Genomic DNA, 57671 nt, shown 5'->3' with positions numbered 1-57671 from the left:
GCGAGGGCTTTTTCAGCTTGCGCGCCAGCCCGGCGGACGAGACGCACAGCGTATACGCGGGCAGCGCGTCGAACTCCTTCGCGTCGAGCAGCGGGTCGAGCGCGCGGGAGATGGTTTCGCAGTGGTCGAGGTCCACGCCGCCCTCGCGGTCGACCGTGACGGTCAGCATGTACTGCGCGCCTTCCTTTTCAAATTCCACGTCCCACAGCGTGCAGCCCGCCGCCTCGCACAGCGGCAGGGCCAGTTCGGCCACGCGCCGGACAACATCCTTAGCCTGCATAGTCCCTCCTAAAAACCCCTAAGCAACAAGAAAGAGTGGGTTGCCCCACTCTCCAAAAAGTTTATACATTACATTAATGTAATCAGTATAGCACTTCAAAATACCTTTGGCAAGGGGATTTTTCAAATTTTAGCGCATTTCGAAAATTTTCGGGCAAATAGGCGGCGCGGATGGCCGCCCGGGCGGTGGCGCTTCCCATTCTTATGATTTTCGCAAAAACAAAATGGGTAAAACGAATTATTTTGCTTGAAATGTGCAACAATATAGCATATTATAATCAATAGAGTTTAATGCACTGCAGAGGGGAAGGACGCATGTTTCATATCGTATTGGTCGAACCTGAGATCCCGCAGAATACCGGAAATATCGCGCGCACCTGCGCGGCCACCGGTTCGGTGCTCCACCTAGTGGAGCCGCTCGGCTTCTCGGTCGACGACAAACACCTCAAGCGCGCCGGCCTGGATTACTGGCACCTGCTGGACATCCGCATCTACCCGGACATGGACGCTTTTTGGGAGCAGAACGGCGGCGGGACCTATTATTACCTGAGCACCAAGGCGCCCCGCGCCTACACCGAGGCACGGTTCCGCGACGGGGACTACTTGGTCTTCGGCAAGGAAACGCGCGGCCTGCCCGAGCCGATGCTGTCCGCGCACCCGGAACGCTGCCTGCGCATCCCGATGCGGGAGGGCGCGCGCAGCCTGAACCTGTCGAACTCGGTCGCGGTGACCGTGTTTGAGGCGCTGCGGCAGACCGGGTTTGCCGGGCTGCAGGAAGCGGGCGCGTTCCCCGGCGGGCTGCCGCCCGCGCTGTGAGGCATATTTGAGGAGGGACCATGGAAAAGATACATATATTCACCGATTCCGCGGCCGATATCCCGCGCCCGCTTTGCGAACAGTACGGCATCGAGATCGTGCCGATCGCGATTACGCACAACGGGCGCACCTTCCAGGAATATTATGATATTACGCCGCAGGAGTACTGGAAGCTGCTCGAGGGAAGCGACGAGATCCCCACGACCGCGCAGACCACGCCGAGCCAGCTCATGGAGGTCTACCGCGCCGCGCGGGGGCGGGGCTGCACCCACGTGCTCGGCGTGATGATCAACGGCAAGGGTTCCGGCTGCTATCAGTCGGCCTGCATCGCGCGCGACCTGTTTTACGACGAGTATGGCCGGGGCATGGAGATCGAACTGGTCGATTCCGAAACCTATACCTATATATATGGCCATGTTGTGGTGAAGGCCGCGCGCATGCGCGCGGAAGGCGAGAGCTTCGAGGCGATCCGCGCGGTCGTGCACAGCCGGCTCAAGCGCTGCGAGGCCGTGCTGGGCGTGTACAGCCTCAAGCACCTGAAGAAGTCCGGGCGAATTTCGGGCGGCGCGGCCTTTGTGGGCGAGGCGCTCGGCCTGCGGCCGATCAGCCTGGTCTCCGCGGGCGCGGTGACCGTCATGGATAAGGTGCGCGGCGACAAGAACGTGATCCCGAAGATGGTGGCGCATGTGAAGAAAAACGCGGTCAGCCCCGCGCAGCAGACCGCCGGCCTGCTGTATGGCGACGTGCCGGAGGCGCGCATCGAGGAGCTGGAACGGCTGCTGCTCAGCGAGTGCGGGTTTGCCGCGGTCGAGCGCTGGCCGATCGGCGTTTCGGTCATCACAAACACCGGCCCGCTGGCGCTGGCGGCCTACTATTACGGCGCGTCGCGGGACGGCGTTTGACCGCCCGCGGGGCTACTGGGACGGCCGTTCCGGCGCGTTTCTATAAAAATATCTTCCGGAAAGCCGGCGTTTGTGCAACTTTTTTCCGAAATTCTATTGAAAGATGGCGGAAAACCAAGTATAATTTTGATTTGGAATTGGAAATCTGGAAGTAGGGTGCGGCTGGCCGCCACATTGCACAAACAGATACCACAATTGCACCATAATCCGCTAAAAATTTATCCTACTAAAGGAGATTTGCGATATGAAGTACAATAAGAAAAGTGTGGAAGACATCGACGTAGGTTGCAAGAAAGTAATCGTGCGCTGTGACTTCAACGTCCCGCAGGATGAAAACGGCAACATCACGGACGACAAGCGCATCGTCGCCGCGCTGGATACCATCAAGTACCTGCTCGGCCGCCGCGCAGCGGTCATCCTGTGCTCCCACCTCGGCCGCCCGAAGGGCGAGTTCAAGATGAAGTATTCCCTGGAGCCGGTCGCCAAGCGCCTGACCGAGCTGCTCGGCGTCAACGTCAAGATGGCGGACGACGTCATCGGCGAGAGCGCGAAGAAGCTGGCCGCCGGGCTGGAGCCGGGCGAATGCATGCTGCTCCAGAACGTCCGCTTCCACAAGGAAGAGGAAAAGAACGACCCCGCCTTCGCCAAGGAACTGGCTTCCATGGCTGAGATTTTCGTAAACGACGCTTTCGGCACCGCGCACCGCGCGCACGCCTCGACGGCCGGCATCGCGGACTACCTGCCCGCCGTCTGCGGCTTCCTGATCCAGAAGGAGATCTCCATCATGGGCAAGGCGCTCGACGACCCGAAGCGCCCCTTCGTCGCCATCCTGGGCGGCGCCAAGGTTTCCGACAAGATCGGCGTCATCAACAACCTGATCGAAAAGTGCGACACCATCATCATCGGCGGCGGCATGGCCTATACCTTCATGAAGGCGCAGGGCAAGAAGATCGGCACCTCGCTGTGCGAGGAGGATAAGCTTGATCTCGCCAACGAGCTGGTCAAGAAGGCCGCGGACAAGGGCGTAAAGCTCCTGCTGCCGGTCGACACGGTATGCGCCGACCGCTTTGCGGCGGACGCGGAGCCTGTCACCTTCACCGCGGGCGAGATCCCGGACAACATGATGGGCCTCGACATCGGCGCGAAGACGGTGGAGCTGTTCTCCGACGCGGTCAAGGGCGCGGGCACGGTCATCTGGAACGGCCCCATGGGCGTGTTCGAGTTCGACGCGTTCGCGGTCGGCACCAAGGCGGTCGCCAAGGCCATCGCGGAATCCGGCGCGGTATCCATCATCGGCGGCGGCGACAGCGCGGCCGCGGTCGAGAAGCTGGGCTACGCCGACAAGATGACCCATATCTCCACCGGCGGCGGCGCGTCCCTTGAGTTCCTGGAAGGCCTGGAGCTGCCCGGCATCGCCTGCCTGCAGGACAAGTAAAACCGTTTGTAAAATCGATTATATGGGGCGCCCAGCGCCCCTATAAAATAAAAAATACCAAAGTTCGACGAAGCTACATAATTCGTCTACCTAGGAAAGGGGTACAACCAATGAACCGCAGATATCGCAAGACTATCATCGCTGGCAACTGGAAGATGAACAAGACGCCGTCCGAGGCCAAGGCCCTCATCGAGGAGATGAAGCCGCTGCTCTCCAAGACCAAGTGGTGCGAAATGGTGCTGTGCGTACCGTTTACCGACATCCAGACCGCCGTCAAGGCTGCCAAGGGCTCCAAGATCGCGATCGGCGCGGAGAACATGCACTTTGAGAAGTCCGGCGCTTTCACCGGCGAAATCTCCGCCGACATGCTCAAGGAGCTGGGCGTCAAGTATGTCATCATCGGCCACTCCGAGCGCCGCCAGTACTTCAACGAGACCGACGAGACCTGCAACAAGAAGGTCCTGGTTGCGATTGAAAACGGCCTGCGCCCGATCCTGTGCGTCGGCGAGTCCCTGGACGAGCGCGAGCAGGACGTAACGATGGAAGTCATCCGCAAGCAGATCAAGATCGGGCTGAAGGGCGTTGCGGTAGAGGACATCAAGAAGGTTGTCATCGCTTACGAGCCGATCTGGGCGATCGGCACCGGCAAGACCGCGACCAGCGAGCAGGCGAACGAGGTTTGCTCCGCGATCCGCGACTGCCTGCGCGAGCTGTACGGCGCGCGCGCTGCCCGTGCGATCACCATCCAGTACGGCGGTTCCATGAACGCTAAGAACGCGGCCGAGCTGCTCGCGCAGCCGGACGTCGACGGCGGCCTGATCGGTGGCGCGTCCCTGAAGGCGCCGGACTTTGCGGCGATCGTCGAGGCGGCAAACCAGTAATTCTTTGGACTGATTCCCCCGCAGCGGGAACCGGCCCGTCAAGCCCGCGCCACGGCGCGGGGTACAACCGGCAGGAAGGGGGACGCAAGGCAAGCTTTTGTGTCCCCCTTTTTTGCCGGCTCTGAAGAGAAGGAGAATCCTAAAGTATGAAAAAACCTCTCGCACTGATTATCATGGACGGTTTCGGCGAGCGCCGCGCCCGCAAGGGCAACGCCATCGCGACCGCCAAAACCCCGCGCCTGGATAAGATATTCAAGGAGAACCCGTTCACCCTGCTCGGCGCGTCCGGCCTGGACGTCGGCCTGCCGGATGGGCAGATGGGCAACTCCGAGGTCGGCCACACCAACATCGGCGCGGGCCGCATCGTCTACCAGGAACTGACCCGTATCTCCAAGTCCATCAAGGACGGCGACTTTTTCGAAAATGAGGCGCTGCTCGCCGCGGTCCGCAACTGCCAGACCGACGCGCAGCCCACGCTGCACATTTTCGGCCTGCTGTCCGACGGCGGCGTGCATTCGCACATCGAGCACATTTTCGGCCTGCTCGACCTGGCGAAGGCAAACGGCCTGTGGAAGGTCTGCGTGCACTGCTTCATGGACGGCCGCGACACCCCGCCGGAATCCGGCCTCGGCTATATCAAGCAGCTCCAGGCCAAGCTCGACGAGATCGGGATCGGCTGCATTGCGACGATCGAGGGGCGCTACTTCGCGATGGACCGCGACAAGCGCTGGGACCGCGTCGAAAAGGCGTACAACGCGATTGTCCGCGGCGACGCGCCGGTCGACCCCGACCCGGTGCACGCGATGCAGGCCTCCTATGGCAAGGGCGTTACGGACGAATTTATCGAGCCGGTGATCGTCACCGAGGGTGGCAATGTACGCCCGGGCGACAGCGTCATCTTCGCAAACTTCCGCCCCGACCGCGCCCGCGAGATCACCCGCGCGATCGTCGACCCGGCGTTTGACGGCTTTGACGTGAAGCCGGTCGGCGTGCACTATGTCTGCATGACGCAGTACGACGAGACCATGCCCGGGGTCGATGTGGCGTTCAAGCCGACCTCCCTCAAGAACACCTTCGGCGAGGTGCTCGCGGAGCAGGGGCTGACGCAGCTGCGCATTGCGGAAACCGAAAAATACGCCCACGTCACCTTCTTCTTTAACGGCGGCGTGGAAACCGAGTATAAAAACGAGGACCGCGCGCTGATCAAGTCGCCGTCCGTCGCGACCTATGACCTGCAGCCGGAGATGAGCGCGCCCGAAGTCACCGAAGAGGTGCTGGCGCGCATCGCGTCCGATAAGTACGACGTGATCATCCTGAACTTCGCGAACTGTGATATGGTCGGCCACACCGGCGTGTTCTCCGCGGCGGTCAAGGCCGTCGAGACGGTCGATGCCTGCGTCGGCAAGGTCGTGGACGCAATCGCGGCAAAGGGCGGCGTGTCGCTCATCACCGCAGACCACGGCAACGCGGACCAGATGCTCGAGCCCGACGGCAAGACGCCGTTTACCGCGCATTCCACCAACCCGGTGCCGTTTACCATCGTCGGCCACCCGTGCAAGCTGCATAAGGGCCGCCTGGCGGATATCGCGCCGACCATGCTGGAGCTGCTCGGCATCCCGCAGCCGGCGGAGATGGACGGCGAATCCCTGATCGTCCACTAAGGGGCGGTTGCCCGTTTAATTTGACGCAAAAACTTTATATTATAAAAGAGGAGCTGTTTCACATGAAGGGTTACATTGAAATCGTTGACGTAGTAGGCCGCGAGATCCTGGACTCCCGTGGCAATCCGACCGTTGAGGTCGAGGTTTATGTCGAGGGCGACACCGGCGCATACATGGGCCGCGCTGCCGTACCGTCCGGCGCTTCCACCGGTATTTTCGAGGCTTGCGAGCTGCGCGACGGCGACAAGGAGCGTTATCTCGGCAAGGGCGTCCTGAAGGCGGTCGACGCGGTCAACGGCGAGATCGCGGAAGAGATCATCGGCATGAACGTGCTCGACCAGCAGGCGATCGACAAGACCATGATCGAGCTGGACGGCACCCCGAACAAGACCAAGCTGGGCGCGAACGCGATCCTGGGCGTCTCCCTGGCCTGCGCCAAGGCGGCTGCGGAAGCCCTGGGCATGCCGCTCTACAACTATATCGGCGGCTGCAACGCCAAGGTCCTGCCGGTGCCGATGATGAACATCCTCAACGGCGGCGCGCACGCGACCAACAACGTCGAGATCCAGGAATTCATGATCATGCCGGTCGGCGCGCCTTCCTTCCGTGAAGCGCTGCGCATGTGCGCCGAGGTATTCCACAAGCTGAAGGGCACCCTCAAGGAAAACGGCACCCCGGCCGCCGGCGTCGGCGACGAGGGCGGCTACGCGCCGAACCTGAAGAAGGATGAGGACGCGCTCAAGGTTATCGTGCAGGCGATCGAGGACGCTGGCTACAAGCCGGGCGACGACTTCATGATCGCGATCGACGCGGCTTCCTCCGAGTGGTGGAACGACGAGGAGAAGTGCTATATCCAGCCGAAGTCCGGCAAGAAGATGACCCAGCAGCAGCTCGTCAAGATGTGGAAGGGCTTCGCGGAGAAGTACCCGATCATCTCCCTCGAGGACGGCATGGCTGAGGAAGACTGGGAAGGCTGGGAGATGCTGACCAAGGCGCTGGGCGACAAGATCCAGCTCGTCGGCGACGACCTGTTCGTAACCAATACCACCCGCCTGAAGAAGGGCATCGACCTGGGCGTTGCGAACTCCATCCTGATCAAGGTCAACCAGATCGGCTCCCTGACCGAGACCCTGGACGCGATCCAGATGGCGAACCGCGCGGGCTACACCGCGGTCGTTTCCCACCGTTCCGGCGAGACCGACGACACCACGATCGCCGACCTGGCGGTTGCGCTCAACGCTGGCCAGATCAAGACTGGTGCGCCGAGCCGTACCGACCGTGTCGCGAAGTACAACCAGCTGCTCCGCATTGAAGAGGAGCTGGGCGATGTCGCGCAGTACCTCGGCCGCGACGCTTGGTTCAACCTCAAGTAATTTGCGCATACAAAACCGCCTCCCTTTTGGGGAGGCGGTTTTTTTAGCGGTTTTGCAATTTGTGCTGTATGGGTTTCACGGCGAGCAGCAGCAGGTACAGTACCGAAACGCTGATCGCAAGGCCGGCCGGTGGTAAATCCCCCATTGGTACACGCCCACAAGCACGTGGGCAAGCAGGAACAGGGCGTTTACCGCCTGCGCGCGCACGCTGTAGCGCTCCGTCGCGCTTCCATAGACGATGGCGAAGAAGATGCAGGGCATCAGGGTGGCAAAGGCCAGGCCGTACGCGGCAACCGGGAAAATGTCATAGGTGCGCCGCATCAGGCCGTCGGCATAGAGGCGGATGGGGGCGTGGGCAAAGGCGGCCGCAAGGCCGAGCAGCTTGCAAAAGAACAAGGGTTTTAAAATTTTCATAGCACACCAAAGCGGGCGGGGATGGAGGCGGGATACCACCTATTTTAACAGTAAGAATATACCATAGGGTGCCCTTCGCGTCAAGGCAAAACTGGATAAATAGCATAATATTGGATAATCCGGGATACGGCGTCGGTTTTTGGCGCAGCCGGGAGGACGGGCCATCCTGCCGGATGTATAGGGAAACAAAGGCCCGCCCCGCGCCATCCTGCGCGGGGCGGGCCTTTCATCCTTTACTGGATGCGTTCGCCTTGCATATTCTCCAAAAACTGCTTGCGGTAGCGGATGGGCGACTGCCCGACGGTTTTGGTGAAGATAGTGCTGAAATAATTCGTGTTGTCGTAGCCGACCATCGTGGCGATCTGGGTGGCGCTGTAGTCGCTGTTGATCAGCAGGCTCTGCGCCTCGCCGATGCGGCGGCGGATGACATACTGGATCGGCGAATAGCCCATGATCTCCTTAAAGGTGTGGGCGGCATAGTACGGGCTGATGCGCAGCGCCTTGGCAATCGTGCCGAGGGTGATATACTCGGTATAATGGGCGTCGATATAGTCCTTGATGCGGTTGGCAAGCGTATAATCCGCCTTGCCCGCCGTGTGTTCCGGGTGCACGGGGAGCTGGAGCGTCAGCACCAGCATGGCCGACATCAGCAGGCGGCAAAGCTCCGCGGCGAGCGGCTTGTCCTCGGCAAGTTCGCGGTAAATCATCGTGGCCAGGTTATTAAAGGTATCGTACCGGCTGCCGGTCTGCCGCACAAAGGGCGTATCCGGCGCGGCGACGTGGTTTTCCGGCAGGCCGACCAGGTGCAGGTCGGTCAGGCCGAAGCTGTAGGTGCTGATTGCCGTGCCCGAGGGCGTGCTGACCTCGTGCAGGTCGCCCGCGTTGTACAGCAGCAGGTCGCCCGTTGCGATCTCATAGGTCTTGTTGCCCACCATATACTGGCCGCTCCCGCCGTAAACCAGCAGGACTTCTGCAATATTGTTATGCCCGTGCATTGGACGGGTCATGTTGGTCGTCTTTTCTTCCTGCCGTGTCGCATACAGGAGCTGGGGCAGGCGTCCCCCCTCGAAACAGGAGACGATCTCCTCGTGTCCAACCATTCCACCAATCCTTTCCCTTCACGCGCGATAAACGGCGGTAGAACCCTTTTTTATAAGTATATCAGAACAAAAACTGGTGTCAATCCCCCCCTGTATGCAAAGGGCGCCGGATAGGGGGTGCATTTTGGGGATAGGCGCGGGGAAAATCTTGCGTGCACGCGCACATGCAAAAAAACAAATTGTTGTGCATATTTAGGAGACGCGAGGAAAGGGGGAAAATACCGTAAACTATAATAAATTGTCCTGAAAAGGCAAGATTACAATTCGGTAAAAAAGGAAACTATACAATTTTGACATCTTAAAAGAAATCGAAGAAATCGCAAGATAGTGGATAAAACAAAAAAGCAAAATTATTTTTGTGCAATATTCATGCTTTTATGCACAATCAAATGACAATAAAGTAAAGGGCATTTGTTAGAAATGCTTCTATAATTAATGCATCGGGCAGGAAAGCAGCTTTCCTGCAACATTCCGGACAGAGGAGAGATTTGAATGAAAAAGAAGTTATTAGCATTAGGACTGGCGGGCATGATGATGCTCGGCGCCCTGGCTGGCTGCGGTGGCGGCGGCGACACGAAGGAGCCCGCGGCGGACACTGGCGCCGACACTGCGCAGACCGATAACGGCGGGGATGCCGGCAAGTCTGCAAGCGACACCATCAAGGTCGTTATGTCCATGCCGATCCGTGACGAGTTCTGGACCTCCATGGAGAAGAAGGCCGTTGCGAAGGCGGAAGAGCTTAACGTAGACCTGACCGTTTACGAGTCCCAGTACGACTTCACCCAGCAGCTTTCCCACGTTTCCACCGCAGCGGTAGACGGCGCTGACGCTGTCATCGTAGGCCTGGTAAACAACGACTCTGCACAGGAGATCATCAATGCGGCGGGCGACATGAAGGTCGTCTTCGTAAACCGCCAGCCCGACCTGTCCGTCCTGCAGGACAACAAGGTCGTCTATGTCGGCACCGACGAGACCCTGTACGGCAACGACCAGGGCAAGTTCCTGGCGGACTATTTCAAGGCAAAGAACAAGACCGATATCAACGCTGTCATCCTGATGGGCGAGCTCGGCCTGGATAACGTTATTAAGCGTACCCAGTCCGTTAAGGATTCCCTGGCTGAGAACGGCATCAACGTAACGATCGCTTACGAAGATACCGCCAACTGGGACCGCGCTAAGGCGATGGACAAGTTCACCCAGTTCATGGGCACCGGCAAGCCGTTTGACGCGGTTATCTGCAACAACGACGAGATGGCGCTGGGCTGCGTAGAGGCGATGAACGCTTCCGGCAAGCCGATCGACTTCCCGATCGTCGGCATCGACGGCACCGTCGGCGGTTGCCAGGCGGTTAAGGACGGCACCATGGCTTGCACCGTACTGCAGGATCAGGGCGCGCAGGGCGAAGGCGTTATCCTTTGCGCATCCGGCCTGGTTCGCGGCGAACCGATCGACAACCTGGTAGACAACTACTACAACATCCCGCCCGCACTGATCACCCCGGAGAATGTTGACCAGTTCATGAGCTAAACAAACCTGATTACAGGGTTCTTCCATAGGTTCCTACAAGGCGCCCCCAATAGGGGGCGCCTTCCTTTTTGCCCGGTGCGCAAAATTGGTAGGCGCCGGGCGGCCGGCTTGCCGGTGACAAATGAGGGCTTTGGGATATTGCGCGCAAACAAGGGCTATAAAAGGGTTACAATTTAAAAACATTGTTATTTTGCGCATTTCAGGATAAAACTCCAAAACGCAAGAATCTACATAGATAAAATTTTGACCCCCAATTTTTGTGCAGGATTCCGCCTTTTGCACGTCAGGAAAGTGCAACATCTTAAAGGGCGGATCGCGAAAAAGAAACTATAATGGGATTACGGCAGGGGGACAAGCCCCCTGGAAAATGAGAAAAGAGGAGAAAAAAATGAAGAAGAGATTACTTGCACTCGGACTCGCAGGCATGATGATGCTGGGCGCACTGGCAGGCTGCGGCGGTGGCGGCGACGCTTCCAAGCCGGCGGACTCCGGCAGCACGGCACAGACGGATAACGGCGGCGATACCGCTTCTTCCGACAAGCAGCTCAAGATCGGCCTGTCCATGGCGGTCCGCGACCAGTTCCTGACCTCGATGGAGCTTGCGGCCAAGGCCAAGGCAGAGGAGATCGGCAACATCCAGTTTGAAGCGGTCGACGCGAACAACGATATGTCGCTCCAGATTTCCCACGTACAGACCTGGGCGGCCGACGGTTATGACGCCGCGATCGTCTGCCTCGTCAACAACGACTCCGCACAGGAGATCATCAACGCTGCGAACGGCATGAACGTGGTCTTCGTAAACCGCCAGCCTGACCTGTCCCTGCTGAAGGACAATGTCGTATACGTCGGCACCGACGAATCGCTGTACGGCAAGGCGCAGGGCGAATACCTCACCGAGTACTTCAAGAAGGAAGGCAAGACCGAGATCAACGCGGTGCTGTTCCAGGGCGTGCTTGGCCTGGACAACGTTATCAAGCGCACCCAGTCCGTCAAGGACGCGCTCGAGGCGGGCGGCATCAAGGTCAACTATGTTTATGAAGATACGGCAGAGTGGGACCGTGCGAAGGCAATGGACAAGTTCGTCCAGTTCATGGGCTCCGGCAAGCCGTTTGACGTCGTCATCAGCAACAACGACGAAATGGCGCTGGGCGTGATCGAAGCGATGAAGACCTCCGGCGAAAAGAAGGTCCTGTGCCCGGTCGTCGGCATCGACGCGACGGACGTTGGCTGCCAGGCGGTCAAGGACGGCGACATGCTGTGCACCGTATTCCAGGATCCGGCGGCACAGGGCGGCGGCACGATCGAGTGCGCGGTCGGCCTGGCAACCGGCAAGCCGATCGAGAACCTGAAGGATAACTATTACAACATTATCCCGCAGCTCGTTACGATCGACAACGTGGACGATTTCCTGAAGTAAGAAAATCCTGACCTCTATAAAACCCTGCGGGGGGCGGCGCTTGCTACAAGCGCCGCCCCTTTGCAGCTTCACCGCAAGATCCCGGAGGGGATTAGGGGAATCTGTATAGGAAGCCCGGCTTCCTGCCGCGATAATTGTGAAAATAAAACAAGATTTGAGTGGACAAACCGCACGGTGGTTCTTATAATAAGCGTAGGATAACGTAACGGGTTACAATGGACGGAATATAGGAGGTAACAAGATATGGGCATCAAAATCTGCGGCGCGCCGTGCTGCTGGGGCGTGGACGACATCACGAACCCGAACCTGCCGACCTGGCAGCGCGTCATGCGCGAGGCGCACGAGGCGGGCTACCGCGCCATCGAGCTCGGGCCGAACGGCTGGATCCCGACCGACGATATTGCGGCGGTTTCCGAGGAACTGAATAAAAACCAGCTTTCCATCGTCGCGGGCACGATCTTCGACGACGTGCTGAGCGAGGAGAACTATCCCAAGCTGCTGGAGCAGGTGGACGGCATCTGCTCGCTGATTACCCAGCTCCCGCCGCTGCCCATGGAGCCTGGCCAGCGCTGGCCGACGCCGTATATGACGGTCATGGACTGGGGGCACGACGAGCGCGATTACGCCGCCGGCCATCCCGACCGTGCGCCCCGCCTGGATGAAAAGGGCTGGGATCAGCTCATTTCCCATTTCAAGGGGCTGTGCGAGCGCGCGAAGAGCTACGGCGTGCGCCCGGTGCTCCATCCGCACTGCGGCGGCTACATCGAGTTTGGCGACGAGATCGACCGCCTGGCCGAGGAGATCCCGAACGACCTCGCGGGCTTCGTACTCGATACCGGCCACCTGCAGTATGCCGGCCTCGACCCGGTCGAGTGGCTGCGCAAGTATAAGGACCGCCTGGATTACGTCCACTTCAAGGACATCGACCAGAAGGTATTCGACGAGGTCATGGGCGAGCATATCCGCTTCTTCCAGGGCTGCGCAAAGGGCTCGATGTGCCCGATCGGCAAGGGCATGATCGATTACCGCGCGGTATCCGACGTCCTGAAGGAGATCGGCTACAACGGCTACATCACGATCGAGCAGGAATGCGACCCGCGCAACGTCGAAAACAGCCTGACAAATGTCAAGGCAAGCGTCGATTACCTCAAGGGCATCGGCTACGATATCTAACATAAAACATCGGCAGCGCCCCGCCTTTTTTAGGCGGGGCGCTGTTTTGCGTGCGCCTGCCGTTGGTGAAAATGCATAAAGCTGGGCGGCGTAAAATAGGGGGAACGGAGAAAATGCGGGAGCCCCACGCCAAAGCGATTGACGGCATGCCCCCGCGTTGCTATATTGGAAACAGGCCGGTCGCCGGCCGAAGAAGAGCGTATATGGGGAAATTCAAAAGCGGGCATATCACGCCCGGAAGGAGAATGGACATGAAGCTGTGTTTCGTTACGGACGGCCTGAGCAAGATGCCGTTTGAGGAAATGCTGGATCACGCCGCCGCGGTCGGCTTCGAATCGCTGGAGGTGCCGTGCGGCAACTGGTCGGCCGCGCCCCACCTGGATTTGGACGGCATGCTGGCGAGCGCGGGCAAGCGCCGCGCGTTTATGGACGCGCTGTCCGCCCGCGGCCTAGCGCTGGAGGCGCTCAACTGCTCGGGCAACCAGCTCGCCCCGAACGAGGAGGGGAAGGCGCACCAGGCGGTCGTGGAAAAGACCTTCCAGCTCGCCGAATTGCTCGGCGTGGAGAAAATCGTCATGATGTCCGGCTGCCCGGGTGGCGCGCCCGGCGACACCACGCCGAACTGGGTTACGACGAGCTGGCCGCCGATCACCACCAAAATATTGGAATGGCAGTGGAACGAGGTCGCCATCCCGTACTGGTCGAAAACGGCCGAGCAGGCCAAGGCGCACGGCATCAAGCGGATCGCGCTGGAAAACCACGGCGCGCAGCTCGTATATAACCCGGAAACGCTGATCCGCCTGCGCGACGGCGTGGGCAGCGACGTGATCGGCCTGAACTTCGACCCCAGCCACCTGATGTGGATGGGCGGCGACCCGATCCTGGCGCTCTATAAGCTGGGCGCGGGGCGTATTTACCATATCCACGCCAAGGACGTGCGCATCGAGCGCCGGTTCCACGGCGAGGACGGCGCGCTCGACACCAAGACGATCGACAAGTTCGCCGAGCGCACCTGGAACTACGTCGCCCTGGGGCACGGGCACGACGTACGCTGGTGGAAGGAGTTCTTCTCCGTGCTCAGCATGCTGGGCTACGATGGGGCGGTCAGCATGGAGATGGAAGACCTGACCATGACGCAGCTCACGGCGGTCAAGAAATCCATGGCCGTGCTCAAGGAGGCCATCCCGCGCGACTTCGATCAATAAATAGGCAGTATAAAAGGGCGGGGCCTGGCGGCCCCGCCCTTTTTGCGCCCATATGCCGTTATTCGGCGCCGCCCTGCGCTTGGCTGCGGAAGTCCCGCACGCGCATGCCGGTGGCTTTTTTGAAGGTCTTGGAGAAGTAGACCGGGTCGGGGATGCCGACCGCGGCCGCGATCTCGTAGGTGCGCATATCGGTGGAGGCGATCAGCTCCTTGGCCTTTTCGATCCGCACGTTCTGGATGAAGGTCGTCAGGCTGACCTCCTTCTTGGACTTGAACAGGCGGCTCAGGTAGCCGGGGCTGATGTGGTAGCGCGCGGCGATCTTTTCGAGCGAGAGCTCCTCCTGGTAGCTGCGGCGGATATAGCTCTCCACCCGGTCGATCATGCTGCGGGAACTGTCGCTGCGCGCGGCCAGGTTGCGGATCGTCAGGTCGACGATCGCGGTCAGGTCGTGCTGCAATTCGTCCGCGTGCTTGCACTGCAGCATATTCTTGTAGGCTTCATGCTTGGAGGAGAATGCGTCGCCCCCGACGCAGTTATAGTCCCACAGCAGGCGGATGCACAGGTCGGCGACCAGGATGCCGACGCCGCGCACCTCCTCAAAGGGGATTTTGTGGGCGGGGTAGTAGGCCGTCATCTCGCGCAGGATGCCGTGCGCGGCCTCGGGCTGCATGCGCTCGATCGCGTCGGAAAGCTGGTCGAGGTAGGTGCGCAGGCCGCCGATCGTATCCGAGGACAGGCGCGGCATGCGGGTGTACTCGACGATCGAGGCGTTGTCCTTGTCGTAGGCCGCGTAATTCGCCGCGCCGACCGATTCGGTCATGGCTTGGTGCAGCAGGGAAGGGTCGGCGTGTACCGCGCTGATGCCGATGGTGCAGAAATACTCGGTCAGGTTGTCGATCGTCTTGCTCAGGTCGGCGCAGACGGCGCGCACCTCGGCAAGGGTGTGCGGCGTGACCTCGCCGAAGTCCTGCAGGATGTGGAAGCTGCGCGTGCCGGTGAAGACGCAATAATAGCCGCTGTCCTCGAAAAGCAGGTCGATATAGCCTGTGATCGTACGCTCCGCCTCCTGGAAGGAGGCGGAGGCCTGCTCGTGCGCGCCGTACAGCAGTAGCGTGACCATGACGAAATTGTGCAGCGTCAGCCCGACCGCCTCGAGCGCCTCGGCGGTGCCCTCCCCATAGGAGGAGCCGTCCGCCAGGTTTTCGATCAGCATGGTCTGCTTGAGCTTGAGGTTTTGCTCGGACTGCCGCTTGATCAGCGCGCGCATGTCGCCGGCCGCGTTCTCGGTCTCGATCTGGTAGATCGCCTTGGTGAGCGCCTGCTGGATGCGCCCGGGCGAGGTCGGCTTGAGGATCAGGTCCACCACGTCGAATTTGATGGCGTTGTAGACATTGTTAAAATCATAGATGCCGGTGAACAGGATTGCCTTGATCTCAGGATACTGGAAGCTGAGCTGTTCCACCAGTTCCAGGCCGGACATCTTTTCCATATTGATATCGCTGATGACGATATCCGGCTTGTTCTGCCGCACGAGCTCCATGGCCTGTTCCCCGTTTTCGGCCGCGCCGATCAGTTCGCAGCCCCAGGCCGCCCAGTCCATGCAGCTGACAAGCCCTTTCCGTATGAAGTTCTCGTCATCCACAATCAGTACCTTGTACAAAACGGTACCCCCCTTCTCTCCTACGTAGTGCACGCTCCGTGGCCGCCGGGCGGCCTTTCCCTCCGTTTACGTCCCTTTTTCATCGAGCGGGAGGGTGACGGTCACCGCCGTGCCCTTCCCGGGGACGCTCTCGATTTTGATCCCGTATTGCGGGCCGCACAGCATGTGGATGCGGTCCTGGATGTTGTGCAGCGCGATGTGGCTGCGCTTGGGGTCGGGCGGCAGCGCGGTGGCGCGCTCGAAATACCCCTCCGCGTCAAAGCCCGTGCCGTTGTCCTTCACCGTGCACAGGATATCGTCCAGGTCGTCCCAGATGCGGATTTCGATCACGCCCTCGCGCGCCAGCCCCTGGAAGCCGTGCACAATGCAGTTTTCGACAATGGGCTGCAGCGACAGCTTCGGGATATAGCACGAGGACAGCAGATCCTCGTCTGCCTCGATCGAGTAAGTAAAGCGGCCGGCGTGCCGGATCTGCTCGAGCGCGAGGTAGTCGCGGATGTACTGCACCTCCTGCCCGATCGTGATCCTTTCCTCGTTGTTGAGCAGGATGTTGTTGCGCAGCAGGCCGCCGAGATGGTTGACCATGTCGCTGACGTCCTGGTTCTGGTCCTTTGCGGCCTGCCAGCCGATGATATCCAGCATGTTGAACAGGAAATGCGGGTTGATCTGCGATTGCAGGAGCTGGATCTCGTTGTCCTTCATCTTAAGCTGGTTTTTCATGATCACGGACTGCATATCCTTGACCTGCTCGCCGCGCGCGGCAAGCGCGTCCTTCGCCGCGCCGATCTCGCGGTACCCGGGGTCGAAGGCCGGCGGTGTTTCCACATGGTCGCGCGTGGTGATGCAGTATTGCTCGAGCGCCTTGAGGGGCGCGGCCATGTGCTGGGACAGCAGCAGGATGCAGGTCAACGCGGCCGCCGCGGTGGCAAGCACGGCGCCCAGGAAGTACCACATCGTCCGCCCGAGGCCGTCCGTGATCGAGCCGTTCGGGATGATGATGGACAGGAAAAGGTGCTCCTTATATAAGGTATCCTGATAGATCGTGTAGCCTGGCGCCTCTTTGACGATGCCTGTGCCGGTGACCAGTTCCGGCGGGAGCGAACGGGTCAGGTTGGTGCCGATATACTGCGCGTCGCTGGAAAAGAAGACCGTGCCGTCCGTGCCGTAGACCAGGTACTGCGCGCCCGGGTAGGCGCTCAGGTCGACCTGGTAGTCGAACGGGAAGCCGAACTGCTCGTTGGCCAGGTAGGTGGGCACCGATTCGATCTCGATGACCATATGGCCGAGCTCGCGGCCGTCGTAGATGTCGGTAAAGTCGTTAATGTAATAGATGTAGCCGTTCGGCGTCTGTGGCAGGACGTAAAGCCCGCCCTCCGGGATTTCGCGCGTATTGTTGAGCAGCACGGTGCCGCAGCGGGTGAGCGCGAGGTCGGTCGTGGTCTGCTGCAGGCCGTAAAAGGCCAGCCGCCGGTTGGAATACAGCGTGATCGCGCTGATCGCCCGGTTGGAAAACAGGTTGCGGTACGAGATCGGCGTGCCCACCGTGAGGTAAAGGTCGCGCGGCGTGAGCGAAGAAGCCGTCGAGGCGGCGTACTTCTTAAGCTCCTGGCGAAGCGGCTCGCTGTCCTGCAGCAGGGTCGTGGCCTGGCTGACGTGGCCCAGGTGCTCCCCGATGCGGGACATGTTGAGCTGCATCACGTGCGCGCATTCCTCATACCGCTGCCCCAGCATCTCCCGGTAGGGGAGCGCGACGGCCAGCGCTGTAACCAGCAGCATCGGCAGGAAGGCGCACAGGAGCAGGCGGGCGGGAAGCACCCGGGAAAGGGGGCGCGTTTCAGGTTTCATAGGCGTTGGCCTCCCTGTGAGTCGTATAAATTGTCCAGATACGCCTTGTCAAAAAACGCACTGTTTGTCTATCATTATATTTTTAATGCCTTGGGAATGCAATGCTTTTCCGGAAAAAAAGCAAGTACGGGGCAGGCCGGGGGAACGGCATTGTAATATTTGTACCTGATATTGTAATTTCCAACACTTGGCGGGCGGCGTCCGCGGGCGGGACAGCATATTTTTCCATCCGGATGGGCGGTGGTTGTTTAAAACATACAAGAAGGGCGGATAAATACAAGCGCGGATTCGACATTTCGCTAAAAAACCGGAAATTGCAATTGGCCATGGCCGTAATTACCGCAATAAGTGGATGGGAATTCACATTAACAAAATACGAAAGTTCCCGTATAATAAGGACATCAACAAGGGAGCAAGCTCCCGGGGTAGAAGCCGCCGGCGCTTCCGGCGGGCAATTGAAGGAGGAAGAACATGAAAAAGGCGAAGAGATGGATTGGCATTCTTTTGGTACTGGCAATGGCATTTACGCTGGGCGCCTGCGGTGGCGGCGGAAGCGATGCGGGCACAACGCCCCCGGCGGACTCCGGCTCGGGCACGGCGGCGGATAGCGGCGACAGCGGCGCGAAGGATGTTTCGTCCCTCAAGATCGGCGTCGTCATGAAGTCGTTCGACGAGTTCCAGCAGCAGGTTATCGACGGCGCTAAGCAGGGCGCGAAGGACGCGGGCATCCCGGAAGCGAACGTCACCGCGGTAGCCCCGAACAACGAAAGCGAGATTATGGCGCAGGTACAGTCCGTTGAAGATCTGATCGCCAAGAACGTCGACATCCTCCTGATCGCGGCGAACCAGGCGGACACGCTCATGAACGCGCTGAACACCGCGGCGGAAAAGGGCATCAAGGTCGTCATGGTAGACACCGACGCCCCGGACTTCAAGGATAAGGTTACATACATCGGCACCGATAACTACGAGGCGGCCTATGAGGGCGCCAAGGAATTCGGCACCCGCCTGGGCGGCGGCAAGAACGTCGTCATCCTGCGCGGCAAGCTCGGCGACCCGAACCACGAGAAGCGCACCGAAGGCCTGGTAGCTGGCCTGGAAGAGACCGGCAACACCGTCCTCGAGACCCAGGACGCGAACTGCGAGTCCGATAAGGCGGCAAACGCAATGGAAGCCTTCATCACCAAGTACCCGAACCAGATCGATGCGGTCATGGTAACGAGCGACTCCATGGCAGTCGGCGCGGCGCAGGCGATCAAGGGCGCTGGCCTCGGCGGCAAGATCAAGGTTTGCGGCTTTGACGGTTTCCAGGCGGCGATCGACCTGGTAGCGACCGGCGAAATCGAAATGATCATCGCGCAGAAGCCGTTTGAAATCGGCCGCCAGGGCGTAGAGTGCGCACTGGGCGCGCTGGACGGCAAGACCTACGACCCGTACATCAACACCGGCATCGCCATCATCGACGGCGACAACTACAAGGATTATCAGGATTAACATTTGGCCTTAAAAACGGGGACTTCCCATCGCCCGGCGCCGGGGGGTCCCCCTTTTTAACCCTTTTTTAAGCAGCATGGGGTAATTTTATGGAGGAAAATGGAGTAAAGGAGGATTGCGCGTTGGGTGAAGTAGCAGTTGAACTCCGGAATATCCGGAAGGTTTTCCCCGGCGTCGTCGCGCTGGACGATATGTCGATACAGCTCCGCAGGGGCGAAGTGCACGGCCTGATCGGTGAAAACGGCGCGGGTAAATCCACGCTGATCAAAACCCTGACCGGCGTCAACATACCCGAGGAAGGCGAGATCTTTGTCGACGGCAAGAAGGTACAGTTCCATAAACCTTCCGACGCCAGGGCAATGGGTATCTCCTGCGTTTACCAGGAGCTTAACATCGTCAAAGAGCTGTCCATCACGGACAATATGTTTATCGGCAACTATGTCAAGGGCAAGGGCGGCCTGCTGGACTACAAATACATGAACCGGAAGGCCCGTGAAATCATGGCGTCCATGGAGCAGGACGTCGAACCCACCGAGCTGTGCGGCAACCAGGGCATGGGCCAGCAGCAGATGGTCGAGATCGGCAAGTCGATCCTGATGGACGCGCAGGTCATCATCCTGGACGAACCGACGTCCAGCTTAGGTGAAAAGGAAGCGGCGGAGCTGTTCCGCACGGTCAACATCCTGAAGGATAAGGGCATCGCGATCCTGTTCGTATCGCACAAGCTGGAGGAAATCTTCGAGCTTTGCGACGTCGTCACGGTCATGCGCGACGGCAAGCACATCATTACGAAGCCGTCCGCCGAAATGACGAAGGACGAACTGATCGCGCATATGGTCGGCCGCTCGCTGACCAACCTGTTCCCCAAAATTGAAACCCATCCCGGCGCGGTCGCCCTCGAGACCCGTGGGCTGACCCGTGTGGGCGAATACTATAATATTGATTTCCAGGCGCGCCGCGGCGAAATCCTGGGCTTCTCCGGCCTGGTAGGCGCGGGGCGCACCGAGCTGGTGCGCGGCATCTTTGCAGCCGACCTGCCCGACAAGGGGCAGATCTTCATCGACGGCAAGGAAGCGCACATCCGCACGCCGCGGCAGGCGATCGAGCACAAGATCGCGCTGCTGACCGAGGACCGCAAGCTCCAAGGCCTGGTGCTCGAGGAGTCGGTCGAAAAGAACCTGACGCTCGTCAATATCGACACCCTCAAGAAGGGCTTCCTGGTCGATATGGGGCGCATCCGCAAGCAGGCGGACGACGCGGTCAAGAAGCTGCAGATCCGCACGCCGTCGGTCGACAAGGCGGTCGGCGAGCTGTCCGGCGGCAACCAGCAGAAGGTCGTCATCGGCAAGTGGATGAACACGGACGCGGAAATCTACATCTTCGACGAGCCGACGCGCGGCATCGACGTCGGCGCAAAGATCGAAGTCTACAACGTAATGAATGAATTGGTGCGGCAGGACAAGTGCGTCATCATGATTTCGTCCGAACTGCCCGAGATCCTCGGCATGTGCGACCGCGTGATCGTCATGCGTGAGGGTGAGAAGATGGCGGAAATTGATCGCAGCAGCGTGCATTTCAATCAGGAAGATATCATGAAGGCTGCATGGGGAGGTAAATTAGATGAGCAGTAAAATGAAAGGCAAGAAACTGCCGGCCTTTGCCGGCCCGCTCATGGCGGTCATCCTTTTGTCGGTGATACTGACAATTGTATCGGCACAGTTTTTAACCATGGACAACTGGATGAACATCCTGCGCCAGACCGCGATTAACGCGCTGGTCTCGTGCGGCATGCTGATGGTCCTGCTGACCGGCGGCATCGACCTTTCGGTCGGCCCGGTCGTAGCGCTTTCCTCGTGCGCAATGGGCATACTCGTACAGCGCGGCGTGACCAACCCGCTGCTGCTGATCGTCGTGGCGCTGTTTGTCGGCTTCCTGTGCGGCGGCTTCAACGGCCTGCTGTTCACCAAGCTGAAGCTCCCGCACCCCTTCGTTTCCACGATGGGCGCGCGCCAGATTTACCGCGGCCTCGCGCTGTTCATCACGGGCGCGGCCCCGATCGCGGGCTTCCCGGCGGCCGTCATGTTCCTGGGTTACCAGAACATCGGCTCCATCAAGTTCCCGGTCTGCTTCCTGGCGGTCATCGTCATCTTCGCCATCATGGGTATATTCCTCAACCGCACCGCCCTTGGGCGTAAAATCTACTCGGTCGGCGGCAACAAGGAAGCTGCGCGCCTGTCCGGTATCAATGTCTCCAGCACCCTGAACTTTGCTTACATCATGTCCGGCATCATGAGCGCCATCGCAGGCATCGTGCTGGTCGGCCGCGTCGGCACGGCGCTGCCGCTGGCAGGCGAGACCTACGACATGGACGCCATCGCAGCCTGCGTCATCGGCGGCGCATCCTTTAGCGGCGGCAAGGGCACCGTCAGCGGCACCCTGATGGGCGCGCTGCTGATCGCGGTCATCCGCAACGGCCTGAACCTGCTGGGCGCGCAGACCGACATCCAGTACATCGTCATCGGCGCGGTCATCATCGCAGCGGTCTTCGTGGACGTCGTCCGCGGCAACGCCGAGGCGCGCTCCCGCCGCCTGGCCATGGCCAAGAAGGCGGCCGAGTAACCACGATCCCCAACCAATCTCTCTTCTTTTCACTCTCCGAAGCCCGGTCTGCCGCGGTGCGGGTCATCCCGCCGCGGCCGGTCCGGCAAGCAGGGTGGAAACCGGTAAAGGAGCGAGCTTTTTATGAAAAATATCAAACTGGGCGCGTGCGACTGGGGGCTCCCCGGCGCGGGGCTGTTCGCCCCGCGCATCGCGGCGGACTGCGGGCTGGACGCGCTTTCCCTGCGGATCGGCCTGTATGAGAACGATTACCCGCTGACCCGGCCGCAGCTCCAGCGGTACTACCTCGAGGAGCAGCAAAAGACCGGCGTCGAGTACTGCGCGATCGCGCTCAACGACTTCGACAACATCCCGATGCATGCCCGCGAGGGCACGAAGGAGCACGGCATCGTCTGGGACCTGCTGCCCCGCGCCGTGGAAACGGCCAAGGCGCTCGGCGTAAAGATCATCCAGGTGCCCGCCTTCGCGGAGAGCGAAATCAAGACCGACGAGGACCGCGCCATGAGCGCCAAGGCGCTGCAGTACCTGTGCGACGCGGCGGGCGAGGCCGGCCTGCGCGTGGCGACGGAGAACCTGATGGACAAGCGGGAGTTCGAGGCGCTTTACCAGGCGGTCGACCGCAAGAACTTCTTCCTCTATTTCGACAGCCAGAACTACCAGCTCTTCCGCGGCTATTCCGAAACCGCGATCCTGGACGGCCTGTACCCGTACATGTGCGACCAGCTCCACGTCAAGGACGGCACGGGCGCGATGAGCGGCGGCCTGCTCGGCACCGGCGATTCCGGCTTTGCGGACACCATGTCCTGGCTCGGCGCGCACGGCTACGAGGGCTATATCCTGCTGGAAAACTACTATGACCAGCTCCCGCTGCGCCTGCAGGCGGACGACCCGTACGACCTGCTGCGAGAGGACGTCAAAATACTAAAAGAAGCTGTTTCCAAAGCTTGATTTGCAGAAAGGGGCAAACATATTATGAAAATCGGTATTATCGGCGCGGGGCGCATCGGCAAGGTACATATTGAGAATATCGCGACGTATGTGCGCGAAATGGAGATCAAGACGGTCGCCGACCCGTTCATGAACGACGCGACCGAGGCGTTCTGCAAGGGCTACGGCGTCAAGGCCGTGTCCAAGGACCCCGAGGACATCTTTAAGGACCCGGACATCGAGGCCGTGCTGATCTGCTCCTCGACCGATACCCACGCGGACTTTATCATCCGCTCCGCGGAGTGCGGCAAGCACATCTTTTGCGAGAAGCCGATCGACCACGATATCGCGCGCGTCAAGGCCGCGCTGGCCGCCGTCGAGGACGCGGGCGTCAAGCTGCAGATCGGCTTCGTGCGCCGCTTTGACCACAACCACCGCGCGGTATACGACGCGGTGCGCGCCGGCAAGATCGGCACGCCGCATATGATCCGCATCAGTTCCCGCGACCCCGAGCCGCCCTCCATCGAGTACGTCAAGCGCTCCGGCGGTATCTTTATGGATATGATGATCCACGATTTCGATATGATCCGCTTCCTGGCGGGCAGCGAGGTCACCGAGGTTTACGCCAAGGGCGCGGTGCTCGTCGACCCGGCTATCGGCGCGGAAGGCGACGTGGATACCGCGATCGTCACCCTGGCCTTTGAGAGCGGCGCGATCGGCGTGATCGACAACAGCCGCCAGGCGGTGTACGGCTACGACCAGCGCCTGGAGGTCTTCGGCTCCGCAGGCGCGGTGCAGGACGAGAACGACATCCCGAACACGGTGGTCATCTCGAACGCGGACTGCACGCACTACGGCACGGCCTACAAGGTCATGTGGGATCGTTACACGCAGGCGTTTGTCGACGAGATGAAGGCGTTCGCGGACGCGGTCGTCAACGACAAGGAGACCCCGGTCACTGGCGTCGACGGCCTGTACCCCGTCCTGATTGCGGCTGCGGCCAAGAAGTCGCTCGACGAGGGGCGCCCGGTCAAGATTTTCGAAGTACAGTAATTCCCGGCGGGGCCGGCCGAAAGGCCGGCCCCTTTTTGCACCGGCTGCGGCAAGGGCGCGTTTTGCCCGCCCCCGCGGGGGATGGGCTTGCGGCCGCCGCCGGCGCGTGGTACGATCAGGGCAGGGAAACAGGAGGATTTTACAATGAAGCTGAAATTTGGTATGGTGGGCGGCGGCAACGGCGCGTTTATCGGCGCGTTCCACCGCCAGGGCGCGATTATGGACGACCTCGCCGAGCTGGCGGCGGGATGCTTTTCGCGCCGCTGGGACAAGAACACGGAATGCGCGGAGTCCTGGGGCGTGCGCGACATGTCGCGCGTCTATCACGATTATCAGGAGATGGCGCAGGCCGAGGGCGCGCGGGAGGACGGCATCGACTTCGTATCGATCGTCACGCCCAACAACACGCACTACCCCGCGGCCAAGGCGTTCCTGGAGCAGGGCATCCACGTGGTGTGCGACAAGCCGCTGACCATGACGGTTGCCGAGGCGGAGGAGCTTGCCGCGCTGGCAAAGGATAAGGGGCTGCTGTTCGCCGTCACCTATACCTACGCGGGCTATGCGATCATCCGGCAGGCGCGCGAGATGGTCAGGGCGGGCGCGATCGGCAAGCTGCTGCACATCCGCGCCGAGTTCCCGCAGGAATGGTTCATCGTCGCGCAGGCGACCGGCGTATCCGAGCAGGCGCCCTGGCGGCTGGACAAGAGCCAGGCGGGCGAATCGGGCTGCACGGCGGACATGTGCACGCACATCGAGCACCTTGTGTCCGCGATGAGCGGGCTGCACCCGGAGCAGGTGCTGGCGCAGTTTGATTTCTGCCTGGGGCACGTGCTGGAAAACAACGTCAATGTGCTCGCCAAGTACCCCGGCGGCGTGACGGGCACGCTGTGGGCGTCGCAGGTCGCCACCGGGCACGAGCTGGACCTGTCGGTCGAGCTGTTCGGCGACAAAGGCTCGATCCGCTGGACGCACAAGGACAATAACGCGATCTGGTATACCCCGGTCAACGAGGCGCCACAGTATATCACGATCGGCCGCGACTATACCTGCCCGGAGAGCAGCCGCCTGATGCGCGGCATCACGGGCGCGCCGGTCGGCTTCTCCGAGGCGTTCGGCAACATTTACCGCAGCTTCATGATGGCGCTCGCCGCGCACAAGGCGGGCACGGAAGACCCGTCCTACACCTACCCGACCGTGGACGACGGCGTCTGGGGCATGAAATTCATCCATGCCTGCCTGGAAAGCCACCGGCAGGGCAACGCCTGGGTGCCCCTGGGCTGACGCCCCCGGCCGTGCGAAGCGATATCACCGGCACCCCGCGGACGCACCGTCCGCGGGGTTTTTTCAAATTGTTACGTCCCCTTTGCTTGCATCTGTGCGCCGCTGCGGTATAATAAGCTGGTATAGGAACGGTTTTATCGATAGGAGACAGGGAGGGATTCGGATTGTCTAGATACGGCCCTTACGGGGGCAAACGGAAACGCAGCAAGATGCCGGCGCGGCTGCTGGCGGTGCTGCTCGCCGTTGCGGTCACGGCTATCGCGGCGGTGCAAACGGTGCGCGCGTCCAAGGCGGGCGGGCAAATCCGCGATTTGCAGCAGCAGGTGGATACGCTGACGGCGGAAAACAAGGCGCTTGCGGGCAAGGTGCCCGCGGTCCAGCTCACGAACGACAGCTTTGAGTACCAGTCCAAATACCCGGAGATGGTGGTGAAGGACGTGCCCGCGCAGGCCGCGGACGACAAAAGTGCGGTCTACCTGACCTTTGACGACGGCCCGTCCAAAAACACGGCCACCGTGCTCGACGCGCTCAAGGCGGCAAACGCGCACGCGACCTTCTTCGTGATCGGCAAGAACATCGCCGGGCACGAGGCGCTGCTCAAGCGCATGGTGGACGAGGGGCACACGGTCGCCATCCACACCTACGCGCACGATTACAAGGCGATTTACGCCTCGGTCGACGCGTATCTCGACGATTTCCAGAAGACATACCAGGCGGTTTATGACGCTTGCGGCGTTTACCCGACCATGTTCCGCTTCCCCGGCGGCAGCATCAACGGCTATAACGGCGGCCTGTACCAGCAGCTCATCGCGGAGATGACGCGGCGCGGCTTTGTGTATTATGACTGGAGCGTGTCCTCCGAGGATGCGGCCGGCAAGAAGCTGACGAGCGAACAGGTCGCGGCCAACGTCGTGGACGGCGTTTCGCGTTCCGGGCACCCGGTCGTGCTGATGCACGACAGCGGCGATAAAGCCGCTACGGCGCAGGCGGTGGCCTCCATCGTGCAGCAGCTTACCGCGAAGGGCTATACCTGCAAGGCGCTGGCAAACGACGTACGGCCGATTACGTTTGGTTATAAAATGCCAACTTAATACGGGATATGCCAAGGCGCGCGTCCCATCCCAGCCTCCGGGCTGGGATTTTTTTGCCCGCTGCCGGGACGTGCGGCGGCCGCGGCGGCGCAGGGCAACCTGGGGCGGTTTCGCGGCAAAATGCATCAAAATCTACTGCAAATTGTGTTCCGCCATTGTAATATTTGACGTTTCGCTATATACTGGTAATAGACTGGGGTTATCATGCGGGTGCGGCAAGCGGCTTGCCGCCGCAGGCGCCCGTATAGGGGAACGTCCCAAAGAGGGGGGAGCAGTACCGATGAGGAAAACAGTCCTCGTAGTGGAAGATAATTTGCTGAACCGCAGCCTGCTGTGCCAGATCCTGGCGGATGAGTATGCGGTTTTAGAAGCGGAAAACGGCCAGGAGGCGCTGGCGCTGCTGGGGCAGTATGGCGAGGGGATTTCCCTGATACTGCTCGATATCGTCATGCCCGTCATGGACGGCTATACATTTTTGAAGATCATCAAGGCCGACCCGGCGTACGCCGCCATCCCCGTCATCGTGACGACGCAGAACGATGCGGAATCCGACGAGGTGGCCGCGCTGTCCCACGGCGCGTCGGATTTTGTCGCAAAGCCCTACCGGCCGCAGATCATCCTGCACCGGGTGGCCAGCATCATCAACCTCCGGGAAACCGCCGCCATGGTCAACCTGTTCCAGTACGACCGGCTGACCGGGCTGTACAGCAAGGAGTTTTTCTACCAGCAGGTCAAGGAGGCGCTGCAGCGCAACCCGGGGCGGGAGTATGATATTATCTGTTCCAACATCGAGAATTTCAAGCTGGTCAACGACGTGTTCGGCATCCCGACCGGCGACCGCCTGCTGGCCGGCATCGCCGGCCTTTACCGGCAGGGGATGGACGGGCGCGGCATCTGCGGCCGCATGGGCGCCGACCAATTCGCCTGCCTGCTGGAGCGGAAATATACCTATACGGAGGAGGCGTTCCAGCAGGCGAGCGTGGACGTCAACAAGCTGCTGGACGTGCGCAACATCGTGATGAAATGGGGCATCTACCCCATCACCGACCGCAGCGTCCCGGTCGAGCAGATGTGCGACCGCGCGCTGCTCGCGGCGCGCAGCATCAAGGGGCAGTACGGCAAGTACTTCGCCCGGTACGACGATGCGCTGCGCGACCGGCTGCTCAAGGAGCAGGCCATCACGGACAGCATGGAAGCCGCCCTGGCCGAGGGGCAGTTCCAGATTTACTTACAGCCCAAGTACCGTATCCGCGACGAGCGCATGGTCGGCGCGGAAGCGCTCGTGCGGTGGGACCATCCGGAGTGGGGCTTCCAATCCCCGGCGGAATTTATCCCGCTGTTTGAGAAAAACGGCTTTATCACGCGGCTCGACCAATTTGTGTGGGACAAGGCCTGCGCCGCCATCCGGTCGTGGGACGACAAGGGGTTCCCGCCGGTCGCCGTTTCCGTCAACGTGTCCCGCGCGGATATCTATAACGCCGACCTCGCCGGTTTCCTGATGGGCACCGTGCGGCGGTACGGCCTGTCGCCCTTCCGCCTCCACCTGGAAATCACGGAGAGCGCCTATACGGAAAACCCCAAGCAGATCATCGACACGGTGCGCCAGCTCCGCGAACTCGGCTTTATCATCGAGATGGACGATTTCGGGAGCGGCTATTCCTCCCTCAATATGCTCAACGAAATGCCGATCGATATCCTCAAGCTCGATATGAAGTTTATCCAGAGCGAAACGGCCAAGCCGAACAGCCAGGGCATCCTGCAGTTCATCATCAACCTGGCGCGCTGGATGCACCTGAACGTGGTGGCCGAGGGCGTGGAGACCAAGGAGCAGCTTTGCCGCCTCGCCGAGATCGGCTGCGACTATGTGCAGGGCTATTACTTTGCCAAGCCGATGCCCGTCGCCGAATTTGAGGCGCTGCTCGCCGCGCAGGCAGACCTGCGCCTCGACGACCTGGACGAAGGCCTGCCGCCTTCTGCACAGGAGGGGCCGCGCCTGCTGGTGGCGGATGAGGACGCGGGCTACCGCGAGGAGGTGCGGCGCGCCTTCCGCGGGCGGTATGAGGTGGACGGCGTGGCAAGCTGCGAGGAGGCGCTGCAGTACATCCGCACGCATCCGGATACCGGCGCCGTGATCCTGAGCCTGACCCTGCCCGCCCCGGACGGCTTTACCGTGCTCGGGGCCGTGCAGGCCGATAAGTCCCTGTGGGACCTGCCCGTCATCGCCACCGCGCCGCCGGACGCTGAACTCGAGCGCCGCGCGCTCGGGCAGGGCGCGGACGACTTTATTTGCAAACCCCATTTTATGCAGAGCCTGCTCAAGCGCACGCAGGCCGCGATCCGCGCTGCCGGGGACAGGAAAAAGGTGCGCCTGTTACAGGACGCGGCCTTTGAGGACCCGCTTACGGGCGTGCTCAACCGCCGCGGGCTGGAGGAGTCCGTCAGCACCCTCGGCGAAAACGACTTGCCGCTTGCGGTGTACGCGTTCGACCTGGACGGGCTCAAAAACCGGAACCAGGACGCCGGGTACCTGCGGGGCGACCAGGTGCTCGCCTGGTTCGGCACGGTGCTGCGCCGCCACACGCGGGAGGACGATGTCCTGGCGCGCGTCGGCGGGGACGAGTTTTTGGCGGTGCTGCGGCAGATGCGCTCGGAGGAGGCCGCCGCCCGCAAGGGCGAGGAAATCTGCGCCGCCGTGCGCGAGTACGCGCCGGGGGACGGCGCGCCGGTCTCTTGTACCGCGGGGCTGGCCATGATGCGGGAGGGGGATACCATCCAAAGCGTGATACAGCATGCCGACCAGGCGCTGTACCAGGCGAAGAAGCGCAAAAAAGGCAGCATCATCCTATGGGGAGAAGAAACATTATGAGGGACGCAATAGAAGCAAAAGGGACCGCGCAGCTGCTGTTCCAGGCCTGGTTTGTGGAGCGGGACGTGCAAAAGGCCACCGCGTGCCTGTCTGAGGATATCCAGTTCATCGGCACGGGCGATAACGAGCACGCCTGCGGCAAAGCGGAAATGGCGCGCTACATTGCGGAGGACATCCGGCAGATTGCGGAGCCGTTCGAGATGGCGTTCACCATCCTGCATGAACAGGCGCCGGCGGAAACGGTGTGCGTGCTGTCCGCGGCGTTTACGCTGCGGAACCCGGTCTATAGCTGGCGGCTGCGCAGCGTGTTTACAATGGCCAAAGAAGGCGGGCGCTGGCTCGTGTGCAACCTGCACATCTCGGAGCCGGGCAGCAGCCAGCGCGGCCAGGAGCATTATCCCGATACGCTCGTGATGGAGAACCTCGCCCGCCAGCGGCAGGAGCTGCTGGACGAGTCGCTGCTCGGCGGGATGATGGGCGGCTACATCGAGGAGGGGTTCCCCTTCTATTTTATCAACCGCCAGATGCTTTCCTACCTCGGCTATGCCTCGGAAGCGGAGTTCGTCCGCGATATCGGGGGCATGGTTTCCAACTGCATGCATCCGGACGACCGCGCAAGGGTCGACCGGGAGGTCGAGGGGCAGCTTGCGATGGGGGACGAATACGTCGTCGAATACCGCATGAAGAAGCGCGACGGCGCCTATATCTGGGTGCACGACCTCGGGCGCAGGATCACGTCGGAGGACGGCCGCCCGGCCATCGTGTCGGTCTGCGTCGATATCACCAAGCAGAAGCGGGCGCAGGAGGAAGTCCTGAACCTTTACAATAATATTCCCGGCGCGGTGTTCCGCTGCCGTTTTGACGAGGATTTTTCCGTCATTGACGCAAACGACGGCCTGTTCGACTTCATCGGCTACAGCCGGGAGGAGTTCGCCGCCATGGGCAACCGGATGTCCGCCGTCATTTACCCGGAAGACCTCGCGGTTTTGACGGGCAAGCTCAACGCGCAGCTCCAGCACGGGAACAACATCCACATCGAAAACCGGCTGGTTTGCAAGGGCGGGCTGGTGCGCTGGATCTCGATCAAGGCGCAGCTGTTTGCCGGGGAAGACGGCGAGCGGTATTTTTACTGCGTGTTTGTCGACGTTACGGAGGAAAAGCAGCTACAGGAACGCATGCGCGAGCTGTACGAAAAAGAGCTGGCCTACTTCGCGGAGATGTCGGCCTCCGGCGAGAGCATCCAGGGGCGCGTCAACGTGACCCGGGACGAGATGGAAAACTATATTTCCTCGTCCGAGGCGGCGATCGCGCAGGTCGGCGCTTCCTACCAGGAGACCATCCGCAACCTTGCGGCCTCCGCGGTCGACCCGGCGTACGGGCAGAAGCTCCTCGGGCAGCTCAGCCGGGAAAAGGTGCTGGCCGACTATGCCGCAGGCAAGACGGATTACCGTTTTGATTTCCTGCGCCGCCGCAACGACGGCAGCGTCTTTTGGGGGCAGACCAATTTCCGCACCACGATGAACCCCGAGACCGGCGACGTGATCGCCTTCTTCTATACGTTCGACGTGACGGAGCAGGAGCTGCAGCACAAGCTCATCAACCAGCTTGTGGAACAGGATTACGACGCGATCGTCGAGATCGACCTTACGCAGGGCACCTGCCGGCTGGTCTCCTTCAAGGAGGGCGAAAAGGGGACGATCGTACAGCCGGGCGATTTCCAGGCGGAGATCCGGGCGATCGCCGGCCGCCTCATGGACGGCGTGGGGCGCAAGGAATACCTCGAAAAGCTGGACTATGCCTACATCAAGGCGCGGCTGGACAAGCAGGACGCGTATTCCTTCCTCGTGGAGATGCAGGATTTGCACGGCAGGCCACGCATCAAGCGGTTCCAGCTGTTTTACCTGAGCCGCGACCTCGGCCGGGTGTGCATGGCGCGCACCGACGTGACCGATATCGTGCACCAGGAGCAGCGCCAGAAGGACGAGCTTGCCGCCGCGCTGATCGCCGCGGAACAGGCCAACGCCGCAAAGTCGGACTTCCTCTCCCGCATGAGCCATGAAATCCGCACGCCCATGAACGCGATCATCGGCATGAGCACCATCGCCGCGCAATCGATCGGCGACGACGAGCAGGTCGAGGACTGCATTTCCAAAATCGGCATCTCCTCCCGGTTCCTGCTGTCGCTCATCAACGATATCCTGGACATGAGCCGGATCGAAAGTGGCAAAATGCTGCTCAAAAACGAAAAGATCCCGACGGAGGAGTTCATGCGCGGCATCAACTCCATCTGCTACGCGCAGGCGGCCGGGAAGGGCGTGGAGTATGAGTGCATCATCGACCCGGTGCTGGACGATTACTACATCGGCGACGCGATGAAGCTGCAGCAGGTGCTGATCAACATCCTGAGCAACGCGATCAAGTTCACGGGCGAGGGCGGCAAGGTCAGCTTTTCAGTCTCGCAGCGCACCAGGACGAAGAACGACGCGACGCTGCGCTTTGTCGTGAACGACACGGGCGTCGGCATGAGCGAAACCTTCCTGCCGCATATCTTCGAGCCGTTCTCCCAGGAATCGACCGGCACGACCGCCCTGTACGGCGGCACCGGGCTGGGGCTTGCGATCTCCAAGAACATCGTGGACATGATGGACGGAAAGATTACCGTGCGCTCTATCAAGGGGATCGGCACGGAGTTCACCGTGGACGTCAAGCTCGGCATCACCGAGGAGGAAAAGCTGCGCCACAACCAGAAAAAAATACACTATAACTTCTCCCACCTCAAATCGCTCGTGGTGGACGACGACGTCGCCGTGTGCGAGAGCGCCGTCGTCACCCTGCGGGAAATGGGCGTGTGCGCGGAATGGGTCGACAGCGGCCGCAAGGCGATCGGCCGCGTCAAGGAGCTCTGGGGCGAGGGCAGGTATTTCGATATGATCCTGATCGACTGGAAGATGCCGGAGATGGACGGCCTGGAGACCGCCCGCCGCATCCGCGCCATCGTCGGGCCGGAGGTGACGATCATCATCATCACCGCCTACGACTGGATTTCCATCGAGCACGAGGCCAAGCTCGCGGGCGCGAACCTGCTGATGAGCAAGCCGATGTTCAAATCCTCCCTGATCTCCGCGTTCACCCGCGCGCTCGGCGAAAAAGAGGAGCGCGCGGAGCAGGATAACGCGATGGACTTCGACTTTTCCGGCAAGCGCGTGCTGCTGGCGGAGGACAACCTGATCAACACCGAGGTGGCCGTCATGCTGCTGGAGGGCAAGGGCTTCGCCGTCGATACGGCGGAAAACGGGCTGCGCGCAATGGAGCGCTTCAGCAAGTCCGAGCCGGGCTATTACGACGCGATCCTCATGGATATCCGCATGCCCCTGATGGACGGGCTGACCGCGGCGGTGAACATCCGCCACCTCAGCAACGCGGACGCAAAGGATATCCCGATCATCGCGATGACGGCCAACGCCTTTGACGACGACATTGAAAAGAGCAAGGCGGCGGGGATGAACGCCCACCTGGCAAAGCCGATCGAACCGGAGCGGCTGTACCAGACGCTTTACGACTTTATTTTTGGAAAGGAGGGCTGACGGATGCAGGGCTTTCAAGAGACGTTTGAAGCATATGGCGCGGACTATGCGGCCACGATGGAACGCTTTATGGGCAATGAAGCCATGTACCTGCGCTTTTTGGATATGCTCTTCCAGGATGAAAACCTGTCGAAGCTTGGGGAAGCCCTGGACGGGGGCGACCTGCAATCGGCCTTTGCGGCGGCGCATACCCTCAAGGGCGTGGCGGCCAACATGGGGCTGACGCCCCTGTACGCCGCGGTCTGCGCGATCGTGGAGCCGCTGCGCGCGGGCACGCCCGGCTGCGCCTACGCGGCGCTGTACGCGGGCGTCCAGCAGGAATTCCAAAAGGTGCGCGGTCTGCGCGACGCATTAAAAGGGGGCGGTGCGGCATGATGTGGGAAAAACTCCCCTCTGCCGCCCAAATGGCGGCGGTGCTGGATGATGCGCCAGCCGCCATTTTGGTACGTGCGCGGGACACGCGGGAAGTGCTGTATTGCAACCGTGCCGCCGAGGCGCTGGAGGGCTGGGATACCCCGTGCCCGCCCGACCCGGAAGGCGGCGCCTATACGCGGGAATTCAGCCCGCCCGGCGGGACGCGCACCTACCGGGTGAGCGGCAAGCCGGCCGACTGGGGCGGCCGCCCGGCGCAAATCGAATTTATCGTCGATATCACGGCGCCCCGGCAGGGCGGCGCGCGGCTGGACGCGCTCCAGGAAACGCTGGAGCAGACGTTTAACAGCATCCCCTGCGGCCTGTGCGTGTACCGCGCGGACGGCGGCCGGATCACGCCCCTGTTCCACAACCCCGCGTTTTTCGAGCTGCTGGGCTGTTCGGAGGGGCGGGCTGACAAGATCCGCCGGGAGATGTCCTTTTGGGGCGTCCACCCGGACGACCTGGGCCATCTGAAGGAAGAGGTGGAGGGCCTGGTTATGGGCGGCGGCGTGCTGCGCATCACCTTCCGCATGTTTAACGAAAAGCGGGGCGAATACCGCCATATCCGCCTCGAAGGCTCGTCCAGCCTGCAGGGGGACGGGTCGAGGCTGCTGTACGCCGTGTATACCGATATCAGCGAACGCATGCGCCTGGAGAAGGAGCTAGCCGACGCGAATGAAAAGATGGAGGATATCATAAACGCCATCCCGGGCGGCGTGGCAATCTATAAGGTCTCGGATATCTTTGAGACGGTCTACTTTTCCGACGGCGTGCCGGAACTTTCCGGCTACACGGTGGAGGAATACCACGAGCTGGCCAAGGGCGACGCGGCGGTGATGACCTACCCCGCGGATACCGCCATGGTGGTGGGCAGGATACGCGAGGCCATCGAGCGGCATGAGGTCGCGGATTTCGAGTTCCGCAAGCTGCACCGGGACGGGCATATCGTCTGGGTGCACGTCCAGGCGCGGCAGATCGGCGAGGAGGACGGCTGCCCGCTGCTCCACTGCGTGTTCCATAACATCACCGCGCTCAAGGAGACGCAGTCCGAGCTTGACCACTTGGTCAATTCCATCCCGGGCGGCATCGCGAGCTACCGCGTGGAGGGCAAGCGGTTCATCCCGACGTATTTTTCCGACGGCGTGCCAGCGCTTTCCGGCCACACGCGGGAGGAGTTTGTAGGGCTGGTAAGGGACGACGCGCTCGACATCATCTATGAGCAGGACCGCCCGCGCGTGCTCGCGGCGGCGCAGGCTTCGGTGATAGGCGGCGGGGTGCTCGACGTATCCTACCGCATGCGCCATAAGGACGGGCGGCTGATCTGGATCCATTTAAACGGGCGGCGCATGGGGCCGCTTGCGGAAAGCACGCGGTTTTACGCCGTGTTTACCGGCATGTCGGCCGAGGCGCGCCTGTTCCAGGGCATTGCCAACGAGACGGCGGACGGCATCTATGTGATCGACCGGGAGAGCTACAGCCTGCTCTACGCCAACGAGGCGCGGCGGCTCTTCCTGGGGGGCGCGGAGTGCAGCGGGCAAAAATGCTACGCGGCGCTGCACGGCATGCCGTCGCCCTGCGCGTCCTGCCCCATCGGCACGTACGGCGCGGACGGCGAGGAGCATGAGATGCAGGTGGACGGCCGCTATTACAGCACCCGCGTGCGGGAAACCGACTGGAACGGCATCCCGGCCTACATCAAATATGTCCGCGACATCACCGACGAGGTCGGCATGCGCCGGGAGAAGGAGCGCCTCGACCGCTATTTCCAGACTATGGTCAAGAACCTGCCGGGCGGGGTCGCGGTCGTCTGCTGCCGGAAAACCGGCGAAATGGTACCGGAATTCCTGTCGGACGGGTTCGCCGCGATGACCGGCATGGCCCCGGGGGAGACCTGGGCGCTTTACCGCGGGGACGCGGGCGCAGGCATCCACCCTGACGACGCCGCGATGGTCAAGGGGCGCATCCGCGACTATATCGCCGCGGGCAAGGGGCGGTGCGAAATGGTGTACCGGCTGCGCCACGGCACGGACGGCTACATCTGGGTCAAGGTCAATTTCTCCATCATCCAGGACGAGGGCGAGGAGTGCCGCGTGTATGCGGTCTACCATGACGTGACCGAGGAGCGCGCGCAGCAGGAGCGCCTGCGCGCGCAGTACAAGGAACTGCTGATGCAGCATTACCGCAGCGCCGACCCGGACGCGTTGATCGTCGGCCACTACAATGTGACGCAGGGGCAGGTGCTGGAGATCATCGACCACACCGGTTCCGCGCTGCTCGAAGCCTTCGGCACGGGGGCGGAGGGCTTCTTTACCGGCCTCGCGGGCTGCATTTTGGAGCGGGACGAGCGCGGGGCCTTCCTGGAGGCATTCCTGTCCCCGCCGGGGGGCACGTGGGAAAACGGGGCGGAGACGGTGCAGAAGTGCTTTATCCGCCTGCCCGGGCAGGCGCGCGGCTGCTACGCGCAGTTCAAGGTCAACCTGGTGGAAACGCCGGACAGCGGCGACCTGATCGGCATCCTGACCGTGACCGACGTGACGGAGCAGACCATCACCGACCGCATCCTGCACCAGCTTTCCGTAACAAACTATGATTTCATCATCGACCTCGACCTGGAGCGGGACACCTATACGATCCTGGCTTCAAACGCCGCCGCGCAAAACCTGCCCGCGCAGCATGGCCGCCACTCGGCGCGCCTGCAGGAAATGGGGCGCAGCCTGGTGGTGCCGAGGGACCGGGAGCGTTACCAGCAGGCGCTGGAGCCGGGGCGCATGCGCCGCCGCCTGCTCGAGGAAGGGCCGTATACCTTCGCCTTCAGCATCGAGGCGGAAAAGGGCGATATCCGCACCAAGAACATCACGGTCTCCCCCGTCGACCTGCGGCTGGGGCGCGTGTGCCTTGTGCGCACCGACATCACGGACTCCGTGCGGGAGCAGCAGGGCATGCTGCATATCATGGCCTATACCTTCGAGATGATCGGCTTTATCGATATATGCAGCGACCGGCTGACCATGTACACGCGCCAGACCGTGCTGGAAAACCTCGCGCCGTATGTGGCGGACGGGTATTCCTCCCTGCTGGGGCAGTTCACGCGCAGCTACGTCCCGGACGGCGGGTTGGACGCGCGGGAGCAGTTCCGGCTGGAGGCCATGTGCGCGCGGCTGGAGGCGCAGCCCATGGGCTACGATTTCGTGATGCCATACCGCGGGGCAGACCCTTCGCAGGGCTTGCGGTACAAGCAGGTCAACGTGCTGTGGGGCGACGTCAACCGGCGGACGGTCTGCCTTGTGCGGGCCGACGTGACCGATATGCTGGCCGCGGAGCGCAGGGCCAAGCGCGAACTGGAAAAGGCGCTGTCGCTGGCCGAGGAGGCCAGCCGTGCCAAGAGCGACTTCCTTTCCGCCATGAGCCACGATATCCGCACGCCGATGAACGCCATCATGGGCATGACGGCGCTCGCGAGCGCCCATCCGGACGACCCCGCGCGGGTATCGGACTGCCTGCAAAAGATTTCCGTCGCGTCCCGGCACCTGCTCAGCCTGATCAACGACATCCTGGACATGAGCAAGATCGAGCGCGCCAAGATCACGCTCGGCCGGGTGCGCATCCTGCTGCCCGACCTGCTCGGCCAGCTCTCCGCGATCATGGAGCCGCAGGCGCGGGCGGCCGGGCTGCGGTTTGAAATCCAGGCGGGGGACGTGCGGCACGCCTGCTTCTACGGCGACGCGCTGCGCATCAACCAGATCCTGATCAACATCCTCAACAACGCCATCAAGTTCACGCCGGAGGGCGGCCGGGTCGATTTCCAGGTGGAGGAGCTGCCCGCCGTGGCCGGGGACGGGTATGTCCGCTATCGGTTCACGGTGCGCGATACCGGGGTCGGCATGCCGGAGGGCTTTATTTCCCACATTTTCGACCCCTTTACCCGCAGCCGCAACACCACGCGCGTCGAGGGGACGGGGCTTGGCCTGAGCATCACCAAGGGGCTGGTCGACCTGATGGGCGGCAGCATCACGGTGCGCNCGGAGGACAACGCCATCAACGCGGAAATCCTCTCCGAGCTGCTGCTGATGTACGGCGCGTCCTGCGACGTGCGGGGGGACGGCGCGCAGGCGGTGCGCACCTTCCTCGAGGCCGCGCCCGGCACCTACGACGCGGTGCTGATGGATATCCAGATGCCGGTCATGAACGGGTACGAGGCGACCCGCGCCATCCGCGAAAGCGGCCACGCGGACGCGGCGCGCATCCCGGTCATCGCCATGACGGCGAACGCCTTTGCCGAGGATATCCAGGCCTCGGCGGACGCCGGGATGGACGCGCATGTGGCGAAGCCCATTGATATGGACGTGCTGCAGGAGACGCTGTACCATACGCTCGGCAGCGCGGAGGGGTAACAGGGCAGGGGGCGCCGCAAAGAGGCCGGCGTCCCCTTTTTTGCCCAAAAAGCAGGGATGCAACCCGCGGTTGACAAAAAGAAACGCCCAGTTGGTGGCGCGGGCAGGATCGGGCGGGTACGCTGTAGGCGAAGGGAAGGCGGTGCTTTTGACAATGACGACAGGGGAAAAAATCGCGGCGCTGCGCCGCGCGCAGGGGATGAGCNCGCGGGCGCGCGGCGGCAAGCTGTACCTGGACGGCCGCGCCATGGTGGCAGCCTGGGCGTCCGACCCCGACGGGGACAGCGGCGAATCCCGCGTATGGCCGGTTTCCGGCACGGCCACGCTGTTTGCCGATGGCAAGGCGGTGGCCACGCAGGCGCTCGATTTTGGGGGCGCGGCCGATGGAGCCGCGGCCGGGACGGTGTATGAGGTGACGGCCTACGCGCCGTTCCGCGGGGAGTACGCGGAACAGGGCGTCTCCGTCGCGGTGGAGGTGCTCGACAATTACGGCAAGGCGTATGCCGGGCATGTCGAATTCCCGGACGGGGACGGATAAAAAGGAAGCCCGCAGGCAATCGCCTGCGGGCTTCCTTTTTGCCTATGGGAGCGGGAGCTCGGTATCCCCCATCGTGATGCGTCCGATCCCGCCGGGGTCGACCAGCCGCCGGTACGAGAGCTTGAAGGGCATGACGCCCTAAAGCCGGCGGCCGCCGGGCGCCTTCCTATCAGGGAAACAACGCAGGGGGGCGGAACCTGTTACGGCGGCGCAAAAAACCTGTAAAAAAGGGGCGGCCGTGAAGCCGCCCCCAAAAGGGTGCCGGGAAAGCCGGCATTATACCGGCTGGTTGAGGTCGCTCAGGAAGCCGTAGGCGTCGAGCAGGTTTTTGAGGTGGAAATTGAGCACCGTCACGTCCGCCTCCTCGCATTTGCCCGCCTCATATACGTTTTCAGGGATGGACAGCCCGAGCGCGGCCAGCCGCGCGCAGTTTTCCGGGCTGGGCGGGGGCGAGGAATCCATGTTGCACAGGGCGGAAAGCTCGTCCGTCATCTTGGACAGGAGCTGCTGGCAGCCGCGCAGGTAGGCTGCGTCGTCCCGCCGCGCCTCGCGCTGCGCACGGCGGTGGGACAGGGACGGGGGCGGCTGCTTTTCGAATACGGACAGTTCGCCGTCCAGCGTGCGCAGCTTCTGGTGCAGCGCGCCGAGGTCGGGGTACTGGCGGCGCAGCACGCGCGTGTCGAGGTAGCCGGGGAAAAGCTGCTGGATATGCGTCAGCATATTGGAGATGCGCGCGCGGTTGTTATAGGGCTTGATGCCGACATTGACCGCCAGCGCCGTCACCAGGCCGACCGAGGTGTCCAGCAGGCGGTTCACGCCGTACAGCAGGTAGTCGCTCTCCGGGTCCATCATGCAGACCGAGACGAACACGATGCAGGACAGCGGGACCGCGAAGTCAAGTTTGAGCGCGTTGCAGCATAAAATAACGAGTATGATCCCCACGCCGACCAGGAAAAACTTGAAATCCGGGAACACCGCCAGGAACAGGCAGGCGATGCCCACGCCGCAGGTGATGCCGGCGAGCTGGGTCAGGCAGGCGCGCACCGCGTCCTTGAGCGTGCGGCTCATGGCGACGATCGCGCCGATGCCCGCGAAAATGGGCGCCGGGCTGCCGCGCAGCGTGACGAAAAACAGGGCGAGGGCGACCGCAAGGCCGGTCTTGACGGTGCGCAGCCCGAGATGGCGCCGCAGCATGGGCGACCACTCCTTTCGGGGGTAAAAATCCAACATTTTTAAGTATACCATAGATTCCCTGCCCGTCAAGTTGCCGCGGGTGCGCGGGGTGTGGTACAATAGGGGAAACGGGACACACGGCGGGAGGAATTTTACGATGAAAACCTATAAAATGGGCGTGCTCGGCGCGGGCAACATGGGCACCGCCATCGCTGAAGGCGCGGTGCGCGCGGGGATGATGCAGGCGGACGAAATCCTGATGTTCAACCGCACCGCGGAAAAGCGGGCGGAAAAGGCGGCGCGCGGCTTTGCCGTGACAGATGCGTACCAGGACGTGTACACGGGCTGCGAGTGGGTCGTCCTGGGCGTCAAGCCGCAGAACTTCGACGAGATATTGCCGGCGCTTGCGGCGGCGGGCGCGGACCCNGCCGTCTGCACGGTATGGCTTGTGCGGCTGCAGGCGCAGGTAGACGGCCTGCCCGCCGGGCAGACCGTGGTCACGGTGCCGCAGGGGGCGCCGTCCGAACCGCCCGCCCTGCTCGAATACCAGGTCGGGCGGGAATACGAGCCGGGGACGGATACCGTCCGGCTGTCCCTGCGCGCCGTGCCGCGCGTGCGCGCCGAAAGCGAGACCGCGGTGTTCACGGTCAAGGGCGCGGATGCGCCATACGAGGCCGAAGCCGTCTGGGAGGGCGGCGCGTATACCGCGTCGCTTTCCGTCCCCGTGCAGGACGGCCTGTGGCCGTACCTGCTGCTGACAAAGGACGGCGAGACGCGCACCGAGCCGGTCGGCACCCNGGCGACGATCGCGCCGATGCCCGCGAAAATGGGCGCCGGGCTGCCGCGCAGCGTGACGAAAAACAGGGCGAGGGCGACCGCAAGGCCGGTCTTGACGGTGCGCAGCCCGAGATGGCGCCGCAGCATGGGCGACCACTCCTTTCGGGGGTAAAAATCCAACATTTTTAAGTATACCATAGATTCCCTGCCCGTCAAGTTGCCGCGGGTGCGCGGGGTGTGGTACAATAGGGGAAACGGGACACACGGCGGGAGGAATTTTACGATGAAAACCTATAAAATGGGCGTGCTCGGCGCGGGCAACATGGGCACCGCCATCGCTGAAGGCGCGGTGCGCGCGGGGATGATGCAGGCGGACGAAATCCTGATGTTCAACCGCACCGCGGAAAAGCGGGCGGAAAAGGCGGCGCGCGGCTTTGCCGTGACAGATGCGTACCAGGACGTGTACACGGGCTGCGAGTGGGTCGTCCTGGGCGTCAAGCCGCAGAACTTCGACGAGATATTGCCGGCGCTTGCGGCGGCGGGCGCGGACCCCAAGCCGCTCGTCATTTCCATCGCCGCGGGCGTGACCTTCGGCAAGATCGGGCGCGCGCTCGGCGCGGATTGCCCGATCGTGCGCGTCATGCCCAATACGCCGCTGATGCTGGGCTGCGGCGCGTCCGCGCTCGTCAAGAACGGCGCGGCGACGGCGGCGCAGCTGGAGGCGGTCACGGCGCTGTTCGGCGCGATGGGCACCACCGCCGTGTTTGACCGCGAGGAGATGCTCAACGAGGTCATCCCCTATAACGGCAGCCTGCCCGCCTTCGCCTACCAGTTCATCGAGGCGTTCGCGCGCTCGGCGGAAACGCACGGCATCGCCCGCGCAGACGCGCTCGCGCTCATCTGCCAGACATTGGCCGGCTCGGCCAAAATGGTGATGCAGGGGGACAAGTCCCCGCAGGAGCTGATCGCCGCGGTCTGCTCGCCCGGCGGCACCACGATCGAGGGCGTGCGCGTATTCGAGGCGCGCGGGCTGGACGCGATCGTCGCGGAGGCCAGCGACAAGGCAATTGCGCGCGCCTATGAGCTCGGGAAATAACTGCCTTTTTCAAGGGATTATGTCTATTTTCGAAACGGGAAATGAAATTTTATGAACGGCAATTGACAGCCCGCGCAGGCTGTGATACAGTTTAGGTATTAAAACTTTTGTGTAACGCCATTTCACATAATGAGGTGAAAAGATATGAAAAATGAAGTAAAAAATGCTAAAAGGGGCTTTGGCCTGGGATTCCTCCTGGCGGGCGCCGCGGTCGGCGCGGGCGCGACGCTGCTCGCGCTCTTTAAGCACCAGAAGCGCGAGCAGGTCTACCACGAGGCCGAGATCAAGGCCATGAACGAGCTGGACGACCTCATGGCGGAGAATGAAAGCGCCTGCGCTTCCTGCGACTGCCTGGACGATTGCGCCGCCCAGGGCGGCGACTGCTGCGACGGGCAGATCTCCATTTCCGAGGAGCCGCCGGAGGGCTTCCCCGAAGGGCAGGACGCCCCGGAAGCGGAAGCGGCGGAGGAAGAAGCCCCGGAAACGGACGAGGAACAGGAATAACAAGGGACATGCGGGGCGGGACAGGGTTCCGCCCTGTTTTGTCATTTCAGGAACGGAGGAAAGACCAATGGTTTACTACGAAGGCCGCGTTTTCCGGCCCCCAAGCGAAGCTTACAGCCTGATTGTGCAGGTGACGATTGGCTGCAGCCATAATAAGTGCACCTTCTGTGATATGTACAAGGAAAAGCGCTTCCGCGTGCGCCCGATCGAGGAGGTCAAGGCCGATTTCGACGAGGCGCGCCGCATGTACAAGCAGATCGACCGCATCTTCCTCGCGGACGGCGACGCGCTGATGTGCCGCCCAGAGCATATGGCGGAAATCCTGCGTTATATCCGGGAGGTCATCCCGGAGTGCGAGCGGGTCACGAGCTATGGCTCGCCTGCGTCCATCCTGTGCAAAAAGCAGGAAGACCTCGATGAGCTGCACCGGCTCGGCCTGGAAATGATCTATCTCGGCGTGGAGTCCGGCTCGGATGAGGTGCTGCGCCGCGTCAACAAGGGCGAGACCGCGGACGAGATCGTGCGCGCCGGCCTGATGGTCAAGGAAGCGGGCATGAAGCTGTCCGTCACGGCGATCGCCGGGCTGGGCGGCGACGAGCTGTCCGAGGAGCATGCGGTCAAGACCGCCGAGGTGCTCTCGCGCATGAAGCCGCACTATATCGGCCTGCTGACGCTGCTCTTCGAGCAGGAAACGCCGCTGATGCGCGACTGGCAGGAGGGGCGGTTCCACCTGCTCAGCCCCATGGAGATCGCCGCGGAAACCCTCACCCTGCTCGAGCATATCGACTGCGAGGGCAGCGTGTTCCGCGCCAACCACGCCTCGAACTACGTCAACCTGGCCGGCACGCTCAACCGCGACCGGGAAGCCATGATTGCCCGCCTGCGCCAGGCGCTGGACGGCAAGATCAAATTCCGCAGCGAAGCCTTTCGTGCAAGATAGCCAATTTCAACAAAATCTCCACTTCCAATTGTATACCCTTCACTATTTTGGTGACAGAACGGTGTTTTTTGCAAAAAAAATGGCACGACCTTAAATATTGTGCTATAATGGCTGTAGTTCTTTTATTACGCGCGGTATGCGCGCAGGCGCCGGCGAGGAAGCCCCGGCGCAGATTGGAAGCGGAGTACGAAGCGGACCGCCGCACATCTTCCCGGATCGGGCGGGCCACGTTTTTCGGAGGAATTAGAATGGATTCAATCTCGCACACGAAAGTCGCGCGCACGTTGCTCGCCTATGTCGAGGAAACCTGCGGCGTGACTTTTGACCAGTCGGCTTTTCTCTATGGCAACCTCAAGCCCGACCTCAAGGGCGAATACCTCACCAAGCGGCATTACCCTTCGGTCATGTACGATGAAGTCATGGACAAAATCCGCGCCTTCACCGAAAAGCACTCGATCGGCCCGGTCAACGGGCGTGACGTCAGTGTGGACCTGGGCGAAATCTGCCATTATATGACCGATTTCTTCTCCTATCCCCACAACGACGATATTTACAACCATAACCTGCTCGCGCACTATATTTACGAGAAGCGCACCAGCCTGCGCATCGGCAAGCGGATCGACGACGAGAAGTTCGAGCGCTGGGTCAGCCCGGTGATCCCGCCCTTCACGCTGGACGCCCTGTTGCGCCGTATCGCGGACCTGCACGGGCAGTATAAGAACGAGACCGAGCGCCACTGCATCGCGAACGATGTCGTTTACATCTGCCGCGTGTGCACGATGGTTGTGCTTGCGGTGATCAATATCACCTACGTCTGCGAGCCGGCAAGCGAGACGGCGACCGCAACGGCGTAACCAAAACCGATAGGGAAGGCCACCTGCCTTGAGCAGGTGGCCTTTTTGCATGCCGGGAAAGTTTGTTTGCGGCGCAGCGCGCCGGAAGGGGGCGCAGGCCCTGCCTCAGGCTGGGCGGTACCAGCCGTACGCCGCGTCCGCGCGCAGGGGCAGGCTGCGGAAGATGGCGTCCGCCTGCAACTCGTACTCGCGCGGGTCCGCGGCTTTTTTCAGGCGCTTGCCCAGCTTCTCGCTGCCGTCAAACAGGAACAGCAGGTACGACCAGACCTCCTTCATCCGGAGCATGGCGTTATGGCGGCTGCCGAACAGCGTGCAGTAGCGCCCGTACAGGTTGTCATGGAAGGCGCGGAGCGTGGCGATATCCGCGCCGGGGCCGCCTTTCACGCGGCGCGCGAGCGCCGGGTCGGCGATCAGCCCGCGCCCGATCATCAGGGCGGATACGGCCGGATAGGCGGCCTGCGCCGCAAGGCAGTCCGCGCGCGTGACCAGGTCGCCGTTGTAGCAGACCGGGTTCGCGCTGCGTGCGAGCGCGGCGGCAAAACATTCCCGCCGGGGCGCGCCGCGGTACAGGTCCTTCTGTACGCGCGGGTGGATGGTCAGCTCGGAGACCGGGTAGCGGTTATAGATCTCGAGCAGGCGGCCAAATTCCGCCGGGTCGCGGACGCCCAGGCGCGTCTTGATGGAGACCGGGACGGATACCGCGGAAAAGACCGTGTCGAGGAAGCGGTCGAGGCCGTCCGGGTCGGCCAGGAAGCCCGCGCCCTTGCCCTTGGACACCACCGTGCCGGACGGGCAGCCGAGGTTCAGGTTGACCTCGTGATAGCCCAGCGCCGCCAGCGCGTTGGCCGCCCAGATGAAGTCCGCCGCGCGGCGGGTCAGGAGCTGCGGCACCACGGGGAGGCCTTCGTTGTTCGCGGGCGCAATCTCGCGGAGCTGGCGCGGCGTGAAGCGCGGCTGCTCGGTCGGCGTGAGGAAGGGCGTGAAATATTTGTCCACGCCGCCAAACCAGCGGTGGTGGACGCTGCGGAAGGCCGCGCCGGTCACGCCTTCCATGGGAGCGAAATAGTACTGCAAAGAGATTCCCCTTTTGGCGGCAAAAGGCCGCNCCCGGCGCGCCCGCGGTCATCAGGGTGAGCGGGATGGTCGTGAGCGTCTCGCCGCCGAGCGAGGCGGTCAGCGACGGGTGCGCCGCGTCGCCGGAGCAGGCGAGGGTCACGTCCGCCGCCTTCTTGTCCTTGGGCAGCAGCACGGCCTGCGCGCGCAGCGCGTCCACGTCGGTGTTTTCATACGTCTTTGCGGCCGCCTTGGCCTGCGCGTCCGTGGGCAGCTCGACGCGGTGCAGCTCGTTGAAGCCGTATTCAAACATCGCGGCCGTGTCGGCCAGGCAGTCGGCTTTCTGCGATTCGCCCATGACGACCGCGATCAGCGTCACGCCGCCGTGGCGCTTGACGGTGACCAGGGTCTGGTGCGCATTGGTCGTCCAGCCGTTTTTGCCGGCGATCACCTCGGGGTCGTACCACTTGGAGCTTTTGCGCAGCATGTTCTGCTTGGTGTAAAAGACGCGTTCTTCGTCCTGCTTGTTCGTGACGGGGATCGTGAAAGTCGACGCGCCCGCATATTCCGCAAAGGCGGGATACTGCACGGCGGCCGCGGTGATGCGCGCCATGTCGTGCGCGGTGACGTAATGCGCGGGGTCGTCGAGGCCGTGGGCGTTGGCGAAATGCGTGCCCGTGCAGCCCAGGGCGGCGGCCTTTTCGTTCATCATCGCTGCAAAGCCTTCCAGCGAGCCGCCGACGTACTCCGCCAGCACGTTAGCCGCGTCGTTGGCCGATTCGACGAGCAGCGCGCCCAGCATGTCCCGGATCGTGACGACCTCGCCCGTGTCCAGCGCGATATGGGTCGAGCCGCGCTCGATCGAGTGCACCGCGACTTCGCTGACCGTGGTGGCCGCCGTGAGGTCGGGGCAGTTTTCCAGGACGAGCAGGGCGGTCATGATTTTGGTGATGGAAGCCGGGGGGGCGGGCGATTCCGCGTTCTTGCCCAGCAGGAGCTGGCCGGTCTCCNTGCGGGTGCGGCGGGTGCGGCGTCCCCGGTGGCGTGGGCGCCGGACAAGCACAACAGGGCACAGAGAAACAGGCTCAGCAGCTTCTTATACATAGGAACTCCTTGCAGGTTTGGTGGTTTCAAACAACGGGGCGTCGGCCGTGCACGCCGGCAAAGTCGACACACAATAATATTATCATACACGAAAGTGTGGGGGTAATGCAACAGCAACCAAAAAAAGACATCTTTTTTTAGCGTATTTGACGGGAAAACCGCCCGCCGGACGCCGCCCGGCGTGTAAAAACGCACGGCAAACGGCGTGGGCGGGCTTTGCGCCGGGCGGCAGGATGTGGTATACTATAGGCACATTTGCAAAGGCTATGGAGGACGCAACGTGTGAAATGGGCGGTATGGTACCTGCTGGCGGTCAACGTGCTGGGCGCGCTGGCCGTCGTGCTCGATAAATGGAAGGCGAAGCGCGGCGCATGGCGCATCCCGGAGCGCACGCTGTTCGCCTTTTGCATCCTGGGCGGCTGCCCGGGCGTATACCTGGCGATGCGCGCAAAGCGGCACAAGACGCTGCACAAGCGCTTCATGTGGGGCATCCCCGCGATCTTTATTTTACAAATAGCAATTATTGCGACAATATATTACTTTTTGTTTAGGGGTAGGCACGGCATATGACAGAATTTTTGATTCGGCATTTTGTACGGGGGCATGACGAGACACAGAACCCCGCGGTACGCGAGCGGTACGGCGTGCTGTCCGGCGCGGTCGGCATCCTGTGCAACGCGTTCCTGTTTGCGCTCAAGCTGCTGATCGGCCTGGCGACGCACTCGATCTCCATCATGGCAGACGCGTTCAACAACCTGTCGGACGGCATGTCGTCGCTGATCTCGGTGGTCGGCTTCAAGGTCTCCGGCAAGGCGCCCGACTCCAAGCACCCCTTCGGCTACGGGCGCACGGAGTATATTGCCGGGCTTGCGGTCTCCTTCCTGATCCTGATGGTCGGCGTGGAGTTCCTCAAAAGCTCGGTTTCCCGCATCATTGCGCCCGAGCCAGTGCGCTTCAGCGGCGTGCTGCTCGCCATCCTGGCGGTGTCCATGCTGGTCAAGCTGTGGATGGGCGCGTTTAACCGCAAGCTCGGGCGGCGCATCCAGTCGCCCACGCTGCTCGCGGCCATGCAGGACAGCATCAACGACGTGGTCACGACCTCGGTCGTCATCCTGGGCATGCTGGCCTCCCGGTTCACCACCCTGCCGGTCGACGGGTATGTCGGCGTGCTGGTGGCGCTGTTCGTGCTGTGGTCGGGCGTGGGGATCGCGCGCGACACGCTCAGCCCGCTGCTTGGGCAGGCGGCCGACCCCGATATCGCGCACTCGATTGAGGAGGTTGTGCTCGGCATGGACGGCATCGTCGGCGTGCACGACCTGATCGTGCACAACTACGGCGCGGGGCGCTCGCTCGCGTCACTGCACGCCGAGGTGCCCGACAACGCCGATTTTGTGGCGATCCACGAGGTGGTGGACGAGGCCGAAAAGCTGGTCTGGCAAAAGACCGGCGTGTACCTCGTCATCCATATGGACCCGATCTCGCTCAACGATACGCGCGTCAACACCTTCCGGGAGCTGACGCAGGAGGTGCTGCAGGGGCTTGACAGCCGCCTGACCATGCACGATTTCCGCATCGTGGACGGCAAGCGCCACATCAACCTGGTGTTCGACGTGGTGGTGCCGTTCGATTATGGCGCCGAGGCGCGGGACAAGCTGCGCCGTGACATTGCGGCGGGGCTGCGCGCAAAAGAGCACCGCCTGAACCCGGTCATCACCTTTGACCACCAGATGTAACAGGAGGAACGGAAAATGCTGCTTGTTTATCATGGCCATATTTTGGACCCTTATACCGGGCTGGACGCGCCGCGCGACTTGGTGATCGGGGACGACGGGCGCATCCTCGCCATCGAGGAAGGGCTGACGCCCGCGCGCGCCGCGCAGATGTTCGGCGGGGAGGCCGAGGCCTTCGACGCGGCTGGGCTGATCGTCTCCCCCGGCCTGGTGGACGTGCACGTCCATTTCCGCGACCCCGGGCAGACCGACCGGGAGGATCTCTCGACCGGCGCGCGTGCGGCCGCCGCGGGCGGGTTTACGACGGTCGTCTGCATGGCGAACACCGCGCCCACCGTGGACAACGTGGATACCCTGCGGTATGTGCTGGACAAAGCCGCGAAGATCGGCACCGTCAACATCCTGCAGACGTGCGCCGTGACCCGGGGGCTGGGCGGCCGCGAGTTGACCGATTTCAAGACCCTGCTGGATGCGGGCGCGGCCGGCTTCACCGACGACGGCGTGAACCTGACGGACGCCGGCCTGTGCCGGGAAGCCATGGAGCGCGCCGCCGCCCTGGGCACGCTGCTCTCCTTCCACGAGGAGGATCGCACGCTGGTGCCCTCGCCCGGGGTCAACTACGGCTCCGCCGCCGCACGGCGCTTCGGCGTGGCCGGGGCGCGGCCGGAATCCGAGGAGTGCATGGTCGCGCGCGATATCGCGCTCGCGCTGCGCACGGGTGCGCGGGTCTCCTTCCAGCACATCAGCTCGGCAAACTCCGTGCGCCTGATCCGCATGGGCAAGGCGCTCGGCGCGAAAATCTACGCCGAGGCCACGCCGCACCACATCAGCCTGACCGAGGAGGCCGTGCTGGAGCATGGCACCTACGCCCGCATGAACCCGCCGCTGCGCCGCGAGGAGGACCGCCTCGCCCTGATCGGCGGCCTGTGCGACGGCACGGTCGACATGATCGCGACCGACCACGCGCCCCATACCGCGGCGGACAAGGCCAAGGATTTCGCGCACGCGCCCTCCGGCATCATTGGGCTGGAGACCGCGTTCTCCGTGTGCAATACCTACCTCGTGCGCGCGGGGCACCTGAACCGCATGGAACTGGTGCGCCGCATGAGCCAGAACCCCGCGCAGATTTACGGGCTGCACGGCAAGAGCATCGAGGTCGGCAACCGCGCGGAGCTCATGCTGGCCGACTGGGGCGCGGAAGTCAAATACACGGAGTATAAGTCGAAATCAAACAACTCCCCGTATACGAATATGCCGCTGTGGGGCGAAGTGCGCGCGACCGTCATGGGCAACCGGATTGTGATGGAATAAACTAGGAAACTGCATATTGGACAGGTTTGGCAGCGGGACGGTTGGATTTTAACCGTCCTTTTGCTTTACATCCGGGCGGAAACATGGTAGCCTGTAGAAAAAGATAAAGAAGGGATATGGATTGCACTACGAGGAAAAGAAGAAGGGCAGGTTCAAGCGCCGGGTGATCCTGGCGGCGGCCTTCCTCGCGCTTCTGGCGGTGGTGTTCACGGCGGGCGCGGTGTGGAGCCGCGGGAAGGCGCAGCCCAAGATCACGGGCGACCTGCTGTCGCAGCAGCTCGTATCGGTCAGCGAGCTGGCGACGGTCGAGTACCATTACACCAACATGGGCAAGTTTGAACACCAGGCCGATTTTTATGGCTGGAAGGTGCCGCTCACGCGCAAGAGCTTTATCGTCTCTTACGACGGCGTGATCAAGGCGGGCGTCGACGCTTCCGCGATCGGCGTGCAGGTGCGCGGGAAAAGCATACATATCACGCTGCCGGAGGCAAAGGTCCTGTCGCACGAGATCGCGGACGACAGCATCGAGATTTTTGACGAGACCAAAAACATCTTTAACCAGCTCGAAATCAGCGATTACACCGGCTTTACAGCCGACCAGAAGGGCAAGATCGAACAGCGCGCGCTGGAAAACGGCCTGCTTGCCGAGGCGCGCGCCCGCGCGGCGGGCGCGGTGCGCCAGCTCCTCATGCTGATGCCCGGCGTGGGCGGGGAATACGAATTGGTCGTCGAATAAGGGCGCAAAAAAAGGCGGTGGGGAAACCCACCGCCTTTTTTATGTATGCCGCTTACTGCGCCACGGAGTTCTTGTTCTTGACCGCGCCGACCGTGTACAGGATCGGGAGGACCAGGCCGATCAGGACGCTCAGGATATTGAAGGAACCGCCCGCGATGCCGACGATCGCGCTGATCACCTGGATGACGATCATGACGATGCCGCAGATAAAGCAGGTCTGCGCCTTCTCGGGCTTGTCGCAGTTCTTCACGCCCAGGATGCCGAAAATCAGGTCGAGCGCGCCGCCGATCAGGGCGATGACGCCGACGACCATGGCCAGGCCGCCGACCGCGCCTGCGGAAAGGCCGGCTTCCGCGAATGCATCGGCCCCCGCCGCTGCAATCATGCCGCCGCCCGCGAGCATCATAATGCCGCCAAGCAGGCCGAGTGCGCCGAAGATAATCAGCAGGATGCCGACAACCTTAAGCATAGTTTTGCCTTGTGCTACCATTTTTGTTTACCCCCTCATAAAAATGTAGTGGTTGTTGCGCATTTGCGCCTTGCAACGATATTATACGGCAGATGTGTAACCATGTCAAACAAACATTGGAAAATTTCCTAGTTTCTTGCCGGAATTTAAGAAAATATTAAATATTAAAGGTCGTGGCGGTATTTCCCCCAACGGCGCACGCCGCCGTAGGCCAGCACCATGGCGGCCGCGGAGAAGCCGAGCCATACCCAGATCGCGGCGACCCAGCCGAAACGCTCGGCCACATGCCCGATGCCGTAGGACGAGATCGCGCTGCCGACATAGGACGCGCAATTGAGCACGCCCGTGATGCTGGACACCTTGCCGATCGTGCCGAAATGCACGGGCATGAAATTCATGAACATCGTGTTCGAGCCGACCATGCAGGTGCTCGCCGCGGTCATGAGCAGCAGGGAGCCGACCGCGCTCGTGCCGCTCGCCGGGATCAGCAGGGCGAGGCACACGATGCAGGCCAGGAAGAAGCCCGCCGCGCCGCGCATTTCGTTGCGGATGCGGCGCGCCGCGAGCGCCTTGACGCCGAACACGCCGCCGATGTTGACGACCGGCAGGGCGATCGCCAGCGCGACGGACAGGGCGGTCGACAGGCCGAAGCGCTCGGTCATGAACGTGGGCACCCAGGACTGGATGCCGTCGCGCAGCAGGCCGCCGGTCAGGGAGCCGAAAATGGCGAACATTACGCCGGAGGCGAGCAGCACCTTCAGCAGGCTGCCAGAGGCCGCGGCCTCGGCGGCGTTCAGCGTGACGGTTTCGATGGGGCCGTGCTTTTCCGTCATGCGCTGGAAATAGTTCATGCGGTTCAGCCAAACGGCGGTGCACACCAGCATGGCCGCGCCCGACAGGATAAAGACCGCGCGCCAGTCCGCGAACTGCAGCAGCAGCGAGGCGGCCAGGTACATGAAGATCGTCGCGAGCGGGAAGGCGACCGCGGAATTTGCGCACGCGCCCTTGCGGTAGGCCGGCGGCATAAACTCCGCGAAGATGCGCGCCACCGGCGACCAGACGAAGGACTGGAACACGCCGTTTGCCATCCACAGGCCGAGCATCACCGGCAGCGTGCCCGCAAGCCCCATGCCGATATTGAGCGCGCCGGAGGCCGCCACGCCGACCGCGATCATCTTCTTGGGGTCGAGCTTATCCCCCAGGAAGCCGCTGAAAATCTGGCATACGCCGTAGGTGGCGAAAAGCGCGGTGCCGATCAGGCCGGCCTGGCTTTTGGTAAAGCCCTCCGTGGCGATCAGCTCGGCCATGACGGAAGAATAGCTCATGCGCCCGAACAGCGCGACGATATAGGTAATGATGCATAGGAAAAACAGGTGCGGCGCAAGCCGCTCCGGGCAGACGCGCCGGGTGTAGGTTTCACTCATAATTCTTTTCCCCCATAAGTATTCCAAACGTTCTCATTATAGCACTGCGCGGCGGCGATGTTAAGCGCCAAACCCGCAGTACGCCCCCTCGGGGAAAAGATTGGTGAAAACGCGCAAATCCGGCCGGCAAAACCGCCCCGCCCTCGGTCAGAAAAGCGGAAGCCGGAAAAAATCCCCTGAAACCCTTGACAACCGGGGTTAGCCGTAGTAAACTTTAAACGTAAAAGGGGTTAGGAAAAGCTAACCCCGCTTTTCAGCCATATGGTTAGCAAGTCCTAACTGTAGTTTATAAAGGAGGATGCATGATGCCGCTGTCTATGGTGAAAACCGGCATGCCGGGAACGATTTATAAGATTAACGGCCGCGACCACACCCGCCGGTTCCTGGAGGGGCTGGGTTTTGTCGAAGGGGAGCGCGTCACGGTGGTCTCCGAGCTGGGCGGGAACCTGATCCTGCAGGTCAAGGACGCGCGCGTCGCGCTCGACCGCAGCATGGCCAACCGCATCTGGGTTGAGGACGCCGTAGGATAAAGGGGGGATTTACATGCAGACATTACGGGATACCAAGTGCGGCCAGACCGTGACCGTGCGCCGTCTCAACGGCACGGGCGCCGTCCGCCGCCGGATCATGGATATGGGGCTGACCCGCGGGGTAGAGGTCCTTGTCCGCAAGGTCGCGCCGCTGGGCGACCCGGTCGAAGTCAATGTGCGCGGCTACGAGCTTTCGCTGCGCAAGGCCGACGCCGAGCTGATCGAAGTCGAATAATAAAAAAAGGCCGGCAACGGCCGATTTTTTGGCAGCGCGGTTAGCGTATGCTAATAACAGGAGGAATGACACCATGCCGATTACCATTGCCCTCGCGGGCAACCCGAACTGCGGCAAAACGACAATGTTTAACGACCTGACCGGCTCCAACCAGTATGTCGGCAACTGGCCGGGCGTTACAGTGGAAAAGAAGAGCGGCAAGCTGCGCGGCCATAAGGACGTGCGCCTCATGGACCTGCCGGGCGTTTACTCCCTCTCCCCGTATACGCTGGAAGAGGTCGTTTCGCGCAATTACCTGCTCGATCAGGACCCGGACGTGATCCTGAACCTGGTTGACGCTTCAAACATCGAGCGCAACCTGTACCTGACCACCCAGCTGCTGGAGGTCGGCGCGCCGGTCGTGATCGCCCTCAACATGATGGACGTGGTGCGCAAGAACGGCGACAGGATCGATACGGCAAAGCTGTCCCGCGCGCTCGGGTGCCCGGTCGTCGAGACCGCGGCCGTCAAGGGGCAAGGCTCGATGGAGGCCGCCGAAGCGGCGATACGCCAGGCGAAGCTGGAAGCCGCCGTGCCGCAGCACCGTTTTTCCGAACCGGTCGAGCAGGCGCTCGCCGCGATCGAAGCCATGGTTGCCGACGTCACGGACGAGGCGCACCGCCGCTGGTTTTCCATCAAGCTGTTCGAGCGCGACGCCAAGGTGCTCGAGCGCTTCCAGTTCGGCACGGATACCCGCGCCCGCCTGGAGGAAATCATCGTAACCTGCGAAGACGCGCTGGACGACGATGCGGAAAGCATCATCACCAACGGGCGCTACACGTATATTTCGGGCGTGGTGAAGGGATGCGTCGTCAAGAAGGCGGCGCGCGGCGCGCTGACCACCTCGGACAGGATCGACCGCATCGTGACGAACCGCTGGCTTGCGCTGCCAATCTTCGCGGCCGTCATGGCGCTGGTATACTATGTTTCGGTCACCACGATCGGCACGATTGTCACCGATTGGACGAACGATGTGCTGTTCGGCGAAATTATCCCGCCCGCGGCCGAGGGCTTCCTGGTAGCGGTCGGCTGCGCGCCGTGGCTGCAAAGCCTGATCCTCGACGGTATCATCGCGGGCGTGGGCGCGGTGCTCGGCTTTGTGCCGCAGATGCTCGTGCTGTTCCTGTTCCTCGCCGTGCTGGAGGACTGCGGCTATATGGCGCGCGTGGCGTTCATCATGGACCGCATCTTCCGCAAGTTCGGCCTTTCCGGCAAGTCCTTTATCCCGATGCTGATCGGCTCGGGCTGCGGCGTGCCGGCGGTCATGGCCTCGCGCACCATCGAGCAGGAGCGCGACCGCCGCATGACCATCATGACGACGACCTTCGTGCCCTGCGGCGCGAAGATGCCGATCATCGCGCTGTTCGCGGGCGCAATCTTCGGCGGCGCGGGCTGGGTGGCCTGGTCTGCGTACTTTATCGGGATCGGCGCGATCATCGTATCCGGTATCCTGCTCAAAAAGACCCGCATGTTCGCGGGCGACCCCGCGCCGTTCGTCATGGAACTGCCGCAGTACCATATCCCGACCGCCGGCAACGTGCTGCGCTCCATGTGGGAACGCGGCTGGTCCTTCATCAAGAAGGCCGGCACCGTGATCCTGCTGTCCACCATCGTGATCTGGTTCGCGCAGAGCTACGGCTTTGAAAACGGCGCGTTCGGCGCGGTGGAGGATATGGACAACAGCATCCTGGCGGCGCTCGGCAACGTGATCGCACCGGTTTTCGCACCGCTCGGCTGGGGCGACTGGAAGCCCGCCGTGGCGACGGTCACCGGCCTGGTGGCCAAGGAGAACGTGGTCGCGACCTTCGGCCAGCTGTTCCACTTCGCGGGCGAGCTTTCCGAGGACGGCGCGGAGATCTGGGGCACCCTGGCGGCAGCGTTCACCATGCTCTCGGCCTACTCCTTTATGGTATTCAACCTGCTGTGCGCGCCCTGCTTTGCGGCGATCGGCGCGATCAAGCGCGAGATGAACAGCGCAAAGTGGACGTGGTTCGCCATCGGCTATATGACGGTATTCGCGTATACCGTCTCCCTGATGATCTATCAGTTCGGCANGGCGCGGCCGCCGTGGCGGCGCTTGCGGCGTGCGCCCTGTTTGCGGCAAAGCGCGCGATATTCCGGTGGCTGCGGCGCAGCGCGCCGGATGGGGATGGGCGCGCCGATATGTGAAAAAGTAGATATAGCCAGAATGCTTTCGCATATTTTGGCAAATATGCCCTATTGTGCGCGCCCCCGCCGGTTGTGTATAATTATATGATACCGAAAGTTTCGCGATTTGGGCGATTGAAGAAAGACGGAGGAGGGCGCGCGAGTGAGACAGAGCAGAAGCGCTGTATTGGGCGAGCAGGTCTATGAGCACATCAAGGAAATGATCCTGCGGGGCGATATTTCAAGCGGAGAAAAGATCCCGGAGCAGAAAATTGTCGAACAGCTCGGCGTCAGCCGCACGCCGGTACGCGAAGCGGTGCGCCGCCTGGCGGGCGACGGCCTGATCGTTTTCACGCCCAACAAATCCGCCGAGGTCATCACGGTCGACGCGAAGTTCAAGCGCGACCTGGGCACGGTGCGCATCACAACCGATTGCCTGTCCGCCGTGCTGGCCATGCAGAACGGGTCGAACGCCGATTTTGAGGCGCTGCGCGTGCTGTCCGGCCAGTGCATCGAGGCGCAGCTCGCGGGCGATATCCACAGCCGCATCCGCTTTGACAGCGCCTTCCATATGAAGCTCGTCGAGATCAGCGGGAACACCCTGCTTGTTGAGATACAGAAGAACCTTTATGTCAAATCCCAGTTTGCGCAGACCCACACGCTGGTCAAAAAGAAGGAGACCGACCTGTGCGACGTGCGCCAGCATGAGGAGATCATCGACGCGCTGTTTGCGCGCGACGCGGGCCGCGTGCTCGCCGCGATCAAAAAGCACCTCGTCACCTTCTACGAGATCGAGGATACGGGCGTGCTGCTGCCGGACGACCTGTTCCGCGAGGTCGCGCGCTGAGGCGTATCAAGCGAAGCCATCGTATGCCGGTGGCTTTTTTCATATCCCGCAGGCATGCCGCCCGGCGTGCGCGCATAGGATAGGCTTTGCAGGCATTTAAAAACCGGACAGGCACAGGGGGCATGGAACTATGACAGTGGAACAGGTGGTCGCGGCGCGCGTTTCCCGGCGCAGTTATCTGCCGGACAAGCTGGACGGCGCGCAAAAGGCGCGCTTTGAAACGCTGGCGGCGCGTATGGCGGCGGCCGGCGTGCGCATCGGGCTGGCTGAGGACGGCGCGGCGGTGTTCGCGCGCTTCGGCAAGAGCTACGGCATGTTTTCCGGCGTGCACAGCTTCTTTGCGCTGATCGGCCGCACGGACGACCCGGCGGCGGGCGAAAAGCTCGGGTATTTCGGCGAACTCCTCGTGCTGGAGGCCTGCGCCATGGGGCTTGGCACCTGCTGGGTCGGCGGCACGTACGATGCGGCCGCCTGCCCGTGCGCCCCCGGCGCGGGGGAAAAGCTGTCCTGCATCGTCACGGTCGGCCGGTGCGCGCAAAAGCGCGGCGTCAAGGAAGCGCTGGTCTACCGCTTCGCGCACCGCGGCACGAAGGACCTCGAGGAACTTTTCACCTCGGAAACGCCCGTGCCCGCCTGGTTCCTCGAGGGGATGCAGGCCGTGCGGCGCGCGCCGTCGGCGCTCAACCGGCAGCCCGTGCAGTTCCGGTATGAGGAGGGGGCGGTTTCCGCGTCGGTGCCCGACCTCGCGCAGCACCGCGACCTCGACCTCGGCATCGCCAAGGCGCATTTTGCGCTCGTGGCCGGCGGCCGGTGGGAATGGGGCAACGGCGGCCGCTTCGAAAAGCAGGCGCGCGGGCATTACGGCCTCCAGGCGCCGGATGCGGTGGACGCGCTGCTGGACATGCAGCTGGCGGCCGCGGCCAAGGCATAAAACAAGGCATAAAAGACCCGCCGCGCCCCTTGGGGGCGCGGCGGGCCTTTTTTTATTCCTGGAAGGCCGCGCGGAGCACCTGCCCGGCGACCTCGCCCGCGACGGCGTTGCCGCCGCCGCCGTTTTCGACCATGACCACGAAGGCGTAAGGGTGGCTGGGGTCGCGCGAAAAGCCGGCGAACCAGGCGTTCGGGCGCTTGCCCCCGCCGACCTCGGCCGTGCCCGATTTGGCGCACAGCTCCATGCCGGGGAAGCGCTTTTCCCCGTAGTTGTTCACCACGTTGTCGCGCATCATGTCCGAAAGCTTCGCGGCGGTTGCCTCGTCCAGCATGCGCGCGCCGTGCTTTTTAAGGTACATGCTGGTCGGGATGCCGCCCGCCGTCGTCGTCTGGTAGACGAGCTGGGGCGTGGCCGGCACGCCGCCGCGCGCGATCGCGCCCATATAGGCCATAAAGTTGCACGGGTTCACCAAGTCGTTGTGCTGGCCGATGCCCGCCCAGGCCAGGTTGCCGGGGTCGCCCGTCGGGAAGGTGAAGCTGCCCTTTGCGGTCTGGATGCCGGAGACCGACAGGCTGGAGGTCAGCCCGGCCTTGTCGGCGTACTGCGCCATGACGTCCGGCCCGACCTCGGTCGCGAGCGCGCCGAACACGCAGTTGCACGAGACCGTGAGCGCCTTGCCGATCGTCATGGTGCCGTGGGCGGAGGGGCAGGTGATGACCTGACCGCCGGCCTCGAAGCGGCCGTCGCAGGTGAACTCGCGGCTGAACAGCGTGGGCACATGGTCAATCGCCGCGGCCAGCGTCACGGTTTTGAACACCGAGCCGGGCGTGAAGGTCGCGGAGAGGAAGCGGTTGAGGTACGCGCCCTCCCATTTCGCGGCGCTTTCGATCTCCTCGGCCGGGGGCGGGTTTGCCGGGTCGAAGGCCGGGGTGGACACCATGCACAGGATTTCGCCGGTCTCATAGTTGTACACNCCGAGGCGGCGGCCGACATCGTGCGCACCTGCTGGAAGCCCTTGCCCGAGGCGTCCTCCCAGGCGTGCCCCCAGGCCGCAAAACGGCTGGCGATATGGGGCTTGAGGCGCAGGAGCATCAGCCCGCCGATGCCGCAGCCCGAGCAGATGAGCGCGAGCGTCGCGAAATCGCCCGAACGCAGGTAGGCGATGACCAGGAAGGTCACGAACAGGATGAGCGCCGTGCCGAAGTCGTTCATCAGCGCAAGGCAGCCGCCGCAGGCGGCGGTGAGCACGATGAACAGCGTCAGGTTGCGGCGGTTGAACAGGCGCTCGAGCGTCGCCGCGCCCGCGAAGATGTAACAGATTTTGACCAGCTCAGAGGGCTGGAACGAAAAGCCGCCCAGGTAGATCCAGTTTTTCGCGCCGTGGATCTCGCGGCCGAACACCAGCGTAAAGGCGAGCAGGCCGACCGCCGCCGCAGCCATCAGCCAGCGCACCCGCTGGGCGCGCTGCAGGTCGCGCAGGAAGAAGCCGAGCACCAGGAAGATGCCCATGCCGAGCAGGATGGACAGGAACTGCTTGGGCATTTCCCCCGGCGCGCTCGACCCCGCCACGGCGAGCGAGAGCGTGCACAGGAAGAAGGCGATGGTCTCCATCTCGAAGCCGACCCGCCGGTAGGCGCGCATCAGGATGCAGTACAGCCAGCACACGAGGGTGAAGCCCAGGAAGGTGAGCGGGATGACGACCGGGGTTTCCCCGCCCTTCGTGATGATGAGCTGCAGCGCGGCCAGCACCTGGAACAGCGTCAGCAGGACGAGCGAGCCCCAGGGCGGCACGGGGCGGCCGGCCTGGCGGCGCTGCTCCACCTG

The 57671-nt window shown here is 62.3% G+C and carries 43 protein-coding genes and 5 pseudogenes (1 of these 48 cut by a window edge); 35 read left to right on the top strand and 13 right to left on the bottom strand.

Going from position 1 to position 57671, the window contains the following annotated elements; genetic code table 11:
• Window positions 1-280, bottom strand: the 5' portion of a protein-coding gene (locus CZ203_RS05640) for a ribosome maturation factor RimP (RefSeq protein WP_087065180.1). It extends 185 nt beyond the left edge of the window; 280 of the gene's 465 nt are visible here — the first part of the coding sequence; the start codon lies at window positions 278-280; the stop codon falls past the left edge of the window.
• Between the two features lie 314 nt (window positions 281-594).
• Here CZ203_RS05640 and CZ203_RS05635 point away from each other — a divergent pair, with 314 nt between their 5' ends.
• The 6 genes from CZ203_RS05635 to eno all read left to right on the top strand — a co-directional run bounded on the left by CZ203_RS05635 (window position 595) and on the right by eno (window position 7347).
• The gene (locus CZ203_RS05635; RefSeq protein ID WP_087065179.1) at window positions 595-1095 is read left to right on the top strand and encodes a tRNA (cytidine(34)-2'-O)-methyltransferase; all 501 of its coding nucleotides are present in this window, start codon (window positions 595-597) and stop codon (window positions 1093-1095) included.
• Window positions 1096-1115: 20 nt separating this feature from the next.
• Window positions 1116-1997 carry a DegV family protein gene (locus CZ203_RS05630; RefSeq protein WP_087065178.1) on the top strand — a complete coding sequence of 294 codons (882 nt, stop codon included), beginning with the start codon at window positions 1116-1118 and terminating at the stop codon, window positions 1995-1997.
• A 244-nt stretch (window positions 1998-2241) separates the two neighbouring features.
• Window positions 2242-3432 carry a phosphoglycerate kinase gene (locus tag CZ203_RS05625; RefSeq protein ID WP_087065177.1) on the top strand — a complete coding sequence of 397 codons (1191 nt, stop codon included), beginning with the start codon at window positions 2242-2244 and terminating at the stop codon, window positions 3430-3432.
• A gap of 110 nt (window positions 3433-3542) precedes the next feature.
• A complete protein-coding gene (gene tpiA / locus CZ203_RS05620) occupies window positions 3543-4313 on the top strand; it encodes a triose-phosphate isomerase (RefSeq protein WP_087065176.1) in 771 nt (256 codons plus the stop codon).
• Window positions 4314-4459: 146 nt separating this feature from the next.
• Window positions 4460-5974 (top strand): 2,3-bisphosphoglycerate-independent phosphoglycerate mutase, encoded by a 1515-nt coding sequence (gpmI, locus tag CZ203_RS05615; RefSeq protein WP_087065175.1) that lies wholly within the window; start codon window positions 4460-4462, stop codon window positions 5972-5974.
• A gap of 62 nt (window positions 5975-6036) precedes the next feature.
• Entirely contained in the window at window positions 6037-7347 is a 1311-nt protein-coding gene (gene eno / locus CZ203_RS05610) for a phosphopyruvate hydratase (RefSeq protein ID WP_087065174.1), read from the top strand.
• A gap of 75 nt (window positions 7348-7422) precedes the next feature.
• Here eno and CZ203_RS05605 read toward each other — a convergent pair whose 3' ends face one another.
• Both CZ203_RS05605 and CZ203_RS05600 read right to left on the bottom strand, forming a co-directional pair.
• Window positions 7423-7761: a hypothetical protein gene (locus CZ203_RS05605; protein ID WP_143436143.1), complete on the bottom strand. Its 339-nt coding sequence runs from the start codon at window positions 7759-7761 to the stop codon at window positions 7423-7425.
• Between the two features lie 233 nt (window positions 7762-7994).
• The gene (locus CZ203_RS05600) at window positions 7995-8861 is read right to left on the bottom strand and encodes a helix-turn-helix domain-containing protein (RefSeq protein ID WP_087065172.1); all 867 of its coding nucleotides are present in this window, start codon (window positions 8859-8861) and stop codon (window positions 7995-7997) included.
• A gap of 492 nt (window positions 8862-9353) precedes the next feature.
• Here CZ203_RS05600 and CZ203_RS05595 point away from each other — a divergent pair, with 492 nt between their 5' ends.
• The 4 genes from CZ203_RS05595 (at window position 9354) to CZ203_RS05580 (ending at window position 14183) form a co-directional block, all read left to right on the top strand.
• A complete protein-coding gene (locus tag CZ203_RS05595; protein ID WP_087065171.1) occupies window positions 9354-10388 on the top strand; it encodes a sugar ABC transporter substrate-binding protein in 1035 nt (344 codons plus the stop codon).
• Between the two features lie 388 nt (window positions 10389-10776).
• Window positions 10777-11805 (top strand): substrate-binding domain-containing protein, encoded by a 1029-nt coding sequence (locus CZ203_RS05590; protein WP_159456384.1) that lies wholly within the window; start codon window positions 10777-10779, stop codon window positions 11803-11805.
• A 243-nt stretch (window positions 11806-12048) separates the two neighbouring features.
• Window positions 12049-12978: a sugar phosphate isomerase/epimerase family protein gene (locus CZ203_RS05585; protein WP_087065169.1), complete on the top strand. Its 930-nt coding sequence runs from the start codon at window positions 12049-12051 to the stop codon at window positions 12976-12978.
• 251 nt (window positions 12979-13229) lie between these two features.
• Window positions 13230-14183 carry a sugar phosphate isomerase/epimerase family protein gene (locus CZ203_RS05580; protein ID WP_087065168.1) on the top strand — a complete coding sequence of 318 codons (954 nt, stop codon included), beginning with the start codon at window positions 13230-13232 and terminating at the stop codon, window positions 14181-14183.
• Between the two features lie 58 nt (window positions 14184-14241).
• Here the strand turns inward: CZ203_RS05580 and CZ203_RS05575 are convergent, their stop codons facing one another.
• Window positions 14242-15843: a response regulator transcription factor gene (locus tag CZ203_RS05575; protein ID WP_159456383.1), complete on the bottom strand. Its 1602-nt coding sequence runs from the start codon at window positions 15841-15843 to the stop codon at window positions 14242-14244.
• Between the two features lie 66 nt (window positions 15844-15909).
• Window positions 15910-17688 (bottom strand): sensor histidine kinase, encoded by a 1779-nt coding sequence (locus tag CZ203_RS05570; RefSeq protein ID WP_087065166.1) that lies wholly within the window; start codon window positions 17686-17688, stop codon window positions 15910-15912.
• A 471-nt stretch (window positions 17689-18159) separates the two neighbouring features.
• Here CZ203_RS05570 and CZ203_RS05565 point away from each other — a divergent pair, with 471 nt between their 5' ends.
• The 11 genes from CZ203_RS05565 to CZ203_RS05515 all read left to right on the top strand — a co-directional run bounded on the left by CZ203_RS05565 (window position 18160) and on the right by CZ203_RS05515 (window position 37408).
• On the top strand, window positions 18160-19182 hold the full coding sequence (locus tag CZ203_RS05565; protein ID WP_087065165.1) for a sugar ABC transporter substrate-binding protein: 1023 nt from the start codon (window positions 18160-18162) through the stop codon (window positions 19180-19182).
• A gap of 122 nt (window positions 19183-19304) precedes the next feature.
• Window positions 19305-20813, top strand: coding sequence for a sugar ABC transporter ATP-binding protein (locus CZ203_RS05560; RefSeq protein WP_087065164.1), 1509 nt, complete (start codon window positions 19305-19307; stop codon window positions 20811-20813).
• Window positions 20803-21801: an ABC transporter permease gene (locus CZ203_RS05555; RefSeq protein ID WP_227104968.1), complete on the top strand. Its 999-nt coding sequence runs from the start codon at window positions 20803-20805 to the stop codon at window positions 21799-21801. Before CZ203_RS05560 ends, CZ203_RS05555 begins: the two co-directional genes overlap by 11 nt.
• A 123-nt stretch (window positions 21802-21924) precedes the next feature.
• Complete coding sequence (locus tag CZ203_RS05550; protein ID WP_087065163.1) at window positions 21925-22749, top strand: sugar phosphate isomerase/epimerase family protein; 825 nt, start codon at window positions 21925-21927, stop codon at window positions 22747-22749.
• 21 nt (window positions 22750-22770) lie between these two features.
• Window positions 22771-23781 carry an inositol 2-dehydrogenase gene (iolG, locus tag CZ203_RS05545; RefSeq protein ID WP_087065162.1) on the top strand — a complete coding sequence of 337 codons (1011 nt, stop codon included), beginning with the start codon at window positions 22771-22773 and terminating at the stop codon, window positions 23779-23781.
• A 144-nt stretch (window positions 23782-23925) separates the two neighbouring features.
• Entirely contained in the window at window positions 23926-25062 is a 1137-nt protein-coding gene (locus CZ203_RS05540) for a Gfo/Idh/MocA family protein (RefSeq protein WP_159456382.1), read from the top strand.
• Window positions 25063-25226: 164 nt separating this feature from the next.
• Complete coding sequence (locus CZ203_RS05535; protein WP_143436142.1) at window positions 25227-26153, top strand: polysaccharide deacetylase family protein; 927 nt, start codon at window positions 25227-25229, stop codon at window positions 26151-26153.
• A gap of 280 nt (window positions 26154-26433) precedes the next feature.
• The gene (locus CZ203_RS05530; protein ID WP_087065159.1) at window positions 26434-29019 is read left to right on the top strand and encodes an EAL domain-containing protein; all 2586 of its coding nucleotides are present in this window, start codon (window positions 26434-26436) and stop codon (window positions 29017-29019) included.
• Window positions 29016-32603, top strand: a complete 3588-nt coding sequence (locus CZ203_RS05525; RefSeq protein ID WP_087065158.1) for a response regulator — start codon at window positions 29016-29018, stop codon at window positions 32601-32603. The genes CZ203_RS05530 and CZ203_RS05525 overlap by 4 nt, the downstream gene beginning before the upstream one ends.
• Before the next feature lie 3 nt (window positions 32604-32606).
• Entirely contained in the window at window positions 32607-32978 is a 372-nt protein-coding gene (locus tag CZ203_RS05520) for an Hpt domain-containing protein (protein WP_087065157.1), read from the top strand.
• The gene (locus tag CZ203_RS05515) at window positions 32975-37408 is read left to right on the top strand and encodes a PAS domain-containing protein (RefSeq protein WP_087065156.1); all 4434 of its coding nucleotides are present in this window, start codon (window positions 32975-32977) and stop codon (window positions 37406-37408) included. The genes CZ203_RS05520 and CZ203_RS05515 overlap by 4 nt, the downstream gene beginning before the upstream one ends.
• A gap of 814 nt (window positions 37409-38222) precedes the next feature.
• Here CZ203_RS05515 and CZ203_RS05505 read toward each other — a convergent pair.
• Window positions 38223-39140 (bottom strand): FUSC family protein, encoded by a 918-nt coding sequence (locus CZ203_RS05505; protein WP_159456381.1) that lies wholly within the window; start codon window positions 39138-39140, stop codon window positions 38223-38225.
• 136 nt (window positions 39141-39276) lie between these two features.
• On the opposite strand from CZ203_RS05505, the pseudogene CZ203_RS15460 reads away from it, so the two are divergent.
• Window positions 39277-39519, top strand: a pseudogene (locus CZ203_RS15460) (pyrroline-5-carboxylate reductase family protein); the annotation flags it as partial.
• A gap of 443 nt (window positions 39520-39962) precedes the next feature.
• On the opposite strand, the pseudogene CZ203_RS15455 reads toward CZ203_RS15460, so the two are convergent.
• Window positions 39963-40043 (bottom strand): annotated as a pseudogene (locus CZ203_RS15455) (hypothetical protein); the annotation flags it as partial.
• 136 nt (window positions 40044-40179) lie between these two features.
• Between CZ203_RS15455 and proC the strand changes: the two are divergent.
• The 4 genes from proC (at window position 40180) to CZ203_RS05480 (ending at window position 43290) form a co-directional block, all read left to right on the top strand.
• On the top strand, window positions 40180-40992 hold the full coding sequence (proC, locus tag CZ203_RS05495) for a pyrroline-5-carboxylate reductase (protein ID WP_087065152.1): 813 nt from the start codon (window positions 40180-40182) through the stop codon (window positions 40990-40992).
• A 144-nt stretch (window positions 40993-41136) separates the two neighbouring features.
• On the top strand, window positions 41137-41496 hold the full coding sequence (locus CZ203_RS05490; protein ID WP_087065151.1) for a hypothetical protein: 360 nt from the start codon (window positions 41137-41139) through the stop codon (window positions 41494-41496).
• A gap of 67 nt (window positions 41497-41563) precedes the next feature.
• Entirely contained in the window at window positions 41564-42436 is an 873-nt protein-coding gene (locus CZ203_RS05485) for a radical SAM protein (RefSeq protein ID WP_087065150.1), read from the top strand.
• Between the two features lie 248 nt (window positions 42437-42684).
• Window positions 42685-43290 carry a zinc dependent phospholipase C family protein gene (locus tag CZ203_RS05480; RefSeq protein WP_159456380.1) on the top strand — a complete coding sequence of 202 codons (606 nt, stop codon included), beginning with the start codon at window positions 42685-42687 and terminating at the stop codon, window positions 43288-43290.
• Between the two features lie 105 nt (window positions 43291-43395).
• Here CZ203_RS05480 and CZ203_RS05475 read toward each other — a convergent pair whose 3' ends face one another.
• Window positions 43396-44364: a tRNA dihydrouridine synthase gene (locus CZ203_RS05475; protein WP_235847466.1), complete on the bottom strand. Its 969-nt coding sequence runs from the start codon at window positions 44362-44364 to the stop codon at window positions 43396-43398.
• Window positions 44365-44749: 385 nt separating this feature from the next.
• Window positions 44750-45406, bottom strand: a pseudogene (locus CZ203_RS15450) (D-alanyl-D-alanine carboxypeptidase family protein); the annotation flags it as partial.
• A 323-nt stretch (window positions 45407-45729) separates the two neighbouring features.
• On the opposite strand from CZ203_RS15450, the gene CZ203_RS05465 reads away from it, so the two are divergent.
• The 4 genes from CZ203_RS05465 (at window position 45730) to CZ203_RS05450 (ending at window position 49224) form a co-directional block, all read left to right on the top strand.
• Window positions 45730-46017 (top strand): DUF1294 domain-containing protein, encoded by a 288-nt coding sequence (locus CZ203_RS05465; protein WP_087065147.1) that lies wholly within the window; start codon window positions 45730-45732, stop codon window positions 46015-46017.
• A complete protein-coding gene (locus CZ203_RS05460) occupies window positions 46014-47180 on the top strand; it encodes a cation diffusion facilitator family transporter (RefSeq protein ID WP_087065146.1) in 1167 nt (388 codons plus the stop codon). The genes CZ203_RS05465 and CZ203_RS05460 overlap by 4 nt, the downstream gene beginning before the upstream one ends.
• Before the next feature lie 15 nt (window positions 47181-47195).
• Window positions 47196-48488 (top strand): dihydroorotase, encoded by a 1293-nt coding sequence (locus tag CZ203_RS05455; protein ID WP_087065145.1) that lies wholly within the window; start codon window positions 47196-47198, stop codon window positions 48486-48488.
• 121 nt (window positions 48489-48609) lie between these two features.
• Window positions 48610-49224 carry a DUF4230 domain-containing protein gene (locus CZ203_RS05450; protein WP_200809437.1) on the top strand — a complete coding sequence of 205 codons (615 nt, stop codon included), beginning with the start codon at window positions 48610-48612 and terminating at the stop codon, window positions 49222-49224.
• A gap of 52 nt (window positions 49225-49276) precedes the next feature.
• Here CZ203_RS05450 and CZ203_RS05445 read toward each other — a convergent pair whose 3' ends face one another.
• Together CZ203_RS05445 and CZ203_RS05440 are read right to left on the bottom strand one after the other, a co-directional pair.
• A complete protein-coding gene (locus CZ203_RS05445) occupies window positions 49277-49714 on the bottom strand; it encodes a hypothetical protein (RefSeq protein WP_087065144.1) in 438 nt (145 codons plus the stop codon).
• Window positions 49715-49857: 143 nt separating this feature from the next.
• Window positions 49858-51117: an MFS transporter gene (locus CZ203_RS05440; RefSeq protein ID WP_087065143.1), complete on the bottom strand. Its 1260-nt coding sequence runs from the start codon at window positions 51115-51117 to the stop codon at window positions 49858-49860.
• Window positions 51118-51422: 305 nt separating this feature from the next.
• On the opposite strand from CZ203_RS05440, the gene CZ203_RS05435 reads away from it, so the two are divergent.
• The 5 genes and pseudogenes from CZ203_RS05435 to CZ203_RS05415 all read left to right on the top strand — a co-directional run bounded on the left by CZ203_RS05435 (window position 51423) and on the right by CZ203_RS05415 (window position 55847).
• Window positions 51423-51647 (top strand): FeoA family protein, encoded by a 225-nt coding sequence (locus tag CZ203_RS05435; protein ID WP_407927707.1) that lies wholly within the window; start codon window positions 51423-51425, stop codon window positions 51645-51647.
• A gap of 13 nt (window positions 51648-51660) precedes the next feature.
• Window positions 51661-51882, top strand: coding sequence for a FeoA family protein (locus CZ203_RS05430; RefSeq protein ID WP_087065141.1), 222 nt, complete (start codon window positions 51661-51663; stop codon window positions 51880-51882).
• A 73-nt stretch (window positions 51883-51955) separates the two neighbouring features.
• Window positions 51956-53974, top strand: a pseudogene (gene feoB / locus CZ203_RS05425) (ferrous iron transport protein B); the annotation flags it as partial.
• A 258-nt stretch (window positions 53975-54232) separates the two neighbouring features.
• Entirely contained in the window at window positions 54233-54916 is a 684-nt protein-coding gene (locus CZ203_RS05420; protein ID WP_143436141.1) for a GntR family transcriptional regulator, read from the top strand.
• A 130-nt stretch (window positions 54917-55046) separates the two neighbouring features.
• Window positions 55047-55847: a nitroreductase family protein gene (locus CZ203_RS05415; protein ID WP_087065138.1), complete on the top strand. Its 801-nt coding sequence runs from the start codon at window positions 55047-55049 to the stop codon at window positions 55845-55847.
• Between the two features lie 52 nt (window positions 55848-55899).
• Here the strand turns inward: CZ203_RS05415 and CZ203_RS05410 are convergent, their stop codons facing one another.
• Together CZ203_RS05410 and CZ203_RS15600 are read right to left on the bottom strand one after the other, a co-directional pair.
• The gene (locus tag CZ203_RS05410; protein WP_087065137.1) at window positions 55900-56787 is read right to left on the bottom strand and encodes a penicillin-binding transpeptidase domain-containing protein; all 888 of its coding nucleotides are present in this window, start codon (window positions 56785-56787) and stop codon (window positions 55900-55902) included.
• Between the two features lie 53 nt (window positions 56788-56840).
• Window positions 56841-57389, bottom strand: a pseudogene (locus CZ203_RS15600) (FtsW/RodA/SpoVE family cell cycle protein); the annotation flags it as partial.
• Window positions 57390-57671 lie beyond the last annotated feature (282 nt).

This window comes from Intestinibacillus massiliensis (assembly GCF_900155735.1).
Lineage (GTDB): Bacteria > Bacillota > Clostridia > Oscillospirales > Butyricicoccaceae > Intestinibacillus > Intestinibacillus massiliensis.
Note: the sequence above shows the minus strand (reverse complement) of the source record. Positions and strands in the feature narration are given on the sequence as shown.

Bases quoted from the DNA above. Each gene is read 5' to 3' on its own strand.
- CZ203_RS05635 (WP_087065179.1), top strand. From the start codon at position 595: ATGTTTCATATCGTATTGGTCGAACCTGAGATCCCGCAGAATACCGGA.
- CZ203_RS05630 (WP_087065178.1), top strand. From the start codon at position 1,116: ATGGAAAAGATACATATATTCACCGATTCCGCGGCCGATATCCCGCGC.
- CZ203_RS05625 (WP_087065177.1), top strand. From the start codon at position 2,242: ATGAAGTACAATAAGAAAAGTGTGGAAGACATCGACGTAGGTTGCAAG.
- tpiA (WP_087065176.1), top strand. From the start codon at position 3,543: ATGAACCGCAGATATCGCAAGACTATCATCGCTGGCAACTGGAAGATG.
- gpmI (WP_087065175.1), top strand. From the start codon at position 4,460: ATGAAAAAACCTCTCGCACTGATTATCATGGACGGTTTCGGCGAGCGC.
- eno (WP_087065174.1), top strand. From the start codon at position 6,037: ATGAAGGGTTACATTGAAATCGTTGACGTAGTAGGCCGCGAGATCCTG.
- CZ203_RS05605 (WP_143436143.1), bottom strand. From the start codon at position 7,761: ATGAAAATTTTAAAACCCTTGTTCTTTTGCAAGCTGCTCGGCCTTGCG.
- CZ203_RS05600 (WP_087065172.1), bottom strand. From the start codon at position 8,861: ATGGTTGGACACGAGGAGATCGTCTCCTGTTTCGAGGGGGGACGCCTG.
- CZ203_RS05595 (WP_087065171.1), top strand. From the start codon at position 9,354: ATGAAAAAGAAGTTATTAGCATTAGGACTGGCGGGCATGATGATGCTC.
- CZ203_RS05590 (WP_159456384.1), top strand. From the start codon at position 10,777: ATGAAGAAGAGATTACTTGCACTCGGACTCGCAGGCATGATGATGCTG.
- CZ203_RS05585 (WP_087065169.1), top strand. From the start codon at position 12,049: ATGGGCATCAAAATCTGCGGCGCGCCGTGCTGCTGGGGCGTGGACGAC.
- CZ203_RS05580 (WP_087065168.1), top strand. From the start codon at position 13,230: ATGAAGCTGTGTTTCGTTACGGACGGCCTGAGCAAGATGCCGTTTGAG.
- CZ203_RS05570 (WP_087065166.1), bottom strand. From the start codon at position 17,688: ATGAAACCTGAAACGCGCCCCCTTTCCCGGGTGCTTCCCGCCCGCCTG.
- CZ203_RS05565 (WP_087065165.1), top strand. From the start codon at position 18,160: ATGAAAAAGGCGAAGAGATGGATTGGCATTCTTTTGGTACTGGCAATG.
- CZ203_RS05555 (WP_227104968.1), top strand. From the start codon at position 20,803: ATGAGCAGTAAAATGAAAGGCAAGAAACTGCCGGCCTTTGCCGGCCCG.
- CZ203_RS05550 (WP_087065163.1), top strand. From the start codon at position 21,925: ATGAAAAATATCAAACTGGGCGCGTGCGACTGGGGGCTCCCCGGCGCG.
- CZ203_RS05540 (WP_159456382.1), top strand. From the start codon at position 23,926: ATGAAGCTGAAATTTGGTATGGTGGGCGGCGGCAACGGCGCGTTTATC.
- CZ203_RS05530 (WP_087065159.1), top strand. From the start codon at position 26,434: ATGAGGAAAACAGTCCTCGTAGTGGAAGATAATTTGCTGAACCGCAGC.
- CZ203_RS05525 (WP_087065158.1), top strand. From the start codon at position 29,016: ATGAGGGACGCAATAGAAGCAAAAGGGACCGCGCAGCTGCTGTTCCAG.
- CZ203_RS05520 (WP_087065157.1), top strand. From the start codon at position 32,607: ATGCAGGGCTTTCAAGAGACGTTTGAAGCATATGGCGCGGACTATGCG.
- CZ203_RS05505 (WP_159456381.1), bottom strand. From the start codon at position 39,140: ATGCTGCGGCGCCATCTCGGGCTGCGCACCGTCAAGACCGGCCTTGCG.
- proC (WP_087065152.1), top strand. From the start codon at position 40,180: ATGAAAACCTATAAAATGGGCGTGCTCGGCGCGGGCAACATGGGCACC.
- CZ203_RS05490 (WP_087065151.1), top strand. From the start codon at position 41,137: ATGAAAAATGAAGTAAAAAATGCTAAAAGGGGCTTTGGCCTGGGATTC.
- CZ203_RS05485 (WP_087065150.1), top strand. From the start codon at position 41,564: ATGGTTTACTACGAAGGCCGCGTTTTCCGGCCCCCAAGCGAAGCTTAC.
- CZ203_RS05480 (WP_159456380.1), top strand. From the start codon at position 42,685: ATGGATTCAATCTCGCACACGAAAGTCGCGCGCACGTTGCTCGCCTAT.
- CZ203_RS05460 (WP_087065146.1), top strand. From the start codon at position 46,014: ATGACAGAATTTTTGATTCGGCATTTTGTACGGGGGCATGACGAGACA.
- CZ203_RS05455 (WP_087065145.1), top strand. From the start codon at position 47,196: ATGCTGCTTGTTTATCATGGCCATATTTTGGACCCTTATACCGGGCTG.
- CZ203_RS05445 (WP_087065144.1), bottom strand. From the start codon at position 49,714: ATGGTAGCACAAGGCAAAACTATGCTTAAGGTTGTCGGCATCCTGCTG.
- CZ203_RS05440 (WP_087065143.1), bottom strand. From the start codon at position 51,117: ATGAGTGAAACCTACACCCGGCGCGTCTGCCCGGAGCGGCTTGCGCCG.
- CZ203_RS05435 (WP_407927707.1), top strand. From the start codon at position 51,423: ATGCCGCTGTCTATGGTGAAAACCGGCATGCCGGGAACGATTTATAAG.
- CZ203_RS05430 (WP_087065141.1), top strand. From the start codon at position 51,661: ATGCAGACATTACGGGATACCAAGTGCGGCCAGACCGTGACCGTGCGC.
- CZ203_RS05415 (WP_087065138.1), top strand. From the start codon at position 55,047: ATGACAGTGGAACAGGTGGTCGCGGCGCGCGTTTCCCGGCGCAGTTAT.
- CZ203_RS05410 (WP_087065137.1), bottom strand. From the start codon at position 56,787: ATGGTGTCCACCCCGGCCTTCGACCCGGCAAACCCGCCCCCGGCCGAG.